This is a genomic window from Pseudomonas sp. FW305-70 (assembly GCF_058783925.1).
Window position 1 is genome coordinate 1 of sequence record NZ_JBYSYZ010000014.1, and the last position, 51173, is coordinate 51173.

Sequence of the window (51173 nt, forward strand, 5' to 3'; positions counted from 1 at the left end):
GACGGAGTGTCAGTCAACGATGATTTCGACTGACACTCCGTCTTCGCGAGCAAGCCCGCTCCCACATTTGTATTGCGGTGTAACGGGGTTAGAGCAACTCAAAACTCTGCTGCGTCACATCCTCTGAATCCAGGCCGATCTGCACGTTGAACTTGCCCGGTTCCGCCGCGTACTTGAGCTGGGTGTTGTAGAACTTCAGGTCGTCCTCGGTGATGGTGAAGTGCACGACCTTCTGTTCGCCGGCCTTGATCATCACCTTCTGGAAGTTCTTCAGTTCCTTGATCGGGCGGATCATCGAGCCTGCCACGTCCTGGATGTACAACTGCACCACGGTTTCGCCGTCGCGCTTGCCGGTGTTTTTCACCGTGACACTGGCGTCGAGCTTGCCGGTCTTGTTCAACGTGGTCGACGACAGCGCCATGTCGCTCAGGCTGAACTCGGTGTAGCTCAGGCCGTAACCGAACGGGTACAGGGGGCCTGTGGTGTCATCGAAGTACTGCGAGGTGTAGTTGCCCGGCTTGCCCGGGGTGAACGGCCGGCCAATGGTCAGGTGGTTGTAGTAGGTCGGAATCTGGCCGACCGAACGCGGGATGCTGATCGGCAGTTTGCCCGACGGGTTGTAGTCGCCGAACAGCACGTCGGCGATGGCGTTGCCGCCTTCGGTGCCGGTGAACCAGGTTTCGAGGATCGCGTCGGCCTGTTCTTTCTCCTCGAGGATCGTCAGCGGGCGGCCGTTCATCAACACCAGCACCAGCGGTTTGCCGGTGGCTTTCAGGGCACGGATCAGCTCGCGCTGGTTTTCCGGGATGTTCAGGTCGGTGCGGCTCGACGATTCGTGGGACATGCCACGGGACTCGCCAACGGCGGCAACGACGACATCCGCATCCTTGGCCGCTTTCACCGCTTCGTCGATCAGCACGTTCGCCGGACGCGGGTCATCCACCACTTCCGGGGCGTCGAAGTTGAGGAAGTTCAGGTAACCGAGAATTTTCGGGTCGCTGGTGATGTTGGCGCCACGGGCGTAGATCAGCGTCGATTTATCGCCCAGGGCGTTGGTCATGCCGTCGAACAGGGTGACGGACTGGGCAGGCCTGCCCGCGGCGGCCCAGCTGCCCATCATGTCGATGGGCGCCTTGGCCAGCGGACCGACCAGCGCGATTGTCGCGGTCTTCTTCAGCGGCAGGGTCTCGTTCCGGTTCTTCAGCAACACCTGGCTGCGGCGTGCCACATCACGGGCCTCGGCGCGGTGCAGGCGGCTGTCGGCGTAGGTGTCGACCGGATCGTCCTCGGCTTTGCCGATGCGCAGGTACGGGTCCTTGAACAGGCCCATGTCGTATTTGGCTTCGAGCACCGCACGCACGGCGTTGTCGATGTCGCTCTGCTGGATCTCGCCGGACTTCAGCAGCCCTGGCAGCTCTTTGCCGTACAGGGTGTCGTTCATGCTCATGTGGATGCCGGCCTTGATCGCCAGCTTCGCCGCTTCGCGACCGTCGGCGGCAACGCCGTGCTTGATCAGCTCGAAAATCGCCCCGTGGTCGCTGACGGCCAGGCCCTTGAAGCCCCACTCCTTGCGCAGCAGGTCGTTCATCAGCCAGGTGTTGGCGGTGGCCGGCACGCCGTTGACCGAGTTCAGCGCGACCATGACCCCGCCAGCGCCGGCATCGATGGCGGCGCGGTACGGTGGCAGGTAGTCCTGGTACATCTTGACCGGGCTCATGTCGACTATGTTGTAGTCGCGGCCACCCTCGACCGCACCGTACAGGGCGAAGTGCTTGACGCTGGCCATGATGCTGTCGGCCGCGTTCGCGCCAGTACCCTGGAACGCCTTGACCATCACGCCGGCAATGCGCGACACCAGGTAGGTGTCTTCGCCGAAGCCTTCGGAGGTGCGGCCCCAGCGGGGGTCGCGGGAGATGTCGACCATCGGCGCGAAGGTGATGTCGAGGCTGTCAGCCGCGGCTTCCTTGGCGGCGATGCGCCCGGACAGGCCGATGGCATCCATGTCCCAACTCGAGGCCAGGGCCAGCGGGATCGGGAAAATGGTGCGGTGGCCGTGGATCACGTCGTAGGCGAAGAACATCGGGATTTTCAGGCGGCTGCGCATGGCGGCGTCCTGCATCGGCCGGTTTTCCGGACGGGTGATCGAGTTGAACGTACCGCCGATGTTGCCCGCCGCGATTTCCTTGCGGATCATTTCGCGAGGCATTTCCGGGCCGATGCTGATCAGGCGCAACTGGCCGATTTTTTCATCGAGGGTCATTTGCTTCATCAGGTTGCTGACGAAGGCTTCCTTGTTCTCCAGGGGTGCGGGCGTCGTGGCGGCCAATACGTTATGACTGGCCAGGCTGACGAACAGGCCCAGCAAACACAGCTTCTTCATGAATAGTTTTCTCAAGGGCCCAAACGGCGATATGCACGCCGGCCAGCCAAAATTTAGGGAGCGTCTATTGTTGTTCGGGTGCAGGCTCAAAAAAACCAGAGCCAAAAAACGACAGCCAGGTGGCGGATGCGTTTTCACGCAGGGCCTCTTTTTAGCCCATCGGCCCGTTGCAATCCAGAGGCGCGGGCGATTATGCCCCAAGAGCCGGCCCAGAAGGTTTTACGGTCGGTTTTTTCATGAATGTACAAGGGAGCGACATCCTGATGAATGCAAGTCCAACCTATCGCTCGCGTTTGCAGGTCGTCACGCTGCTGATGCTGGCCACGTTGCTGACCGCCTGCGGCATCAACAATATCCCGACCCTCGATGAACAGGCCAAGGCCGCCTGGGGCCAGGTGCAGAACCAGTATCAGCGGCGCACCGACCTGATTCCCAACCTGGTGGAAACGGTCAAGGGCTACGCAAAACATGAAGAAGAGACACTGACCGCGGTGATTGAGGCGCGGGCCAAGGCCACGTCGATCCAGGTGGATGCCTCGACCCTGGACAACCCGGAAAAACTCAAGCAGTACCAACAGGCCCAGGATCAGCTCAGTGGCGCCTTGAGTCGTTTGATGGTGGTCTCCGAGCGTTATCCGGACCTCAAGGCCAACCAGAACTTCCTCGCCCTGCAGTCGCAGCTCGAAGGCACCGAGAACCGCATCAGCGTGGCCCGGCGCGATTTCATCCTCGCGGTGCAGAAATACAACACCGAGATCCGCACCTTCCCTGGTCGCCTGTGGCACACGGTGATGTACAGCGACCTGCCGGTGCGTGAGACCTTCGAAGCCACGCCGGGTTCGGAAAAGGCCCCTGAGGTCAAGTTCTGAGTACAGCTTGTGCGTCACTACGGAAGAGGTAGCCAATGCGCGTGTTGAAAACGGGCCTGATGCTGTTGTTGTGGGTGGTGGCGATCACGGCCCGGGCCGAACTGGGTTTTCCGGCGCTGACCGGGCGGGTGGTCGACAACGCGCAGATGATCGAGCCTGTGGTGCGCGAGCAGCTCAACCAACAACTTCAGGCCCATGAACAGGCCACCGGCGAGCAGCTTGTGGTCGTGACGTTGCCGGACTTGCAGGGCACCGACATCGCCGATTTCGGTTACCAGCTCGGCCGCCACTGGGGTATCGGGCAGAAGGACAAGAACAACGGCGCGCTGCTGATCATCGCCCGAAACGAGCGCCGGTTGCGTATTGAAGTCGGCTATGGCCTGGAGGATCGCCTGACCGACGCCCAGAGTTCAGTGATCATCAACCAGGTCATCACCCCGGCATTCAAGACCGGTAACTTCAGTAAAGGCATCAGCGACGGCGTGGCGGCGATGCTGGTGGTGCTGGGCGGCAACCCCTTGGACGAACCCTCCACGGCGTATGAGTCCAGAGGCGATCCAGGGGACGATTTCGTCTCGCGGCATCCCGGCTTGTTGGTGTTTTTGGTGATGCTGTTCATCCTGACTGTTTTTGTGTGTCAGATGCTCGGTATCCTTCCCGCCGGCCGGGGCGGCTCCGGAGGATCCGGGGGCGGTTTTGGCGGTGGTGGATTTGGCGGCGGCGGTGGAGGCGGAGGCTTCAGCGGCGGTGGAGGCAGTTTCGGCGGCGGCGGTTCGTCCGGCGGCTGGTGATCATAAAAATGAGCAGGCAATTCACGACATGGCATTACTGACCGAACACGAACAACGCAAAGTCGCCGAGGCAATCGCCCGGGTCGAGCGCGACACCGACGCAGAACTGGTGACCGTGCTCGCGGCCCGCGCCGACGACTATGCGTACATCCCGTTGTTGTGGGCCAGCCTGCTGGCGCTGCTGGTGCCGGGCATCGTGCATTACCTCACCGGTTGGCTGACCCTGCACAGCCTGCTGCTGGTGCAATGGGCCATCTTCATCGTCCTGTGCCTGGTGTTCCGTCTGCCGAAAGTCACTACCCATCTGGTCCCGCGCTCGGTGCGCCACTGGCGCGCCTCGAACCTGGCGCGCCGGCAGTTCCTGGAGCAGAACCTGCACCACACCGAAGGCAGCACCGGTGTTCTGATTTTCGTCTCCGAAGCCGAGCGTTATGTGGAGATTCTGGTGGATGAAGGCATTTCCAGTCGCCTGGACAACAAGAACTGGGATGCCATCGTCGCCACCTTCACCCAGCAGGTGAAGCAGGGGCAGACGTTGCAAGGTTTTGTCAGCTGCGTCGAAGCCTGCGGCGAGCTGCTCAAGGTGCACGTGCCCGTAACCCATGTGCGCAATGAACTGCCGAACCGCTTGGTGGTACTCGGCTAAGTCCTCCCTGGCGTTGTGTAGCGCTCGCCGCTACAACGCCCGTCAATTGTCCGGGTTCAGCCTTGTCGTCAGTATTTCTCTCCAACAGTGGACGCCCAGCGACGGGCGTTCCCGCGAAGAGGGATTCTTATGGCAACCCGACAATCGATTGACTCTTTGGTACGTGCAGCCAATGGCGCTGAGGGAAGCAAGCCCAAGGCGAAACTGACGGCCAAAGAAACGCAAGTCCTGATGTGGTGTTTCAAGGGCAAAACTTCCTGGGAAATCGCCAGGATCGAGAATTGCACGGAATCTACCGTCAATTTTCACTTCGCCAACATTCGCCGAAAGTTCGACGTCAGCTCCCGCACCTGCGCATTGCTCAGGGCGATCGAGTCGGGAGCGATCCAGGTGGATTCGGTCGTTGCGCGAGGTGCGCATGAGCCTGACTGATTCGGCATACAACGGCATCAATGGGCTCATGTTGGGAATGGGGATTGCGACGCTGCCAGTGGTCAATGGCGAGGTACTGTTCGGTGCGATGCTCGGCGCGTGGCTGGTCACTACCACTCGCACCAGCTTCAAGGCCTGGCAGCGCATCGGTTCATGGTTGCTGTCTGCGGGTGTCGGTTACCTCTTTACGCCTGTCGCACATCCGCTGGCGCCATTTCTGACGGAAGGTGTAACGGCCTTTCTTTGCGCGCTGATCGTTATTCCCATCAGCATCAAGCTCATGCAATGGGTCGATGGTGCCGGTATCGGCGAAATCATTCGACACCTGAGAGGACGAAGATGATGGTCCGTGAATGGGGTTGTCTTGATATCCGGAACGGGAAGTCATGCAACTTCGGATGACACAGTTCATCAGGTTTCATTCGAAAGTTTGAGTGTTGCCAGGATGGTGGCCATTTCGGAAAGCCTGAGTTCCATATCACGTAGTCGTTGCTTTTCCTCGAGTGCGTTTTGTATGGCGCAGCGATCGTTTTCGTCGAGCAAACGCCAGAGCGCGAGAATGGTGTTTTCCCGTGTGGTGTTTTCCTGACCAGTCTGCGAAGAATCAGTAATTGTTTGTCTCAAAACCGGCCCTTCGCCCAGCAACAGCCAGTCAAGGGATATTCCCCGGGCTTGCGCGATTTCTACGCATAATGAGTAAGGTGTGCTGTCGCGGCCTCGCCAGCTACTAAGGGTTTGCGGGCTGATCTGTAGCGCGGAAGATAAAGAAGCATCGGTTTTTGTGCCGGTAACTTGCTTTAGACGAGCCAGAACAGCTTGTGATTTTTTGCTACGCAATTTGAGCCGCTTCCTTTTGACATATGCTTTTTGAGTGCCTAATTTATGCGTAATGAGTACTTTTTTTCTTGTAAGTAATCAATCATCAAAGATGAGTCAGAAGAATACGATGTCGAAACTTCCTAATGGTATCAGGGGGATTTCCTACGAGCATGGCTCGACCCCATTACGCGTCTGCCCGATGCAGTTCCTTATGCCTGGCAGACACTGTTCGCAAGCCCGGAGCGCCGCGATGAACGCCTCAAGCAGTATTGCGTTTGATCAGGTTGATTGCCACCCAATGACCCTCGGGATTCAAGCATGAGTACTTATAAAATGGTGTGCCCGCACTGCTTGAGCCGGATGCGCATCCGCACCAGCGAAGGCCGTCATATTTTCCTGCGGGTGGCGTATCTGCAATGCACGTCGGAAGCTTGCGGTTGGTCCGTGCGTGCCGAATTTGAAATGACCCATGAGCTTTCGCCCAGTGGCATGCCTAATCCGGCTGTACGCCTGCCTTGCGCCGGACCCGATTTGCGCCGTGCTTCCCGGCCTGTTGCCGTCGGTCCTGACACGTCAGAAGTGCCACAGGAGACTTGAGCATGAAGGTTACCGATGAAAATGCAGGTCTGAATGAGGAGTTATTGGCTATTGCCCAGGCGTTTCTGGGGCGTCATGAAAGTGAGGGGATCGATGATCAAGTCCTGTTCTGTCGCGCGGTGAAGCATCTGCAGAGTATGGATGTACCGATGTTCCTGGCCGAAAGGCTGGTTAGCCGTGCCTATGGCTTACTCAAGTCGTGCAATGATCGTCGGCGCCTGGACATCGATGCAAGTTCCGAAACGGTCGCCGTGGTGACCGACCCTGCCAATGGCCTGACCTGGGCAGTGCCAGTGGGACTGATCGTCAAACACATCATTAATTCACCGAGCAATCGCAAGCTTCGCCTGGTGGAACCCTGAGGCTTCAACGCTTGTATCGAGGTCCTGGGCGGCGTGACTGGGACCTGCCACAAAATAACCCCGTGCCCAAAGTCCTCGTCCCCCTTAAAATACCGGCATTCTCCGATTTGCATCGCCTGAGGCCGTTTTTCCATGTCCGTCACCGCCACTCCCGCCAGCCTCGCGCCGGATCATCACGCCCAGTTCATCGAGCTGCTGCAAGCCAGCCTCGAGCACAATGCGTTCATCAAACTGGTGCTGGCCAAGTACGCGGGCGCTGAAGCGGACCTGCAGCGGATCATCATCAAGCCGGTGACGGTCAAGGCGCAGCCTTGCCTGTCTTTCGTCTATCGCTACAAGACCCGCGATATCACCAAGAACCTGCCGCTGGCCGAAGGCGTGGCGAGCATTGCCGGGTTGCTGCCGGCGTCGTTCAAAAATGCGCATTTGTTGTCGTTGACCGACGAAGCCCAGCTCGAATACAGCAAAAAGGGCAAGTCATCGCTGTTCAAGAGCAAACCTCAACAATTGCGCGAAGTGCCATCGGCCGAGCACAACCGTGAAAAAAACCGTTTTCTTGACCTGAGCCGGCCGTTTCTCGCCGACCTGGGGGTGACCAACAAGCAGCATGAACTGATCCCGGCGATGTCGCGCAAGTGGAAGCAGATCAACAAGTTCATCGAAGTGTTCAGCCATGCACTGACCTCGTCACCCCTGGCGCTGGACAAACCGGTGCGTGTGGCGGACTTCGGTTCGGGCAAGGGGTACCTGACCTTCGCCATCCACGATTACCTGCGAAACACCTTGAAAGCTGAAGGCGAAGTGACCGGTGTCGAGCTGCGTGAAGACATGGTCACCCTGTGCAACACCGCGGCCGCCAGGCTTGAGCACCCTGGCCTGGTGTTCAAATGCGGTGACGTACGCAGCGTGGCACCGAGCGAGCTGGACGTGATGATCGCCCTGCATGCCTGCGATATCGCCACCGACTATGCGATCCACACCGGTATCCGTTCCGGCGCGTCGATCATCATGTGCTCGCCTTGCTGCCACAAACAGATCCGCCTGCAAATCCAGAGCCCGGCGCTGCTCAAGCCGATGCTGCAATACGGCTTGCACCTGGGCCAGCAGGCGGAGATGGTCACCGACAGTTTGCGTGCGTTGTTCCTTGAGGCCTGCGGCTACGAGACCAAGGTGTTCGAGTTCATCTCGCTGGACCACACCAACAAGAACAAGATGATACTGGCGGTCAAGCGCGCCGAACCGGTGGAGCCGGCCCAGTTATTGGCGAAGATTCAGGAGCTGAAGGATTTCTACCACATCAGCGAGCATTGCCTGGAAACGTTGCTGCGCGCTGACGGCTACCTCTGATTCTGTGGGAGCGGGCTTGCTCGCGAAGGCGTTGGGTCAGTCGATATTGGTGTTGAATGGGGAGCCGCATTCGCGAGCAAGCCCGCTCCCACACTGGGTTTGATTGCGGTCTTGCGGCCCAGCATCACCGTCACGATGACCCCACCGGCAAACAGCCAGGTGACCGGCTCCACATGCTCACCGAAGAACAACGCCGAAAAGGCGATGGTGAAGAAGATCTGCAACAACTGAATCTGGCTGACCCGGGCAATGCCGCCCATGGCCAGCCCGGCGTACCAGGCGAAGAAGCCGATGAACTGCGAAAACAGCGAGACATAACCGAAGGCCCACCAGGTCTTGGCGGATATCCCGCCCTGGTGTTGCAGCGCCAGATACACCACCGGGCCGATCAACAGCGGCGTCGACAGTACCAGCGCCCAGCAGATCACCTGCCAGCCGCCCATCTCCCTGGCCAGTCGGCCTCCCTCGGCGTAGCCCAGTCCGCCCACGGCAATGGCGCCAAGCATCAGCAGGTCACCGGCCTGAATGCTGCCGGCACCGCTGATCAGCGCATAACCGAGTACCAGCGCACTGCCCAATGCGGCGCAGGCCCAGAATGCTTTCGAAGGCCGTTCGTGGGAAAGCCACGCGGCGTACAGCGCCACGCACAGCGGCTGCAAACCATTGACCAGCGCGCCGTGGGACGCTGGCAAGGTTTGCATGGCCCAGGCCGACAACACCGGGAAACCGAGAATCACCCCGGCCATCACCAGCGTCAGGCCTTTTACCTGTTTCCAGGTCGGCCATTTTTCCCGGCGCCAGAGCAACAGCACCGCCGCCGGAACCGCCGCAAACAATGCCCGGCCCAGGCCGTTGAGCAGCGGGTGGAGTTCCTGTACGACGATCCGCGTGAAGGGCAGGGTGAGGCTGAAGATCACAACGCCGAGCAGGCCCAGGGCCATGCCGGTGTTTTCGCGCGAGGACATGATGGCAACCAGAATATGGGGTGATGGGGTAAGGCTCCATATAGCCATAAACCATGGGTTGTCCGCTGTTACAGCTAGGCACAGACTTATCCGTACAGTTTGCGGGCCTCTTCGCGAGCAAGTCGGATCGCCGCACCGCCGCTCCCACATTGGAATGCGTTCCCCCTGTGGGAGCGGGCTTGCTCGCGAAGAACGATAACGCGGTCCATCAGGTAGTAGCCGGTTGTTACCCGCGCCACCGGATAAGGACTACCTTGAATACTCCTGCACGCCCACTTCCAGAGGAGTCCTCCCCATGGCTGCGAAAAAAATTCTGATGCTGGTTGGTGATTACGTCGAAGACTATGAGGTGATGGTGCCGTTCCAGGCGCTGCTGATGGTCGGCCACACGGTGCACGCCGTTTGCCCGGACAAAACCGCCGGCCAGACCGTGCGCACGGCGATCCATGACTTTGAAGGCGACCAGACCTACAGCGAAAAACCCGGCCACCTGTTTGCCTTGAACTTCGATTTTGCCAAGGTCAACGCCGCCGATTATGACGCCGTGCTGATTCCTGGCGGCCGTGCGCCGGAGTACCTGCGCCTGAACGAAAAGGTCCTGGAGCTGGTGCGCGCATTCGACAAGGCCGGCAAGCCGATCGCCGCCGTGTGCCATGGCGCGCAGTTGCTGGCGGCAGCGGGTATTCTCGAAGGTCGTGAATGCAGCGCTTATCCGGCCTGCGCTCCGGAGGTGCGCCTGGCGGGCGGTACCTATATCGACATCCCGGTGACGGACGGCCATGTTCAGGGCAATCTGGCCACGGCGCCGGCCTGGCCTGCGCACCCGAACTGGTTGGCCGGTTTCCTGGGGTTGCTGGGTACCAAAATCACGCTGTAACGAGGGACATGTCCATGTGCGAGCTGTACGTCAAAGCCGACCCGATTCTTTACGAATCGCGCTCCCGCTCGCTGCGCATCTGTGGGGTGGTCACCACCCTGCGGCTGGAGAATCAGTTTTGGGACATCCTCAGCGAAATCGCCGAGGTCGACGGCATGACCACCAACCAGTTGATCGCCAAGCTGTATGAAGAGGTGATGGACTATCGCGGCGAGGTGGTCAATTTCGCTTCGTTCCTGCGGGTGAGTTGTACGCGGTATCTGAGCCAGCGGCGGACGCAGTCTCCGGAGTTGTCGGTGGTGCGGGCAGTGGTGAAGTAGTCAAAACTGCGTCGACTCCTTCGCGAGCAAGCCCGCTCCCACAGGGATTACGCTGAACCTGTGGGAGCGGGCTTGCTCGCGAAGGGGCCGGTACAGGCGACAGAAATCCCGGCTTGGTCTTTACTGTGAAGCGCACAACCTCTCAATCGGCAAGGAGAAACAGCATGTCCGGATGGTATGAAGTGAGCAAAAGCAGCAATGGCCAGTTCAGGTTCGTCCTCAAGGCGGCCAACGCCGAGACCATTCTGACCAGCGAGCTGTACACCACCCACGCCGCCGCCGACAAAGGCATCGCCTCGGTCCAGGCCAACAGTCCGCTGGATGAGCGCTACGAGAAGAAAACCACCAAGGACGGCCATCCGTATTTCAACCTCAAGGCGGGTAACCACGAGATCATCGGCAGCAGCGAAACCTATTCCTCCGATGCCGCCATGGAGAAAGGCATCGCCAGTGTGAAAGCCAATGGCCCGAGCAAGGTGGTCAAGGACAAAACCTTACCGGTGCTTTGAGATCAACACATATCCCCTGTGGGAGCGGGCTTGCTCGCGAAGGCGATGGAACATTCAACACATATGCTGAATGTGACGACCTCTTCGCGAGCAAGCCCGCTCCCACATTTTTTGGTTTTGTGTGTGGCTGGAGATCAGCGCAGGGTTTTCAACAGCCCTTGCAACTGAGCGCAACCCGCCTCACCCAACGGGAACACCGGCAACCGCGGATCCCCTACCTCCAGACCTGTCGCCCGCAAACCCGCCTTGATCGTCGCCGGCAAGCCACCCTTGAGGATGAAATCCAGCAGCGGCAACTGGCGGTAGAACAGCTCGCGGGCCTTGACCAAATCGTTGGCCAGCACTGCATCATACAAATCCAGGTTGAGCTGCGGGATCAGGTTCGGCGCAGCGGTACACCAGCCTTTCGCGCCAGCGGCAAAGGCCTCCAGGGCCAGCGGATTGCAGCCGTTGTAGAACGGCACCTGGCCGTCGCCGAGACGTTGCAGTTGATGCATGCGCTGGATGTCGCCAGTGCTCTCCTTGACCATGGTCACGTTTTCCACGGCCTTGACGATGCGCAGGATCAGGTCCACCGACATGTCGGTGCCGCTGGTGGCCGGGTTGTTGTAGAGCATGATCGGCACGCCGATGCTGTCGCCGATGGCGCGGTAATGAGCGAGGATTTCCGCTTCACTGAGTTTCCAGTAGGACGCGGGCAGCACCATCACCACATCGGCGCCATGGGCTTCGGCGAAGCGCGCGCGACGCACCGCTTTGGCGGTGGTCAGGTCGGACACGCTGATGACGGTCGGCACGCGTTTGGCCACGTGCTTGATACTGAATTCGCTGACCTGATCCCACTCCGCGTCGCTCAGGTAGGCACCTTCACCGGTGCTGCCCAGCGGGGCGATAGCGTGCACGCCGCCCTCGATCAGGCGGTCGATGGAGCGCCCGAGGGCGTCCAGGTCAACGCCTTCGCCATGGGCGGTGAAAGGGGTGATGGTGTAGCCGATGATGCCGTGAATGTTGGCGGTGGACATGGTGTCTCTCCGTTCTAAAAGGTCTGGGGTCAGTTCAGGCAATCGGCGTGTTGGCGCAGGCTCTGCCGGGCGTAGTAGTTGAAAGCGGCGGCGTGACGTTTCGGCCGGGCAATCCAGTCATGGGCTTCACGGCCCAGCGCGGGGATGATCGGCTTGATGGTCCCGGCGCTCATCGCCAACAGTTGCAGCTTCGCGGCACGTTCGATCAGCTGCGCGATGACACAGGCTTCCTCGATGGTGTTGCCGGTGGACAATTGGCCATGGTGCGAAAGCAGGATCGCCCGCTTGTCGCCCAACGCCCCGGCAATCAACTCGCCTTCCTCGTTGCCCACCGGCACACCCGGCCAGCCTTCGAGAAATGCACAGTCGTCATAGAGCGGGCAGAGGTCCATGTGGGAAATCTGCAACGGTACTTCCAGCATCGACAAGGCTGCAACGTGGGTCGGATGGGTGTGGATGATGCAGTTCACATCCGGGCGGGCGCGGTATACCCAACTGTGAAAACGATTGGCCGGGTTGGGCATGCCGTGGCCTTCGAGCACTTCCAGGTCTTCGTTGACCAGCAGCAGGTTGCCTGCGGTGATTTCGTCGAAACCCAGGCCCAGTTGTTGAGTGTAGTAAGTGCCGGGCTGTGGGCCACGGGCGGTGATTTGCCCGGCAAGGCCGGAATCGTGACCGTGCTCGAACAGGATGCGGCAGGTCAGGGCCAGCTTTTGCCGGGCGGTCCACGTATTATCCGCCAGGGTATTTTGCATTTGGCTCAGCGCGTGCTTGACCAGTTGCTCTTTGGGCAGTGCTAATGTCTTGGCCATATCGGTGTCCTTTGGGTGATTCAATGGACGTCGGGTTTGTCGCTCACCGGTTCCTCGCAAAGTCGTCGGTGAGCGCAAATGACACTAAAGAGCCTAAATGACACTTTGTGTCATTGGCAAGGGCAAATCGTTGCCTCCTTGATGGATTAATCGCTCCACATGTCTATCCGTTTGAAATTACTAAGAAAAAAACTTGGCGTGACATTGGAAGCGCTGGCCGAACAATCCGGCATGACCAAGAGTTACCTGTCGAAAGTCGAGCGCGGCTTGAACACGCCGTCGATTGCGGCAGCGTTGAAACTGGCCAAGGCGCTGAACGTGAAGGTCGAGGAGTTGTTCTCTGAAGACAACACCGGCCTCGACAGCTACAGCCTGGTACGCAGCCACGAGCGGCAACCTTTGGGGGCCAGCGGCAACAATCCGGGTTACGCGGTGCTGGCCCATCAGGTCAGTGAACGCAGCCTGCTGCCGTTCATCATTTACCCGCCGGCGGAGTTCACCGACAAAACCTTCAAGGAGCATCTGGGCGAGGAGTTTCTGTTCGTCCACGAGGGGCGGGTGGAAGTGGACTTCATGAGCGAGCGCGTGCTGCTCGATCGTGGGGATGCGCTGCACTTCAATGCGCAAAAACCGCACCGGATTCGTTCGGTGGGTGAGGTACAGGCGCAGTTGCTGGTGGTGGTGCACAGCACCGAGGAATGAGTTGACTGCAAAAGCTTCGCGAGCAAGCCCGCTCCCACATTGGAATGCGTTCCCTCTGTGGGAGCGGGCTTGCTCGCGAAAGCGTCAGATCGGCCAGTACTAAACTTCGACTGGAACCGATAACTTGGGGCCACCCAACGCATGGCTCTTGGAATCAAAAAACCGCAACTCAACCCCCGTCCCCTCAAACACCTTCGCGTAATGCCGCTTCTGGTGCTGGATGAAGGCCTTGCTGCGCGGGTAAATCGAGATCGCCAGCACCTGCGGCTTTGCCAGGCGCAAGGCATGGATGATGTGGCTGTCCTGCTCCCCCAGCGCATGGCCGAAGAGACACAGCGCCTGGCCGTGACCGAGCAATTGCTCGTAGCAGAACGACAGATAGTCCGAACTGCGAATGGTCTTGAGCTTGTCCGCACTCGGCCCTTCGTTGACGAACAGCGGCACGTCGTCGAGGGTCTTGATCGTGTTATTGATCGCGAAGTTGCCCAGCAACGTGCCCTCGGTCGACATCAGCTTGCGCGCCGTGCCGTCCTGGTTGCGCACCAGGTGCAGACCGCCGTGCAGGTACAGCAAACGGGTTTTGTCGGTGGCCGTGTCGCTCAGGTCGAAAGCGGGTTCGGCCCCCTGGAACAGATCGGTGATCGCCTCGGGCTGGTGTTGCACCGCCCAATAGTTGATCAGGTCGTAATTGGTGGTGAACACCGTGCGGTAGCGGGCCAGTTCCTGATTGATCGTCGCCAGCGTCGAAGGCACCACCAGCCGCCACGGGATATGCACCGCATGCACGGTGTTGATCAGCGCTTCCTTGATCGCGTAATAGCGATTGCGCGGGGCGGCGGAGCTGACGGCCAGGGCCTTGTTGACCCGGCTGGTGGTTTTCAACGCGCTCAGTACCTGCTCGAAACTGCGGGTCTGCATCGCGTCGAACACGCTCAGCTCGGATGGGCTCAAGGGTTTTTCTTCAACGGTGCGGGCATTTTCGAACAGCGACGCGTAGCCGAAATCGTCCCATACCGCGCGACTGGCACCGTTGCCCACCAGCAAACCACTGAACGAAGCGCTGCTGCGCAAGACGTTCCAGTCTTCAAGTTGGGCATCGACATCCTGGAAATCGGTCATTGCGGTCTTCGTCTCACGGCAAAAGGTCTTTGGGCGGCGACTTTATCACGACCGGCTGCCGGACCACGGCACGACGCGGGCGAAGAACGTTATGCTGCGACTTCGCCCGAGCCGACTTCGCCGAGTACCCGATGCTGCAAAAAAGCCTGATCCGCCGTCTCGACCTGATCACTCTGCAACTGTTCGTCGCCGTCCATGAGGAGGGCACGCTGACCCGTGCCGCGTCGCGCGAGGCGATTGCCGTCTCGGCGGCGAGCAAGCGCTTGATGGAGCTGGAGGAGGCGCTGGGTATCAGCCTGTTCGTGCGCCAGGCCAAGGGCATGTCCCTGACACCGGCGGGTGAAACCCTGCTGCACCATGCCCGGCAGATGCTGTTCAACGTCGAGAAAATGGGCCTCGAGCTGGGCGAGCACAGCCATGGCGTGCGCGGCTATGTGCGGATGCTCGCCAACCTGTCGGCGATCATTCAGTTTTTGCCAGAGGACTTGCGGGACTTTTCCGAGCGTCACCCACAGGTCAAGACCGACCTCGAAGAACGCCCCAGCGCCGGGGTGATTCAGGGCGTGCTCGACGGGGTGGCCGACCTCGGCATCTGTTCCATCGACAGTGACATCAAAGGCCTGCACAGCGTGCTGTATCGCCAGGACAAACTGGTGGTGTTGATGCCGCCGCACCATCCCTTGACGAGCCGGTCGTGCGTGGCGTTCGCCGATACCCTGGGCAGCGATTACGTTGGGCTGCATGCCGCCAGTTCGATCAACATGCGTACTCATGCAGCGGCCCGCGAAGCCGGCAAGGTGTTGCGGGTGCGCATTCATGTGCCGGGGTTCGATGCCATGTGCCGCATGGTCCAGGCCAACATGGGGATCGGCATCCTTCCGCAGCGGGCCTATGAATTGTTTGGCCGGGCGCTGGGGTTGCACGCGGTGCCATTGACGGACGAATGGTCCGATCGGGCGCTGATTCTGGTGGTGCGCGATGAGGCGCTGCTGTCGCCGGTGAGCCGGATGTTGTTTGAGCATTTGCGGGGCTCAGTCTGAAAGTTCTTGGCTGACTGGGCCGGCCTCTTCGCGAGCAAGCCCGCTCCCACACTGGATCTGTGTAGCGCTGAAAATCCCTGTGGGAGCGGGCTTGCTCGCGAAGGCGGCCGTGAGGCCGCGATAACTTTCCAGGGCGTTCGCATTTCGCGAACGCCCGTTGCCAACTGAAGGTTGGATTCATCAGGCATCAGTCCTCTAGCCTTGGCTCATATTCCAAGAACAAGAGGTACCCCGCGATGACTGCCCCCCTGAGTGCAATCAAAGTGATCGAGATCGGCACGCTGATCGCCGCGCCGTTCGCCGCGCGCATGCTGGCCGAGTTCGGCGCCGAGGTGATCAAGATCGAAGCCATGGGCCAGGGCGATCCCCTGCGAAAATGGCGCAAGCTGCACGAAGGCACCTCGCTGTGGTGGTACCTGCAGTCGCGCAACAAGAAGTCCCTGGCGCTGAACCTCAAATCCCCCGAAGGCATCGAACTGGTCAAGCAATTGGCAACCAGCGCCGATGTGCTGATCGAAAACCTGCGCCCCGGCGCCCTGGAGAAACTCGGCCTTGGCTGGGACGTGTTGCACGCCCTCAACCCCAACCTGACCCTGGTGCGGATTTCCGGTTACGGCCAGACCGGCCCGTACCGCGATCGTCCGGGTTTCGGTGCCATAGGCGAGGCCATGGGCGGCATCCGCTACACCACCGGCACCCCCGGTTCGCCGCCCGCGCGGGTCGGCGTGAGCCTCGGCGATTCCCTGGCTTCGCTGCATGCGGTGATCGGTGCGCTGATGTCATTGCTGCGGGTCAAGACCGGGCAGGGCGGCGGGCAGATCGTCGATGTGTCCCTGGCCGAAAGCGTGTTCAACGTCATGGAAAGTCTGGTGCCGGAATACGACATGCTCGGTCATGTGCGTGAACGCAGCGGCGGTGCCTTACCGGGGATCGCGCCGTCCAACACCTATTTGACCGCCGATGGCGCCTATGTGGTGATTGCCGGCAACAGCGATCCGATCTACAAGCGCCTGATGCACACCATCGGCCGCGCCGATCTGGCCGAGGCGCCTGAATTCGCCCACAACGACGGGCGTGCCGCCAAAAGCAACCAGCTCGACGCCGCCATCACCCACTGGACCAGCAGCCTGCCCATCGACGAGGTGCTGGCCGCGCTGGAAGCCGCCGAAGTCCCGGCCGGACGCATCTACTCAGTGGCCGACATCGTCGCCGATCCGCACTATCAGGCACGGGACATGCTGCTCAATGCCGAGCTGCCCGGTGGCGCCACGGTGAAAATGCCGGGCATCGTGCCGAAACTCTCCGAGACACCCGGCGGCGTGAACTGGTCCGGCCCCGGGCTGGGCCAGCACACCGACGGCATCCTCGCGCAGTTGGGCCTTACCGCGATGGACATCGAACGCCTGAAAGTCGAAGGAGTGGTGCAATGATCACCGATTATTCCGACAGCCTGATCGTGCAGGAAGTGTCCCCGCGCGACGGTTTGCAAATCGAGCCGACCTGGGTTGAAACCCACGACAAGATTGCCCTGATCGATCAATTGTCGCTGGCCGGATTCAGCCGCATCGAAGCCGGTTCGTTCGTGTCGCCCAAGGCCATTCCTGCGCTGCGCGATGGCGAGCTGGTGTTCAAGGGCATTACCCGGCAGCCGGGGGTGATCTACGTCGCCTTGATCCCCAACCTCAAGGGGGCGCAACGGGCGCTGGTGTGCAGTGCCGATGAGCTGAACCTGGTGATGTCCGCCAGCCAGACCCACAACCTGGCGAACATGCGCATGCGTTGTGAAGATTCATTGGCAGCGTTCGGCGAGATCGTGCGGTTCGTTGGCGAAAGCCCGGTGCGTCTCAATGGCAGCATCGCCACCACCTTCGGCTGCCCGTTCGAGGGCACGATCGATGAGGACCGCGTCCTGCAAATCGTCGAGGCCTATCAGGAACTCGGCATCCAGGGCATCACCCTCGCCGACACCACGGGCATGGCCAATCCGCGCCAGGTCGACCGACTGGTGCGTCGGGTGCTGCAGCGGGTGTCCCCGGCGGATTTGACCCTGCATTTCCACAACACCCGTGGCCTTGGTCTGTGCAATGTGCTGGCCGCCTACGAGGCCGGTGCCCGACGTTTCGACGCCGCATTGGGTGGCCTCGGCGGCTGCCCGTTTGCACCGGGAGCATCGGGCAACATCTGTACGGAAGATTTGGTGAACCTGTGCGATGAAGTCGGCATTCACACCGGTATCGATCTGCCGCTGCTGCTGAAACTGTCCCGAGGACTGCCGGCACTGCTCGGCCACGAAGTACCGGGGCAACTGGCCAAGGCCGGGCGCAATTGTGACCTGCACCCGGTGCCTTCCTGACCCCACCCCTAACCCTGTGGGAGCGGGCTTGCTCGCGAAAGCGGTCTGACATTCAACATAGATGGTGACTGACACGCCGTCTTCGCGAGCAAGCCCGCTCCCACAATAAAAAGCACCTCAACCAGACAACAAAAACAATCGGACACCCACGGGAAGTCCGCCTGGAGAACCGCAATGAGCCTGAATGCACTGGAGGCGGGCGCGAGCCCGTCCGTTAGCCACGACACCGAAAAAGCCCTGGTCAGCAAAGTCGCCTGGCGCCTGATGCCGCTGATCATGGTCTGCTACCTGTTCGCCTTTTTCGACCGTATCAACATCAGCTTCGCCAAGTTTCAACTGCAGGCCGACCTGAGCCTGAGCGATACCGCTTACGGCCTGGGTGCCGGGTTATTCGTGGTCGGTTACGTGATTTTCGAAGTGCCGAGCAACATGATGCTGTACAAGGTCGGCGCCCGGCGCTGGATCGCCCGGATCATGATGTCCTGGGGCCTGGCCACGGCGGCCATGGTGTTCGTCAACAGCGAATGGCAGTTCTACGTGCTGCGCTTCGTGATCGGCGCGATGGAGGCGGGATTCGCCCCGGGCGTGCTGTATTACCTGACCCTGTGGTTCCCGCAGCACTATCGCGGGCGCATCACCTCGATGCTGTTCCTGTCGTCGGCGTTCGCAGGCCTGGTGGGCGCGCCGTTCTCGGGCCTGGTGCTGCAACACCTCGACGGTGTGCTGCAAATGCGCGGCTGGCACTGGCTGTTCCTGCTCGGCGGCGTGCCGTGCATCGGCCTCGGTTTGCTGGTGCTGACCCTGCTCAAGGACCGCATCGAAGACGCCCATTGGCTGACGCCTTCGGAGAAGACCTTGCTGGCCAGCCGCATCGCCCAGCATGAGCCGCACAAGAGCGGTGGCTCGTTGCTCGCCGCACTGCGGATTCCGGGTTTCCTGACACTGGGGCTGATCTACTTCCTGATCCAGGTGGCGTCCTACGGCCTGAATTTCTGGGCGCCGCAACTGATCCGCAGTGCCGGCACCGAAAGTCCGGTGATGATCGGCCTGCTGACCGCCATCCCGTACATCTGCGGCGCCATCAGCATGGTGGTGATCGGACGCCTGTCCGATGCTTGCGGTGAGCGACGCAAGTTTGTCGCCGGTCTGGTGGCCGTCGGTGCAGTCGGGTTCTTCTGTGCGGGGATCTTCGCCAGCCACACGACCTTCCTGATCGTCGCGCTGGGCCTGCTCGGTGCCGGGATCATCGCCTCCATCCCGAGCTTCTGGACCCTGCCGCCGAAACTGCTGGCCGGTGCCGGCGCGGGTGCGGCGGGCGGGATTGCGGTGATCAACACCCTGGGCCAGTTCGGTGGCATCGTCAGCCCGGTGATGGTCGGCCGGATCAAGGACCTGACCGGCAGCACCACGCCAGCGCTGTATGTCATTGGTGTCTGTGCACTGATCGCGGTGGCGCTGTTGCTGTGGGGGTTGCCGCAGAAGTTGCGGACCCTCGACAAGGCCTGAAATCTACGTTGCCAGATAAACCGCTTTCGCGAGCAAGCCCGCTCCCACAGTGACCGCATATCCCCTGTGGGAGCGGGCTTGCTCGCGAAGACTGACTGACAGCCGACATTTGACTGTCGGTTGCCCCCTCAACCCACTGTCGCCAAGCCCTTGGCCGGCGCATCAAAAAACTGAATCAACACCACCCCGCCCATCAACAGCACCACCCCAAGCACCTTGGGCAAGGTGACCTGCCGCTCCACCAGGCCAAACCAGCCGAAGTGATCCAGCAACAAAGACGCCACCACTTGCCCCGCCAGCGCCAATGCCATGAACCCCGCGGCACCGAGCCTGGGCAGCAGCACCAATGCCAGGGAAATGAAGCACACCCCAAAAGCGCCACCCGCCCACATCCACAGCGGCGCCTTGCTGATAAATGCCAGTGATGGCAACGGCAAGCGCATCACAACGATGATCGGCAACAGCACGATAACGCTCACCAGCAACGAGGCGAGCGTCGCCCACAACGGATGGCCCAACCCGCGCCCGAGGTTGACGTTGATCGCGCTCTGAAACGGCACCACCGCCCCGGCAATCATTGCCAGCACCACCAGGCCGGCCCAATGCAACGTACTCATGATCGTTCTCCAACAGGTTTTGCTGGACTCTAGGGTATTCGTCACGCAGATTTAAATTCCGTTTTGTTATTCAGAACATGCAGCAGATGAATGATCTTCGACGCATCGACCTCAACCTGCTGGTGGTCCTCGACGCTTTGCTCACCGAGCAACACGTGACCCGGGCGGCCGAGCGTTTGCATTTGAGCCAGCCTGCGGTCAGTCATGCGCTGGCGCGATTGCGCGACCTGCTCGGCGATCCGCTATTGGTGCGCGCCGGCTCCGGCCTTGTACCGACGCCGCGGGCGCTGGAACTGGTGGCACCGCTGGCCGAAATCCTGGCCCAGGTGCAAGCGCTGCTGGCGCCGAACGCGTTTGATCCGGCTACCGCCAGGCGCACCTTCCGCCTGGCGATGTCCGACTATGGCGCCGCCATTGTCCTGCCGGGCCTGATCCGGACGTTGCGCCGCGATGCGCCGGGCATCGACCTGCAAATCAGCCATGGCAGCCGGGAAAGCATGCTCGACGGCGTGCTCAACGGTGATATTGACGTCGCCATCGGTGTGTTCCCGGAAATGCCCAACGAATTGCGCAGCACGCCGCTGTTCGAAGAGCACTACGCCTGCCTGGTGGACCGCAGAAGCCTGCCCGCCGACGGTGTGCTCGACCTGCCCACCTACCTGGCTCGACCCCATGTGCTGCTGGAAATGCGCGGCAGCGGCACCCCGGAAATCGAGCGGGCGCTGACGGCATTGCGTGAACGTCGTCGTGTGGCAGTCAGCCTGCCGCACTGGAGCGTGGCCCCGGAATGCATCAGCGGTACTGATCTTATTCTGACGGTGGCCTCGCGTGGTCTGCGCGATATTGATGAACAGTCGTTGATCGTCGTGCCGCCACCCTTTGATATTCCGTCGTTCACCTTTGTGTTGGCGTGGCATAAACGGCGGGGCGCAGACCAAGCGTTGAACTGGCTGAATGAGCGGATTGGTGCAGGTGCAGACGGGGTTTGTTTTCGGGGGGGATGATTCGCTGTAATCACCAATGGATGGGGGGAAGGCGTCGAGTGTGGAAGATCCTGAGCACTTGCAGACGACCTTGGCGAACTCGATACGGAATCAGATAGGGGAGGTCGGGCAAAATCCATTCACGAGTACCGGGCAATCGACCTTCCCGGCCTGTCGCCGGAAAGCGCGCAAGGTGATCGACACTGGCGAGAATGGCTTGTACGAAATCTGCTGCTGCCTTTGGATTCTCTATCGCAATGTAAGCGGCTTCTTCATCAAGGTTCTTGAGTGCAGTACGCAGCCACTCAACGCGCATTGCTTACCCACTTATCAGCAATCGCACTGACCTCGTCTGACGAGGCGAAGTCGCCGGCATCGGCTTCTTTCAGCGCTTTCTGAATTTCTTCGATTTGCCATGCTTCCCTCGCGAGATACTCGCGCAAGGCATCGACTGCGAGGAACGACTTGCTGCGGCCAGTGGCCTTGGAAAGACTGGCGAGGGTATCGGCAATTTCGTCTGGCAGGCGCAAGGACATGGTGGACATGGCGGTCTCGATGTAGTGGTTTGTAATACAACATACTACAGTGTCATGCAGGGTGGAGGCCGCCCCGTTCGTCTGTCGTAACAAATGGTCTTGCGGTGGTGTTGAATCTTTCCATCTGTCGCGTGCAGATTCAGGCGTTTTCGCTGCCAACCTCATAGCTGAAACCTGCGTCGCACCTGAAAACCTCAAAGGTCTTTAACCCCATGCTCACAGGCCTCAACCACCTGACCTTCTCCGTCACCGACCTGAACCGCAGCGTGGCGTTCTACCAGAACCTCCTGCAACTGCACCTCGAAGCCACCTGGGATACCGGCGCCTACCTGTCGCTGCCAAGGTTGTGGTTGTGTCTCTCCCTCGACCCGCTACGCCATTGCGAGCCCGCCGCCGACTACACCCATTACGCTTTCAGCCTCGATGCAGCGGATTTTCCGCGTTTCGTCGAGCGCCTGCGATCCGCCCGGGTGCAGGAGTGGCGCGACAACCGCAGCGAGGGCGCATCGTTCTACTTCCTCGACCCGGATGGCCACAAGCTGGAAGCCCATGTGGGTGATCTGGCGTCGCGCCTGACGGCCTGCCGGCAGCGGCCGTATGCGGGGATGAAGTTCTTCGACGATCTGTAAGTCGATGTTGCGGGACCTGATATAGACTGGCCACCATTCACCCAGCAGTACAAAAGGACGCCCCATGACCCCATCGCTACTAATGGCCGTGCTTGCCTCGGGATTTATCTACGGCATCACCCCGGGACCGGGCGTGCTGGCGGTGTTCGGCATTGGCGCAGCCCATGGGCGACGGGCCGGGGCGGGGTTTCTGTGCGGGCATTTACTCGGCGATGTGGTGTGGTGCAGCACGGCGTTGATCGCGATTGTCGGTGCGCGGGAGATCGGCAGTACCGCGTTCGACGTGCTGGGTGTGCTCAGCGGCCTGTACCTGTTCTGGCTCGGCTGGCGTGCGGTGCGCGCCCGGCGCAGCAATGGCGATGCGCCACAGGGTCCGGCGCGGCAGCCGTTCTGGCATGGCATTCTGTTCGGCCTGACCAATCCCAAGGCTTATCCGGTGGCTGTGGCGACATTCACGGCGCTGTTGTCGAGTCGCGCGGAACTGCTCCACTGGTCAATGCTGCCAGCACTGATCGGCCTGAGCTTTGTCGGTGGATTGCTCGCCTACGCTATTCTCATTGGCATCGTGGGGGCACGGCGGGTGCGCACCTTGTATCAACGCCATGAACTGGCGATCACCCGGTTGTGCGGGGTAATGTTCATCGGCTTTGCCATCAACGCGCTGGTCCATGCGTTGCCGGGGCTGATGCCGAACAAGGCTTGAATGTGATCACAAGGAAGCAAGGCCGACCGGGCAGGGATGATTGATGAGCGCTGCATTATCGGGACACCCACGCTGAACCATGGAAAACCGGAACTCCGCGCCACTGGCGAGCTATATCGATCTGTTGCTGGACGCCGTTTGTGCGGTGGACAAGCAAGGCCGCTTCGTCTTTGTCAGTGCGGCGTGCGAGCGCATTTTCGGCTACAGCGCCGATGAAATGATCGGTCAATTGATGATCGACATGGTGCACCCCGCAGATCGCTTGCGTACCCTTGATGCCGCCCGGGAAATCATGGGCGGCGAGCCCAAGCTCAACTTCGAAAACCGCTACCTGCGCAAGGATGGCCGGGTGGTGCACATCCTCTGGTCGGCACGTTGGTCCGAGGTCGACCAGTTGCGCATTGCCGTGGCGCGCGACATCACCGAACGCAAGCAGGCCGAATCCCGGCAGGCCGCGTTGTATGCGATATCCGAAGCGGCCCACGCGGCGGAGGATCTGCTGGCGTTGTTCAGGCGCATCCACATGATCATCGGCGAGTGGCTGCCGGCGCTGAATTTTTCCGTGGCGCTGTACGACGAGCACTGTGCGCAGCTGAATTTCCCTTATCACGTCGATGACCAGGAGTCACAGCCCGAACTGCCCGGGACCATGACCGGGCGGGTGTGCACCGAAGTGATCCGCACGGGGCAGCCGATCCTTTTGACCCCGAACCCGTGCACGCCGCCTGCCGGCTTCGAAGCGCTGATGACCGGGCAGAACGCACCCTGCTGGCTGGGTGTGCCGCTGAACTCGCAGAACGGCACCATCGGCGCGTTGATCGTCAAAAGCGTTCCGGGCGGCGAGCGCTACACCGAGCAGGACAAGGAGTTGCTGCAGTACGTCTGTGCCCAGGTCGCGACGGCCATCGAGCGCAAGCAGTTGCACGCCCGCCTGCAACATTTGGCCCAGTACGACCAACTGACTCAGCTACCCAACCGTGAACTGTTGCGCGACCGCCTCAAGGCGTCACTGCAATTGGCCCGCATGGACGGCGGGCGCATGGCCCTGTTGTACGTCGACCTCGACCGCTTCAAGCAAGTCAATGACACCCATGGCCATGCGGTCGGCGACATGCTGCTGCAAGCGGTGGCCAACCGGCTCAAGGGCTGTGTGCGGGAAACCGACACCGTGGCCCGCATTGGCGGTGATGAATTCGTGGTGTTGCTGCACAGTATTCATGCCGCAGACGATACCGACATCGTGGTCGGAAAAATCCGTCAGGTCCTGGCCCGGCCCCTGCGTCTGGACGGGCACAACCTGAGCATCCATCCAAGCATCGGCGTCGCCCGATATCCCGAACACGGCACTGAAGAGAAGCAATTATTCCGGCATGCCGACGAGGCGATGTACTGCACCAAACGTGAGCATCACCTGCGAATGGTCTGATAGTCCGTACACCGTTCGTCGTGCTGTCCACGCATTTTTCTAAACCTTTTGCGACGCGCAAATTCAGATTCTATGCGGGCGCCAGCTCGCCGCGACTATCACCAAGAGGAAGAGAATCATGCCTAATTCAAGAAACTCGAACTCGGGAAACTTCGCCAACGATCGAACGAAGGCGTCTGAAGCCGGTCGCAAGGGTGGGAAAACCACCACGACGACTGTCGATAAAGAACCTGCGAAACCCGACATGGGCCGCAAACCCGGACAGAAATCCAAGTAATGGATGCAGGTGGTTTTGATTGAGAAGCGGGGGCGCAAGCTCCCGTTTGAATTTGAAAAAGGAGGGCGCGACCATGAAACGGATGGCCACCCGATTATGTAATGCCAGTATTGCCACATTACTGGGCCTGTTTGCCAGCAACGCCTTCGCCCAGTCTCCTGCTGAATTCATCGACGATGCGTCGGCCCAGGGCATGGCCGACATCGAGGCCAGTCGCCTGGCACACCAGAAGTCCGAGTCCAAAGAGGTCAAGGACTACACCATCGTTGTCATCAACGACCGCACCACGGCGAACCAGCACCTGGCGAAAATCGCCAGACAACTGGATTTACCGGTAGCGCCGCGCGAAGAAATTGTCGAAAAGGCCAAAGCCCTGATGCCACAAGTCATGGACGGGGCAACCTTCGATGAGGCCTATACGGCCAGCCAGGTGAAGACCACGCAGCAAGCCATCGAACGGTTGCAGCAGGAAGCGCAGACCACCGACGTGCCGCAAATCAAGGCGTTCGCCGAAGAAACCCTGCCCAAATTGCAAAATCATCTGCAAATGGCCAAGGCCCTGCAAGCCAGAAGCTGATCATCAGCAATTATTCAGATTTTGCTGACCTTTTTCCTGGACGACGGTGCCGTCCAGGTCAATGGTCAGGCCTTCGCCGAGGCTGCGGTAGTGCTTTCTCAGTTTCTCCAGCTCCTTGAGGTCCAGCGCTTCAAGCCCGAGCATCGCGTTCTGCGCCTCTTTCGTCACCCTAAGCAACTCATCGACCTTCAAATGCAAAATGTCCGTGTCACGGTTTTGTGTGTTCTGGATCAGGAACACCATCAGGAACGTGATGATGGTGGTCGAGGTATTGATGATCAGCTGCCACGTATCGTTGACATCAAAAATCGGCCCGCTCAGCCCCCACAGAAAGATCAGAGTGATCGCTCCCAGGAACGTCTTGGGGCTACCGGCCCAGAGGGCGAGTTTCTGCGCGATTTTTGCGAACTTCATGACCGTGTTCCTTATTGGGAGGACGCCTGAATTAGTGACAGCGATGGTGGGATGAAAATTCGGCTGGAGTTGCAACCCATTGACGCAGGGGAGTGGGCAAGATCTGATTTCTCGGTGGGAATCTTCCTTTGTGTAGGTTTGTGTCTAGTATCAATGGCAGTCAATTTGCCAGCATGTGTTCATACGGATCGAAACCGAAAAAGAGGGTACTCATGGAATTCTTCGAAAAGTTAGCAAGTCTCGCTGCCAAAGTTCGTTTGCAGAGCTCTGCCATTCAAACGGAGGAAGCGACCAAGAATGCTTTTGTCATGCCCTTTATCAGCACGGTACTGGGCTACGACGTTTTCGATCCGACGGAAGTGACACCTGAATTCGTTTGCGATATTGGAACGAAAAAAGGCGAGAAAATTGACTACGCAATCATGAAGGCTGGTGAGGTTCAGATCCTCATTGAGTGCAAAAAAATTGGTGAGCCGCTGCACATCAATCACGCCTCCCAGCTGTTCCGCTACTTCCATGTCACCAGCGCTCGAATCTCCATTCTCACCAATGGTCAGGTCTATAAATTTTTCACTGACCTGGACGCACCCAACAAAATGGACGAGAAGCCATTTCTCGAACTCGACCTGCTGGATATCGACGAGTATTCCGTCCCAGAACTGGTGAAACTCACCAAATCTGCATTCGATGTGGAGTCAATCATCAGCGCAGCAGGTGAGTTGAAGTACGTCAGCCAAATCAAAAAGGTGATTGCATCCCAGGTCAGCAAGCCTGACGACGATTTTGTGAAAGTGTTTGCTTCACGGGTTTACGACGGAGTGATTACTCAAAAGGTCCGCGAGCAGTTCCATGAGCTGACGAGAAAGGCTGTGGTGCAGTTTCTCAATGACCAAATCAATGACAGGCTAAAGTCGGCTATGAGTGGCGCCATCCAGCCTGCGCTGGCCTCTTTACCAGTCGCTACTGGTGACACTGAACAGGCAGATGTTCGAGATGAGTCAGAGGACAAGGTTCTGACGACATTGGAAGAACTGGAGGGCTATCACATCGTCCGGGCCGTGGTTCGGTCGGTTGTTGATGCCAAGCGGATTGTTCAGCGCGACACACAGAGTTACTTTGGCATCCTGCTCGACGACAACAACCGTAAACCGATCTGCCGACTGCACTTCAACCGATCGCAGAAATACATCGGCATATTTGACGAAGAGAAGAATGAAACCCGGCATGCAATCAATTCCGTCGATGACATTTACGAGTACTCGGATCATTTGAAGACAACTGTCGGGTATTACGATTAAGGTCCGTATCAAGTAAAAAAACCGGCTAATCACGCTGGTTTTTTTTTGAAACGCTTAGCGAAGATTCCCACCAAAAGTGGAATGGAGCAGAGTTTGTCAGTCGAGGTATTGTAGCGATCCGGTTGCTGGCCTCGGTCAAGACAACGCACCAACAGGAGAACGCAATGAGTTGGTCCGCCAAACAGTACGTCGCTTTTGAAGATGAACGCACCCGTCCCGCCCGTGACCTGCTGGCGGCCATCCCCGCCGGGGATGTGCGTTCGGCCATCGATATCGGTTGTGGCCCCGGTAACTCCACCGAGTTGCTGGTCGAGCGTTTTGCCAACGCTACGGTCCGAGGCCTGGACAGTTCGACCGACATGATCGAGGCCGCACGCAAGCGCTTGCCGCAGGTGCAGTTCGACATCGCCGACATCGACACCTGGAACGACGCAGGCCCCTTCGATGTGATTTTCGCCAACGCTGTATTGCAGTGGGTTCCGGATCACGCAAGCCTGCTGCCGTCGCTGGTGGGCAAGCTTGCGCCCGGAGGCAGCCTGGCCGTCCAGATGCCTGACAACCTCAATGAGCACTCGCACCGCTTGATGCGTGAAGTCGCCGCTGATGGTCCATGGGTCGGCAAACTGGCAGGCGCAGCCGGGCAGCGGACCGAGATGGCCGATGCCAGTGGTTATTACTCGATCCTCAAGGCCTGTTGCTCACGCGTCGATGTGTGGCGCACCACTTACCATCATCCGCTCGCAGGCGGCGCGTCTGGCGTGGTGGAGTGGTTCAAGGGCAGTGGCTTGCGGCCGTTTCTCGAACCGCTGGACGAGGCGGAACGGGCGCAGTATCTGAAGCAATACCAGGCGGCTATCGAGCGGGCGTATCCGGCCTTGGCCGATGGGGCGGTGCTGTTGCCGTTCCCGCGACTGTTTATCGTCGCGACCCGCTGATGCGAAAAAGGGACAGTTGATGCGCGTCACCTGTCTCTTTTACCGCTTGGAACAATCACGGCAGTTTGTTTTTTTCGAGCGTCGGGCGCTCAAGTATTCAAAAGCAAACGAGGCAAAGCCGAACAACCCGATCAATGAAATGATCATGATTCCCAACTCTGAATTGTGCATGTCGATCTCGGGGCGATGGATGAGCCGGGAGAATAAGGGATCTATTTCCGGGCTCAACGCCGCGCTACGGTTTCTTTATTCGCGTGCCGGGATCTATACGCAAAAGATACGCGCGTGGCTCAGCGCTGAACGCCGACCAACATCATCATCGGCCGCTCGCGCTCTTCGGCCAGCGCCGGTTGCGCCGTCACCTCGGCATCGCTCGGCCCCCATTCGTTGACATGGCGGATGCTGAAACCCGCTGCAATCAGCATATTGAGTAAGGTGCCAATGGTGCGGTGCTGCTTGATCACACCGTCGGCCAGCCAGTGGGTCACGCGCTCGCCTTCACGCTGATAACCGTCCACCGGCCAACGCTTGCAGCCCTCGGCATCGATGATCCAGCCAGGATTACGCGGTGCCATGAAGATCGGGTGCTCGATGGAAAACACGAACGGCGAACCGGGCTTGAGCGCCGCGTGGACATTGGCGAACAACCCCGGTAAGTCCTTGATGTAGTGCAGTGCGAGGGAGCTGTAGGCCAGATCGAAACCGCCGGCCGGCAGATCGAGGGCTTCCAGGTCGGCGCGCTCATAACGGATGTTTGATGCGGAGGTGGTTTTGCGTGCCTGCTCCAGCATCTTTTGCGAAACATCCAGACCGAGCACGCTGTCAGCGCCTTGCTCACTGGCCCAACGACAAAACCAGCCGTAACCGCAGCCGAGATCCACCACCTTCAAGCCCTGCATGGGCGGCAGCATGGCCTTCAGCGCCGGCCATTCCGGCGCGGCATCGAGACCGCCGATGGAGCGGGCCATCTGGCTGTAGCCCTGGAAAAACTGAGGGTCGTCGTAGATGTTTTGGGTCATGTTCGGGTTGCTCTGTTGAGGTGTTCACATGATAAGTGAAGGCACCTGTGGCGGGGGAGCTTGCTCCCGTTGGGTCGCGAAGCGACCCCGAACAGGGCCTGCTGCGCAGTCCAACGGGAGCAAGCTCCCTCGCCACAACAGGATGCCGCCCGGTGCAATCTTAGGACGGCTCTGCATCCATGCGTCTTGCGATCACATCCAGCACATCGCAACCATCGCGCAACGGTACGCAGCAGAGCAATGCGAAGTCGCTCAGCACCACAGTGTCAGAGGTCAGGTCGCCGCGCATTGCAAGGTTTTCGAGGAGTTGCGTTACCGCTCGGATGCGGTAACTGGCGGTGCTAAGCAGTGAGTGCAGCGGTTGTGTGGTGTTGACGAACAGCGAGGGCAAGTCGTCGGCGTTGCTGGTTAAAGCCATGTATTCATTCATGAGTGATTACCATGTTGGAGGAGGACGCACCACTCAATCGTCGCCAAACAATAGGGTGGTAGCTGTACGCGGGTTGGCGAACCGGACCATGGTAAAACCGGCAGACCCGAAGGTCTCCCACGCACAGCTACCAAAAAACAGGTAGCCAACTGCGTTCAAAAGCGCTCCGAGAAACTCTCGGAGGCTCCTGTACCACGGCATCGAGTCGCCAAACCCGATACGCCATTTGGGCGCGGTCGGACTATAGGGCTCATGACAAAGGCACAGCAATGCGCAAGTGTACGGACAATTCCCAGTGTCGTGTAGGACATTGCTTTTTCTAGCGTTGATCTCCGTTGGGGGCCTTTAAATGTGGGTCTTAGCACTAACGTTGGAGGGCGCCATCACCAAATTCCGCGCACAAAAAAACCGGCCACATGGACCGGTTTTTTCTAACTCTGCATCTCCCGTCAGACAACCTGTGCTGAGGCTGGAATTGCGGGAGAGCTATCAGGCAACACCCGCGAGCAAGCTTTCGTAAGGAATTCGCAACCCATCGTGCAGACGCTTGATCATTGACAGGCTCAATTTGCGTTTGCGGTTCAGCACCTCGGATACGCGTCCGCTTGTGCCGATAAAGGGTTCCAGGTCACGAGGAGTCAGGCCTTGCTGATCCATGCGAAATTTGATGGCCTCAATCGGATCGGACGGAGGCATTGGGTAATGCTCGTCTTCGTACTTTTCGATGAGCAGCGCCAGAATTTCCAGCTCATCACCCTCAGGTGAACCAATGTCAGCTCCCCACAATTGTTCCACGCGTACAAATGCAGCGCTCAGGTCTTCTTGGTTGCGAATAGGTTTAATGTCCATCACAGGTCTCCGCGTTGATCTGATCGTACTGGGCGTGGGTGACAACGAATCGTATGAAACCGAGCTGGCGCTGATAATCGATTGCCATGATCACTCGGTATTTGTTGCCACCGATGTTGAATACAACCCTGCCACCCTTGAGGATGCTGGCCGTTCTCAGCTCCGCTTTGACCTCTTGCGGCGTGCCATAAACGGCTTTTTCCATGTGCCGATACCATTCAACCAGTGGTGTTTCGGAGTCAGCATAAGCCGGGCTACTTTCCCAGAACTCCCGCAATGTCCCTTTTGCAATCACACGCACTGCACGTCCTCCCGTTTTGGGAGATGTTGGTCTGAGTTCTGGAGAGTTGCAATCTCTGATGTCGTGGAGGAAATCTATTATCGGGACAAGTAAAACGTTAACAAAACCTGGATTTTGCGCGAAAACGCTAATTTTCAGGGTTTGGAGACGCTAACCCAAATCCCGCCCACAAAAAAACCGGCCACTTGGACCGGTTTTTTCTGTCTCTGCATCCCCCGTCAAAACCACTCTGACGTGAGATCAAAATTCGATTGGAGCGGGTGAAGGGAATCGAACCCTCGTTATCAGCTTGGGAAGCTGGAGTAATGCCATTATACGACACCCGCTCAGAGCGCTGACTTTGTACCAGATACAGCCGGCGATTTGAAGTTTTTCTTTATGTGGGGCGGGTTTAAGGCGATTTACCGACAAGGCGTGGGGCGCATGGCGGTCGATCGCGGGCAAGCCTCGCGCCTGCTGAATAGGTTTGATTCAGCAGGGCGGGGCTTGCTCGCGATGACTCTGTTTCAGATTGCCAATGCATGGTGGTCCTGGACGTAGTGGTAACGCGGTCGGCTATCGTGCTGGGCCGGTTTCAGGAACCCCATGAGTGCGTTGCGGCTGTCTCGGCAGGCGGCTTTGTGCTCCATGTCGAGAAAGTGGCCGGTGGCCTGAAGGGTCGTGAAGGTGGCGTGTTGCACGTGGTTGGCGAACAACCGTGCGCCATCGGCGGCGGTGTATTCGTCCCATTCGCCGTTCATGAACAGCACCGGCACGTTGATTTTTTCCGCCGCTTTGAAAAAGCATTGGCGATCGCTGTGCAGCAGGTCGCTGATGTGGAAGTGCATCTGCCCGTATTCATGATCGGCCAGGCTGCTGACGTGCCGATAGTTGAAGCGCTTGAACAGGGTCGGCAGGTGTTTGCCGATGGTGCTGTTCACCAGGTTGCCGACCCGGTCGCCATCCCGGCTGCCGAGGTAATCGACGCCGCGCTCGAGGTAGTCGAGCATGTGCGCGTTGATCTCCGGGGAGAACGAGCTGATCACGGCTTTTTCGATGCGTCGTGGCCGTTGGGCCAAGGCGACCAGGGTCGCGGCGCCCCCCCAGGAAAACGACAGCACGTGTTCGGCGGCGAAGTGGTCAATCAGCTCCAGGAGGATCTGCCCTTCGACTTCCTTGGTCAGCAATTTCTCGTGCAGGTTGTGGGCTTTTGACCGGCCCGCGTAGGGTTGGTCGTAGCAGACGACGTTGAACTGCGGATGGAGGTTCTTCACGGTTTGTGCAAACGACGCAGTCGTGGCCATCGAGCCGTTGACCAGGATAATGGTCTTCTCTGCGGCGTCTGCGCGATAGAACTCCGTGTAAACCCGATACTGACCCTGTATATCCAACACAGCGATTTCTGGCCTCATGTCATAAGACTCCTGGCAAGCGGGTATGCGCGCAATAGAGATTGCACGAGCTTTGTGACAGGTAGGCATACGCCTGGAATTTGAGAGGCCCATGTCGATCCATTGCAGTCCGGTCGACGGGTATTGTTATTGGCGGGCAGTCTGCCGGGTGAGGCCGGAACCCTTGGGTTCCTACCGGCAAAAAGTTTCTTAGAAGTATGGGGTGACTCATCGGTCACATTTCGGCCGACGTCCTGATTCAAGCAGGGGTCACGTCATCGCGCAAGTGCCTTTGGTAAATTGTTCGACAACTTCTGCTGAGCGGTCGCAGGCTTAGATCAATCCGATCTCTTCAGCGCTCAGTGGGCGGTATTCGCCCGGTTTCAACGCGTCGTCGAGCTCTAGCGGCCCCATGCGTTCGCGGTGCAGGCGCATCACCTTGTTGTTGAAGTGGCCGAACATGCGCTTGACCTGGTGATAGCGGCCTTCGACGATGCTCAGGCGCGCGCATTTCGGCCCGAGCAGCTCCAGCCCGGCGGGTTGCGTGGTGAGGTCTTCGAAGGCGAAGTACAGCCCTTCGTTGAACTTGATCGCGTATTCAGGGCCGATGTCCTGTTCGGTTTCGACGTAATAGACCTTGGGCAGTTTGGTCTGCGGTTGGGTCAGGCGCCGCGACCAGCTGCCGTCGTTGGTGATCAGCATCAGGCCGGTGGTGTTGAAGTCCAGACGCCCGGCGATGTGCAGCTCGTCCTTGTCCGGCTCATGGATCAAATCGAGCACGGTCGGGTGCTGCGGATCCCGGGTGGCGCTGACGCATCCGGCGGGTTTGTGCAGCATGAAATGGCGCAGGGGTTTGCCGACTTGCAGCACGTCGCTGTCGACTTCGACGCGGCTGAACTCGCGGACTTCGCTGTGCGGGTCGCTGACGACTTTTCCGTCGATCCTGACGCGTTTTTCCACCAGCAACAGGCGCACCTGCTTACGGTTGAAGCACGGCAGGTTGCTGAGGAATCGGTCGACACGCATGACTTAGGGATCAGTGAAGAAAGGGCCGCGCATCTTACTTGATCGATTCGGACGCTGCTTGCAACTGCGCCTCGACCTCGGCGCAGCGCGGGCACAGGCACGAGGCATTGCGCAGTTGCGCCGGCAGCGCCTGGAGCACGGCTGGGTCGATGCTGACGCCGTAGCACCAGCAGGCGCGGTCGGCGGTTCGCGGGTCGGCCAGGGTGCAGTCGTTGGGTGCGCCGCAGGCGGGGCAGAGGTCAGGCTGGTTCATGGATGGAGTGAGCCATTTCCACGCAGGTTCGGTTACGGCCACTTTGCTTGGCCCGGTACATCGCATGATCCGCCCGTGACAGCAGGGTGTGCAAGGTGTCATCGGGCTGCAGGGTGGTCAGGCCGATGCTGACGGTCACTCGCAAGATCTGGCCGTTGTAGGTGTAACTCTGTTTCTCCACGTACTGACGAATTTTCTCGGCGATTATCAGACCGGTCTGACCATCGGTGTCCTTGAGCAGCACGATGAACTCTTCACCGCCCCAGCGGCAGACGATGTCGGCGTGCCGCAGGCAGCTCTTCAGATCCTGGGCAAAGCCATTCAATACCTGATCGCCGGCCAGGTGGCCATAGGTGTCGTTCAACACCTTGAAGCGGTCGAGGTCCAGCAGCAAGGCGGACAGCGGTTTGGGCTCGCGCCGGGCTTCGTGCATGGCCTGTATGGCCAGCAGGTCGAAGCCGCGACGGTTGGGCAGTTCGGTCAGGCTGTCGAGGGTGGCCTGGGCCTGGATCTTGTCCTGAAGGCGCTTGATGACCTGGTTGAGCAGGACCAGCACGGTCAGCGTGACCAGCAGGCAGATCAGCAGGTTGAGGTACAGCGACTGGCGGATTTCACCCAGGGCGCTGTCCTCGCGTTTGTCGACGAACAGGTACCAGTTCAGTTCCGGGATGAACCGCACATTGAGGAAATGCCCCTGGCCCTGCACGGAATATTCGTAGCTGCCGCTGTGGGGTTTGGGCAGCCGGTTGACCAGGTCCTTCATGCCGTCCAGTTCACCGAGTTTCTGCCCGATGCGCGCACCCTGCGGACCGCCTTCGGCGCCTGTCAGCACGAGGCGTCCGAAGTTGTCGACGAAATATACGCTGCGCTGATAACGCTGCTGGTACTTGTCGATCAGCTTGATCACGGCGTCGACGGTCAGGCCAACGCCGGCCGCGCCGATGAACCGGTCGTTGTAGTCGTGGACCTTGTAGTTGATGAAAAAGGTCAGGTTGTCCTTGTTGGCGAGGTCCGGGTCGACGTTGATCTCGTACGGGTCCTTCATGTCCCGCACGCGGAAATACCAGGCGTCGCGGGGCTCGGTGGCCTTGACCTGCTTGAGTACACCCTTGGCGTGGTAGTAAGTCAGGCTGGTGTTGGAGACGAAGAACGCGGTGTAGGCGCCGTAGTGGGTCATGACCTCGTTGAGGTACCGGGTCATCTGGTCGGAATCCTTTTCACCATTGACCACCCAGTCGCGCATGAAGGTGTCGCGGGCCATCATCGAGGAAATCAGGATCGGCCTGACCAGGTCTTTCTGGATTTCCGAGTAGACCGTGTCCGACGTCAGCGGCAGTTCGGTGTTGACGATATTGTCGCGGATCGAGGCCCTGGAGGCGTAGTAACTGAGAAAGGAGGTGGCGAGGAAGCCTGCGCCCAGCAATGCGACCAGCGTGAGCACCAACGAGCGTTGAGAGTACAGCGGCGAGCGAAGCGGCATGGCAGTTCCATTGGCAGTCATCCGATGGCAGGCATTCTAAGGGTACTGCCGGGAAATAACTGCTCCATGTGCGCTGCGAATGGTCGTAAATCTTGCACGGACCTTGTGGGAGCGAGCTTGCTCGCGATGGCGGCGTGTCTGCCACATCAAGGCTGAATGTCACACCGCTATCGCGAGCAAGCTCGCTCCCACAGGGTTATGAGTCTGGTGTTTAGCCCAGGGTTTTCAGGTACATCCGCCAGCCACCGAAATGGCTGATGTTCACCGCGCCCTCCAGCCCATACGCCTCACAGATAAACCCGCTCTCCCAGCGGCCGTCCGCCAGTTGCACCTTGCCCAATCCCAGCGGTGCCGCAATCCCGGTCAGGAACGAACCCAGTTCTCGGCTGGGCAACTCCCAGACTTCCACGGCAATCGCCACGCCGCCATCCTTCACGCGGACCATGCCCGGACGCAACGGCGGGCCGCCGGCCAGGGCATGGAGTTGATAATCCGGCGAGCTGAAGGTCGTTTCCAGCAACCGGGCACCGCGCTGCCTGAGCTGCCAGTTCAGCGCCAGCCCGTCCAGATGCGCGCCGCAGACCACCAGCCGCGCCCGATCATGGCGGGCAACCGGTGCCGGTGCGGGAGCGGCCAGGCCTTGCTGGCGCTGCAAGGCATCGGCCACGCTCAGCAGGTACTGATCGGTGAAGGCCCGGCCAAACACTGTCACGCCCCATGGCAGGCCGTTGTCCATGAAGGCGCTGGGCACGGCGACGGCGGCGTAGTCGAGCAGGTTCATGAAGTTGGTGTAGTAGCCGAGGTCCGAATTGCGCAGTACCGGTTCGGCCTTGAGTTCCGCCAGCGACACCGGGCGGCCGATGGTGGGCGTGACGACACAATCGAGGCCTTCCAGCGCTGCGTCGCACAGGGCCTTGAGCGCTTGCAGCCGGTATTGGGCGCGGAAGGTCTGCACGCCGTCGACGGCGGGTGCCTTGGCCAAGACAGCGCGAATCACCGGCAACACGGCCTCGGGGTTTTGTGCCATCAACTCCCCGGCCACGCTGTAGCGCTCGGCCACCCACGGGCCTTCATAGAGCAAGCGTGCGGCCTCCAGAAACGGCGACAGGTCCAATTCCACCGCTTCGCCGCCCAAGGCCTTGAGACGATCGATGGCATCGCCGAACAACAACGGGCCTTCAGGGCATCCAAAGAATTGCAGGTCCTGCGCACGTGGCACGCCGAACCGGAACGGCCGTGGCGTGCCGAACGCCGAGCCGTCATTCCACAGCGGGTTGCTGCGGCTGTATTCGTCCCGCGGGTCGAGGCGTGCGGTGAGCGCCAGCAACTGACTGGCCTCCCGCGCGGTGGCAGTGAACGTAGTGACGCAATCGAGGGTACGACAGGCCGGTACCACGCCGGCCGTCGAGATCAGGCCCTTGGTGGCTTTCATGCCGACCAGGTTGTTCAACGCCGCTGGCACGCGCCCGGAGCCGGCGGTGTCGGTCCCCAGGGAAAAGCTCGCGACCCCGAGCGCCACCGCCAGCGCCGAACCGGCGCTGGAGCCGCCCGATGGATACTCCGGCAACACGCTGTTGGGGCACACGCCATAGGGTGAGCGGCTGCCGTTGAGCCCGGTGGCGAACTGGTCGAGATTGGTCTTGCCCAACGGAATCGCACCCAGGGCCAGCAGTTGTTCGACGATCGTCGCCGAACGCTCTGGCACGTAGGCAAATGCCGGGCACGCCGCCGTGGTCGGAATGCCCGCCAGGTCGATGTTGTCCTTGATCGCGAATGGCACGCCGTACAGCGGCAGGCTGTCGAGGTCGCGTCCGTCGAGGGCGGCGAGGTACGGCTCCAGTTCATCGACACTCAGCAAGTGGATGAACAGGTGATAGTCCGGATTCAGCGCCGCGGCTTTGTCCCGCAGGTTCGCCAGCAATTGCCGGGGGGTGAGGCCGCCGTCGCGGTAGGCGCTGCGCAGGGCGTCGAGTTGCAGATTGATATTCATGGCATGCGTCCTTTTCAAAATGGGTTCAGTCAAGTTCCAGCACCACGACGCGCTGTCCGGCGCGCACCGCCGAACCCGGTTGCACGCGCACCTCGCGCACCACACCGGCCATGGGGGCGAGCAGGGGGATTTCCATCTTCATCGACTCCAGGATCACCAGCACATCACCGGCCGCGACGCGCTTGCCGGCCTCGACCTGAACCTGCCAGAGGTTGCCGGCGATGTGGCTGTCGACGCTCTGTTGACCGCTGGCCAGCGGCGCCTCCTCGGTCGTCTCCGGGGCCGGCTCTTCGCTGTCGAAATGCGCCTGGCCGCTGGCGATCCAGCGCTCCCGCTCGGCATTGAAAGCGCCTTTTTGCTGCTCGCGAAACGCGCCGATGGTCTCGGCTTCCTGCGTCAGAAACGCCTGGTAATCCGCCAGGTTCAACTGACTGTGTTCGATGTTCAGGTCGAAGCGCCCGAGGGGGAAATCCTGGCGAATGCGCAGCAGTTCATCGGCGCTGACCGGGTAGAAACGGATCTGGTCGAAAAACCGCAGCAACCATGGCTTGCCATCGAACGCAGCAACTTCGCGGTAGCGGTTCCACATCTGAAGCGTGCGCCCGACAAACTGATAGCCGCCGGGACCTTCCATGCCGTAGACGCACATGTAGGCGCCACCGATGCCCACCGAGTTTTCCGCGGTCCAGGTGCGCGCCGGGTTGTACTTGGTGGTGACCAGGCGATGGCGCGGATCGAGCGGGGTGGCGACTGGCGCGCCGAGGTAAACGTCACCCAGGCCCATCACCAGGTAACTGGCGTCGAACACCGTGCGTTGCACTTCATCGAGGTTCGGCAGGTCGTTGATGCGCCGGATGAACTCCAGGTTGCTCGGGCACCAGGGCGCGTCTTTGCGCACCGTGGTCATGTATTTCTCGATGGCCAACTGGCACGCCGGGTCGTCCCAGGACAGCGGCAGATGGACGATGCGCGAGGGCACTTGCAGGTCTTTGGCGGCGCACACGGCGTCCCATTCGCCGGTGACGATGCCGAGCAGGTCGGCCAGTGGCAGTTGTTCGGGTTGATAGTGGACTTGCAGTGAGCGGATGCCTGGCGTCAGGTCGATCACGCCGTGCAGGTGTTGGCTTTCCAGGGCTTGCATGAGGGCGTGGGCGCGGAAGCGCAGGACCAGGTCCAATTCAGGGGCGCCGATTTCCAGCAGCAAATGCGTGTCGCCCGACAGTCGTGCAACCAGCCGCGTATCTCCCTGACCGATATCCAGCACCACAGGCGACACAACCCCCTGTGGGAGCGGGCTTGCTCGCGAAGGTGTGTCAGTCGACATCAGGGTGGCTGACACACCATCGCGAGCAAGCTCGCTCCTACAGGATTGATCCCATTTCAGGGCAAGGGTGCGGGCGGTCTTGAGGTCGATGGGGGAGAACTGCACCTTGTCCCCCGCCTTCAGTTGAGCAAGCTGCCAAAGATCCGCCTCGATCACCGTCACCGGGCACACGAACCCGCCAAGGCTTGGGCCATCCGGGCCGAGGATGACCGGCATGTCACCGGTGAAATCCACTGCGCCGATCGCATAGGGATTATCGTGGATATTCGACGGATGCAGCCCGGCCTCCCCACCGTCGGCACGCACCCATTCAGGCTTCGGCCCGATCAGGCGCACACCGGTGCGGCTGGAGTTGAAATGCACTTCCCACTGCGTGGCGAAGAAGGTGCCGATGTAGTTTTCGGTGAAGTATTCCGGCGCACCGTGGGGGCCGTAGATCACGCGGATTTGCCGAACCGCCGGCAACTCGGTGACCTGCTCTTCAGCCAGTTGCTGACCGGCGCTGCGGTCATTCAGCGCTGGCAGGTGCAACACGTCGCCGGCCCGCAAGGCGCGGCCACCGTGCCCGCCAAATTGCCCCAGCGTGAAGGTGCTTTTGCTGCCCAGATAATCCGGTACCTGCAGGCCGCCACGCAGGCACAGATAACTGCGGGCGCCCGCACCGGCGATGGTGCCAAGGCTCAAGCTGGCGCCTGCCGGAACCACCAGCGCAGTGTTCATCGGCACGCTTTGACCGTCGAGCAGCAATGGAATCACCGCCCCGATCACCGCCACCACCGCCTCGCAATTGAAGCGCAGCAACGGCCCGCTCATGGTGATTTCCAGCGCCGCCGCGCCTTCGTCGTTGCCCAGCAAACGGTTACCCAGGCGCAGCGCGCGACTGTCCATTGGCCCTGAAGGCGGCACGCCGACCGCCCAGTAACCGAGGCGCCCCGGATAATCCTGAACACTGGTTTGCGTACCGGCGCTGAGTACTTCGAACGTGTTGGCCTGATAGACCAGGCCTTCCAGGCAACGGGTCCACGGCTGGCCGCTGGCGAAAGGCGCATCCAGGAGGATCTGCCGCAGGTAATCGCGGTTGGTTTCCACGCCGTAGAGCAAGCTGGCACCCAGTGCCTGATGCAGGTCCGCAACGGCCTCTTCGCGCGTCGGCGCCCAACTGATGACCTTGGCGATCATTGGGTCGAAGTAGGGCGGGATCTCGCAACCCGCTTCGACCCAGGTGTCGATGCGCAGTCGTTTGCCGTCGGCGTCAGGGAAATTCACCGCCGTGAGCAAACCGGGGCTTGGCTGGAAATCACGTCCCGGATCCTCGGCATACAACCGTGCCTGAATCGCATGACCCTGCGGCTTCAAACCCTGTACCAGATCGCTCAGTGGCGGCAGCTCACCGGCCGCCAGTTGCACCATCCAGCGCACCAGGTCGACGCCCCACACCTGTTCGGTGACACCGTGTTCCACCTGCAAACGGGTGTTCACTTCCAGGAAATAGAAACGCCGGGCATCGCTGTCGAAGACGAACTCCACGGTGCCGGCGCTGCGGTAGTTCACCGCTTTGGCCAGTTTGATCGCCGCCGCGCACAGTTCATCGGCCATGCCCTCGGGCAGGTTCGGTGCCGGGGTTTCCTCGAGGACTTTCTGGTTGCGACGCTGCACCGAACAGTCGCGTACGCCAAGGGCGATCACTTCGTCGTGGCCGTCGCCGAATACCTGCACTTCCAGGTGACGGGCACGCTGGATGTACTTCTCGATGAACACCCCGGCGTCGCTGAAATTGTTCTGGCCCAGGCGCTTGACCGCTTCGAAGGATTCGCTCAACTCGGTCGCGCTGCGGCACACGCGCATGCCGATGCCGCCACCGCCGGCGGTGCTCTTGAGCATCACCGGGTAGCCGACTTGTTCACCGGCGATCAATGCTGCGTCGAGGCTCTCGAGTAACTCGGTGCCTTCAAGCATGGGCACACCCTGTTGTCGGGCCAGGGCGCGGGCGGTGTGCTTGAGGCCGAACACCCGCAGTTGTTCCGGGGTCGGGCCGATGAAGGCGATGTCGGCAGCTTCGCAGGCTTCGGCGAATGTGGCGTTTTCCGAGAGGAAGCCGTAACCGGGATGGATCGCCGTGGCGCCGCTGGCTTTGGCGATGGCGAGGATTTTATCGACCGCCAGGTACGTGCCGGCGGCGGCGCCTTCCCCGAGGCTGTGCGCCTCGTCGGCCTGCAGGATGTGCAGGCTGGCCGCGTCGGCTTCAGAGTAAACGGCGACCCCCTGCACGTGCAGTTCACGCAAGGTCCGCAGGATGCGGCAGGCAATGGCGCCACGGTTGGCAATCAGGACTTTTTCGAACATGGCATAACCCCCGGAGGCGATTGCGCATCAGCCTCGACTGGGATGCGGGCCGTCCCGCAGTTTTTCGAAAGGCATCGGGGTCGTCCCCGGTGGCAGAATCAATTCGTTCCAAAACACCATTGGCCCCATGTAGGAGCGAGCTTGCTCGCGATGGTCGTGAACGATTACGCGTAAAACCAGATACCCAGCGGCGCTCTTGGGTTTTTCGCGAGCAAGCTCGCTCCTACAGGGGGCGGTGGTGGCTTTTACTTTCTGAGGCATTGGCCGGAGCGGGCCTGGCACAGGGTGAACAGCCAGCGGTGCAAACGTGCGAGTTTCAGTTCCATACCAGTAGCTCCGCAGGTGTCGGGTTGTAGGCGTTGCACGGGTTGTTCAGTTGCGGGCAGTTGGAGATCAGCACGATCACGTCCATCTCGGCGCGCAGGTCGACGTACTTGCCCGGCGCGGAAATCCCGTCTTCGAACGTCAAGCCGCCGTCGGCGGTGACCGGCACGTTCATGAAGAAGTTGATGTTCGGCCCGATGTCGCCCTTGCCCAGGCGTCCGTCGTGGACGCAGGCGCGCAGGTAGTTGTCGCGGCAGCTGTGCATGTAGCGTTTCTCCAGGGCGTAGCGCACGGTATTGCTCTCTTGCGCACAGGCCCCGCCAAGGGTGTCGTGACGCCCGCAAGTGTCGGCGACTATGGTCAGCATCGGTTTGCCGAGGTTGGAATACAGCACGCTGCCGGTGCTCAGGTACACGCTGTTCTGCCGACGCAACGTGCGCTGCACGTCGTAGCGTTCCTTGGGATTGGCGACGCTGTAGAACAAGGTGTCGACGGCCTGATTACCTTCCAGATCAAGAATGCGCAGTGTCTGGCCGGCCTTGACCTCCATCAGCCAGGGTTCGCCGGCGGGGATGGTGGCGCGGTAGATCGCGGTTTCCGGCTGCTTTTCAGGGGTGACGATGGCGAGTGACATGGCAGCGATCCTCAGGCGAACAGACGGTCGGTGTTGATGAAGCCGCGCTCGTTTTCCGGGCGCGAGGTGCGGCAGTGTTCGGCGACGCTGGCGTCGGCGTTCATCCAGCTGAGCTTCAGCGGTTTCGGTGCATATTCCGGCGATGGATCCATCGGATGCTGCAGGGCGGTGAGCACCACCAGGGTGTCCATCGGCGCGTACAACTCGATGTAGTCGCCAGCCTTGGAATTGCCCTCGACGAAATGGAAGCGCCCGGCGTCATCGACGTTCACGCGGCTGAACAGATTGAGGGTCATCAGCAGGTCGGACAGACCCAGCCCCCACTTGCCCAGTTCCACCAGCAGGTTGTCGGTGCCGTTGCGGAAGAAGCCGTTGCGCAGTTCCTGGTAGCGGCCCGCGCCGTACTTTTCTGCCACTTCTTCAGCGCAAAGCACACCGCCCAGGCTGTCGCTCCAGCCGCAGGTGTCGGCGGTGATGGCGGCCAGCACGCGGCCCATGTCCGAATACAGGCAATGGCCGGCGGTGAGCTTGGCGGTGTGTTGGCATTTGAGGCTGTCGGGCAGGTTCAACCGTTCGGTTTTTTCATTGGCGTTGAGCAGTGTCAGGCTGACGTTGGCGCCGCCGCGCAGGTCGGTCAGGCGCAGCAATTGGCCGCGCTTGAGCACGAAGGAACGATGGCCGCCGCCAGGGAGCATGTCTTCGGCGAAGGGCGGGAACAGCTGAGTCGAATCAGTCATTGTGAAAAATCCTCTAAGCGATACGAAGCGTGCCCGCCACCGGCAGCGGCAGGGCGTCGACGGCTTTGCACTGGGCGCGGCGGTCGCTGTTCAAAGGGATGTCGTAGGTGATGCGTGCGCCATAGGCGCCGGGGGCGTGCGGGTCGAGACGGACCTTGTCGAACACCAGCAGGCGCGTGCCGAGGCTGAAGCCTTCGGACAGGTCATGGGTGACCATGAACACCGTCAGCCGGGTCTCGCGCCACAGCTCCAGGAGCAAAGCGTGCATGTCTTTGCGGATGCCCGGATCGAGGGCGCCGAAGGGTTCGTCGAGCAGCAACACCCGCGGCCTCATGATCAGCGCCTGGGCGATGGCCAGTCGTTGTTGCATGCCGCCGGAGAGCTGCGCCGGGTACTTGTCCAGCGAATGGCCGAGGCCGACTTTGTGCAGCAGCACCGAGGCCTGTTCGCGGGCCTCTTTTTTCGCGCTGCCGAACAGGCGTCCGAGCAAGGGCGAACGCGGCAGTTCGAGGCCGAGGGCAACGTTGTCCAGCACGCTCAGGTGCGGGAACACCGAGTAGCGCTGGAACACCACGCCACGGCTGGCGTCCGGTTCACCGGCCAAGGGCTGGCCGTCGAGCAGGATCTCGCCGCGACTGGCGCGTTCCTGGCCGAGCAGCAGGCGCAGGAAGGTCGATTTGCCGCAACCGGACGCACCCACCAGGGTGCAGAACTCACCCTCGTTGACGTTCAGGTTGAGGCCTTCAAGCACCACTTGATCGGCGTATTGCTGCCAGACGTTTTTAACGGTGATGAAGCTCATTTGGCGGCCCCCTCATACCAGGGGAACGCACGTCGGGTCAGGCGTTTAAGGCCCCAATCCATCAGCCAGGCGAGCAGGGTGATCCACACCACGTAGGGCAAGATCACGTCCATCGCCAGGTAGCGACGCACCAGGAAGATCCGGTAGCCGAGTCCATCAGTGGAGGCAATGGCTTCGGCGGCGATCAGGAACAGCCATGCCGAGCCGAGCATCAAGCGCAGCGAGATCAACAGCCGTGGCAGCAGTTGCGGCAACACCACCCGCAGCATCAGGGTCCAGGTGGAGGCGCCAAGGGTCTGGGCCTTGATCAGCAGTTCCACGGGAATCTCCCGGGCACGCTGTTCCAGGTCCCGGGCCAGGGCCGGGGTGATGCCGATGACGATCAGCATCACTTTCGACAATTCCCCCAGGCCGAAGACGATGAACAGGATCGGCAGGATCGCCAGCGGCGGCACCATCGACAGCACCGTCAGCAAGGGTGACAACGGCGCACCGAACAGCGGCAGGGTACCGGCGGCGATGCCCAGGCAGAGCCCGGCCAGGGCGCTGATGCCCAGGCCGATGGCCAGGCGTTGCAGGCTGGAGGCCGTGTCCTGCCAGAGCAGGTAGTCGCCGGTGCGGGTGTCGGCCACGAAGGCCAGGCGTTTCACCGCATCGGCCATCTGCACGGCGCTGGGCAGCAGCTTGTCGTTGGGGTTGTCCAGCAGTCGCTCGGCCGAGCCCATGAAATAGGCGAACAGCACCAGGGCGAACGGCAGGATCACCAACAACAGGCGACTCGGGCGGTCCGGGTGACGGTTGATCAGGCGCATGGCCGGTTCTCCTGATTACAGCTTGGCGTCGGCGGCCATTTGCACGTAGCTCGGGTCGAAGCGCAGCTTGAGGTTGCCTTTGTCGCCGCTGGTCACGCCGTTGGCGAAGGCCATGCCGACAGCGCTGGTGTCCTTGGCGCCTTCACCCAGCAAGCCGTGCTGGAAGGAGAACTCGGCGACTTTGCGCATGGTTTCCGGCAGTTGCTTGCTGGTGCTGAACGCCAGGGCTTCCTTGGGCGTGGCGAACAATCGGGTGGTGTCCAGTTGCGCCTGGAAACCCGCCAGGTCAGTGCCCGAGGCCTTGGCCATGTGTTCCAGTGCGGCTTTGCCGGCGGCGTTTTTCGCGTTCATCAACTCGACCACTTCAAACCAGGCACCGGTCAGTGCCTTGCCCAGGGCCGGGTTGTCTTTGAGGGTGGCGCTGTTGACCACCATCATGTCCATGATTTCGCCGGGGATCTGGCTCGAGTTGAACACTTCGGTCACCGCGGGCTTGGCCTTGATGTCCGAGAGCATCGGGTTCCAGGTGGTGACGGCGTTGACCTGTTCGGTGTTGAAGGCGGCGGAGATATCGGCGTCGGAGGTGTTGACCACTTTCAGGTCTTTCTCGGTGAGGTCCACCGAATCCAGCGCCCGGGCCAGCAGGTAATGGGAGACCGAGAGCTCCACCAGGTTGACGTCCATGCCCTTGAGGTCGGCGACTGTCTTGCCTTCACCCTTGAGCACGATGCCGTCGTTGCCGTTGGAGAAATCGCTGACGATCAGCGCGGTGCTGTCGACGCCGCCGGCGGCCGGAATGGTCAGCGCGTCCATGTTGGTCATGGTGCAGCCGTCGAACTGGCCGGCGGTGTACTGGTTGATCGATTCGACATAGTCATTGAGCTGCACCACGTCGATCTGGATGCCGTACTTCTTCGCCCATTTGTCGACGATGCCCTGGCTGCCGGCGTACTCCCACGGCATCCAGCCGGCGTAAATGGTCCAGCACACGCTGAAGTGGTCTTTTTGGGCAGCCTGGGACGAGAAGCTCACGAGGGCTGCGAACGCAGCGGCGAGCAGGGCGGGTAAACGAAGCTGGGACATGGTGGTTCTCCAGTTGATCAAGGACGGACAGGACGGCAGCGGCACCGCTAACGGTGGCTTGTCTCCCGGGCTTTTGTCCCGCCGTGTAACCTCAACTGGAGGTCGCCAACTCTCGGACCAGTCACTCGCGTTTGCGAGCCGGAACCCTAGTCAGCCATTTGCAAATTGTGGTGCCGCGAACCTGTAGTGACTCCTGCACCCGGTTGTTAAAGCGAGAGGCGTGCCAAGTTGGCCCGAGCGCTCTAGCTCGGGCGACGGGGAGGTCGACGGTGTTGATTGGAAAGGCGTACTGCCTTGTGATGGTGCGCGGGTGCACCGCATTGGAACCTGTCCGCCGCTGATCAGAAGGTGGGTGCGACATCGCACTTGGCAGGGGATTGCCAGTCAAAACAGGTGTCAGCCGGTGTGTGCCGACTGCTGTCACAGGTCTTTACGGAGGCCGCCATGTTACGTCGATTGTTGTTGGGAGCAGTGCTCGGTCTCGGATTGTCTGGCTGCTACTACTACGACGGTCCTGCCGATTACTACGGGGGATCTTATTACTACCCCGGCTATTACTCGCCCTATTACTACGGTTACTACGGTCCGCGCTATTACGGTGGTTATCGCGCCTATTACTACGGCGGGCATGGTTACTACCGTGGTCACGGTGGTGGACATCATGGCGGTGGACATCGTGGTGGACACCGTTGATCAGGGCGTGAATGGATGAAAAACCTTTCATCGGGCAGATGTTTCTACTTGTTTCGGGGACGCACCAGATTCCGAATTCGGTGTCTGATCTTTCGACAGTCACCGAACATTTGACTGTCGCCTGCCAGCGTCGCTGGTGTGGCTCATCCGCGGTCCAGGAGGCCGCCATGCTCTGTCAAAAAAAGCTGCGCCGAATTCTACTGCTTGCAGTGTTGGGATTGTCCCTTGGTGGGTGCGTGCCTTACTACGATGAAGGAGGCAGTTACTACAGTTCCGAGGTCTATACCTCGCCATCGCCAACCTATTACGCCGGAGGGAGTTCCTACTACTCCAATGGTGGCGGTTACTACACACCACCGCCCCGGTATTACGTGCCTCCAGCGCGGTATTACCAGCCGACACCGCGCTATTACTCACAACCGCGGGTGTATCAGCCGTCGCGCCATTACTCGCCGCCGCGGATGTATCAATCGTCTCGCCATTACCAGTCGGCCCCTCGTTATTATCAGCCGTCGCGGGGCGACTACCGCACGCATCAGAACCATGGCTGGGACGGCCGTAACCGCGGGAACTGGAACAACGACTATCGCGGTAACGGTCGCGGCTATCGTAACGGGCGGGGCGGCCACCGATAGCCAATCGCAGTTCTAATGTGGGAGCGGGCTTGCTCCGGGCGGCGTTCCGACGAAGGCGTCATCTCAGCAACATTGATGTTGACTGACACACCGCTTTCGCGAGCAAGCCCGCTCCCACATTTTTTATGTCCAGGCTCTAGTATTCGGACAAATCCGCCAGCGGATGCCGACCTTCCCAGGCCTTGTGAAAATGCGCCTCGACCACCGAGTCCGGCACGGTGTTGATGTCTGGCCAGTGCCAGTGCGGCTTCTGATCCTTGTCGATCAACCGCGCACGTACGCCTTCGCTGAATTCCGGATGACGACAGCAGTTGAGGCTCAGGGTGTATTCCATCTGGAAAACTTCGGCCAGCGACAGGTGCCGGGCCCGGATGATCTGCTCCCATACCAGATGCGCGGTCAGCGGCGCGCCTTCGCTCAGAGTCCTGGCCGCGCGGCTGAGCAACAGATCGCTGTGGTCGCGCAGGGCGCTGATGGCCTTCCAGGCGCAACGCACATCGCTGACATCCAGTAGCTCGTCGATCTGCCGACGGCGCGGCAGCCACTGGGCTTCGGGCATCTGCGCCACGGCTTCCTGCTGCAAGGCCTTGAGCAGGCTGTTGAGCTGCATGGGTGTCTGTTCCTGCCAATTCAATTGCAGCAAGCCTTCGATCAACTTCGGCTGCTGCTCATCGAGCAGAAAGCGATCCGCCAGGTCCAGATCGATGGCATCCCGCCCGTTCATATGGGCGCCGGTCAGGCCCAGGAACAACCCGAGCTTGCCGGGCAGGCGCGACAGGAACCAACTGGCGCCAACATCCGGGTACAGGCCGATGCTGATCTCCGGCATGGCCAGGCGGCTGCTCGGTGTGACGATCCGGGTGCTCGCTCCTTGCAACAGTCCCATGCCACCGCCGAGCACATAGCCGTGCCCCCAGCAGATCAACGGCTTGGGGTAGGTGTGCAGCTTGAAGTCCAGGCGATACTCCGCCGCAAAAAACTGCGCAGCCAGTGGCGGTACTTCACCCGGATGGACGCGACAGGCTTCCACCAGGCTGCGCACTTCACCGCCGGCGCAAAAGGCCTTGGCGCCATTGCCGCGCAACAGGACGCAGACGATCTGCGGCTCCTTGGCCCAGGCTTCCATGCGGTCGCGCAGGGCGTTGATCATGGGCAGGGACAGGGCGTTCAGGGAATTTTCGGCATCCAGACTGGCGATGCCGATGCGTGCGCCGTCGGTGCCGGTGAGTTCTTCGAAGTGCAGATTCATCGTGACCTCGATCGGGAATTTGAGGGTTAAGTATGATCGCTGTGTGGGAAAGTGCCGGATCTGTATCAGATCAATTGACAAGCGTGGTGAGCTTTCCTAGGGTTCGCCCCATTGTTTTTGCCGGATGTAACCATGACTGCTGACGACCGTATCAAACTCGAACCGGGCTGGAAGGAGGCACTGCGTGCCGAATTCGACCAGCCTTACATGGCAGAGTTGCGAAACTTCCTGCAACAGGAGCGGGCGGCCGGCAAGGAGATCTATCCGCCGGGGCCGATGATTTTCAACGCGCTCAATTCCACGCCGCTGGACAAGGTCAAGGTGGTGATCCTCGGTCAGGATCCCTATCACGGCCCGGGCCAGGCCCACGGTTTGTGCTTCTCGGTGCAACCCGGCGTGCCGGCGCCACCGTCGCTGGTGAACATCTATAAAGAGCTCAAGCGCGACCTGAACATCGACATCCCCAACCATGGTTACTTGCAGAGCTGGGCCGATCAGGGCGTGCTGATGCTCAACACCACCATGACCGTCGAACGCGCCAACGCCAATGCCCACAAGGACAAGGGCTGGCAGTTTTTCACCGATCGGGTCATTGAAGTGGTCAGCCAGCAGCAGCCGCACCTGGTGTTCATGCTGTGGGGCGCCCATGCCCAGAGCAAGCAGAAGCTGATCGATGCGACCAAGCACCTGGTGTTGACCTCGGTGCACCCGTCACCGCTGTCCGCCTATCGCGGCTTCCTCGGTTGCGGGCACTTCAGCCGCACCAACAAGTTTCTGGAGCAGAATGGCGAGACGCCGATCGAGTGGCGGTTGCCGCCGGTTTAAGCGTTGATTTCGAGGGCCTCTTCGCGAGCAAGCCCGCTCCCACAAGGATCACGCGAACCCTGTGGGAGCGGGCTTGCTCGCGAAGAAGGCGACTCGGTCCATCAGTCTGAATCCGGGTTGCGGTTCCAATACTTGAACAACGGCTCCGCCAGAAACAGCACAAACAGCAACCTCATCACCTGCATCGCCGTCACCAGCGGCACCGACAATTGCAGGGTCTCCGCCGTCAGGCTCATCTCGGCAATACCGCCCGGCATCATGCCCAATGTCAGTGAGCGCAGATCCAGGTGGGTCAGCGCACTCAAGCCCAGTGCTGCGGCAGTCGCAATCAGCATGGTCAGCACCGTGCCGATCAAGGTGCGGCCCATGAACGATGGCGCACGCCGGAAAAACTGCCGGTTGAAGTGACAGCCCAGACCGCTGCCGATCAACCACTGGCCGATCTGGCTGCCGCCGTTGGGCAAGCCGATGTGCAGGTCCCAGCCGATGCTGACCGCCGCACTGACCAGCAAAGGCCCGAACAGCCAAGGGTTGGGTTGATGCAGGCGTTCCCAGATCCAGGCCGCCAGTGCGCCAGCAGGAAACAGCACCGCCAGCCAGCGCCAATCGATGCTGCCCGCGTGGGAAATCGGCGCACTGTCACCCAGCAAATACTTGAAGGCTGCCGGTACGCACAGCACCACCACCAACACCCGTAAACTTTGCCCCGCCGCGACACGGCTGAGCACTGCACCATTACGTGCGCCGAGGTTGACCATCTCCCCGGAACCGCCGGGCATGCTGGAAAAGAACGCGGTGGCGCGATCTTCACCGGTACGGCGCATCAGCCACACGCCGACCACGGCGGACAGGCTGGTGACCAACGCACCGAAGAAGATCAGGCCGAAATGACTCAGCACTTGCTCCATCACCAGCGGGGTGAAGTGCAGGCCGATGCCGATGCCGACGATCCACTGGCCGCACTTGCGACCGCCAGGGATTTCGGCCAGTTGCCAGGGGGTCAGGCAGCGCACGAGGATGATCGCCAGCAACGAGCCGACCATCCACGGCAAAGGCCAGCCGACCTGGCTGGCGAGGTAACCGCCCAGCAGGCCGACCAGCGGGGTTCCCCACCAGGCTTTGAAGGGTGTTCGATCAGACATCGGGGATGATGCGTTGCGCGGCCGAACGTTTGCGCCAGATACGGATGAGTGGCATCAGCAGCATGATCGCCGTCAGGATCCAGCAACCGAAGGTGATCGGGCTCGACCAGAGGATTTCCAGCGCACCGTTGGAAATCGACAGGGCGCGGCGCAGGTTTTGTTCCATCAATCCTCCGAGGATGAAGCCCAGCAATACCGGCGACAACGGGAAGTCCAGCTTGCGCAGGATATAACCGAAGATGCCGATGCCGATCATCAGGAACAAGTCGAACGTTGTCGCGTGCACCGCGTAGACACCGATCCCGGTGATGATCGCGATCACCGGCACCAGCGCCCAGTTCGGCACGGCGAGGATGCGGGTAAAGATGCGGATCATCGGGATATTGAGGATCACCAGCATCACGTTGGCGATGAACAGCGAAGCGATCAGGCCCCATACGATGTCCGGTTGCTGCTGGAACAACAGCGGGCCGGGGGTGATGTTGTACAGCGACAATGCACCGATCATCACCGCCGTGGTGCCGGAACCTGGAACGCCGAGGGTCAGCATCGGCACCAGCGCACCGCAAGCCGCGCCACCGATGGCGGTTTCCGGCGCCGCGAGGCCGCGCATGTCACCCTGGCCGAAAGTACCCTTGGCACCCGCCATGCGTTTTTCGGTCATGTAGGCCACGGCACTGGCCAGGGTCGCACCGGCGCCCGGCAATACGCCCATGATGAAACCCAGTACACCGCAACGGATGTTCACCACGAACACCGACGCCGCTTCCTTGAAGTTGAACATCATCCGGCCGGTGGCTTTAACCGCTTCCTGGCCGTGGTGGGTTTTTTCCAGCAGCAGGAGGATTTCGCTGATGGAGAACAAGCCCAGCACCAGCACGACGAACTGGATACCGTCGGTCAGGTGAATGTTGTCCCCGGTGAAGCGATACACACCGCTGTTGGCGTCGATGCCGACGGTCGACAGGAACAGACCGATCAGCGCCGCGATGAACGTCTTCAGCGGACGGTCGCCGGCCATGCCGCCGAGGCAGACAATCGCAAATACCATCAGTACAAAATATTCCGCGGGGCCGAAGGCAATCGCCCATTTCGCCAGCAGCGGGGCGAACAGCACCATGCCGCAGGTCGCGATAAAGGCACCGATGAACGAGCTCCATGCCGACAGCGACAGTGCTACACCGGCCAGGCCTTTGCGGGCCATCGGGTAACCGTCGAGGGTGGTCATAACGGTGGACGCTTCACCCGGAATGTTCAGCAGAATCGAGCTGATCCGGCCGCCGTATTCGCAACCCAGGTACACCGCCGCCAGCAGGATCAGTGCCGACTCCGGTGGCAGGCCGAGGGCGAATGCGATCGGAATCAGCAACGCCACGCCGTTGATCGGCCCCAGGCCTGGCAACAGGCCGACCACTGTACCGATCAGGGTTCCGCAGAGTGCAGTCACCAGGTTGTACGGGCTCAGCGCGACGCCGAAACCCTGACCCAAATAGCCAAGAGTATCCATATCAGTTCTCCAGAACGTCGAGCACGCCCAAGGGCAGCGGTACGTCCATCAACTTGTCGAACAGCAGGTAGAGGCCGACGGCCATCAAGCTGATGATCACGATGCTTGGCACCCAGCGACCGCCATACAGTCGCGCCATGGGCACGCCGATCAGGATGCTGGCGACGATGAAACCCAGGGGCTCGAAGGTGCCGGCGAACACCAGCAACAGCACCACGCAGATGCCGATCTTGGTCAGGGTTTCGCGATCCAGCGGCGGCTCGTCGGCACTGTGCTTGATCGGTGCCGGACGGAACACCATGTACAACAGCGCTGAGCCCATCAGGCCGAGCATCAGCAGTGGAAAGGCCCGAGGCCCCACCGGTTCGTAGGAAAAAGCCGCTTGGTACGGCCACGCCATCAATGCCAGGCCGAGACAGGCCAGCAACAGCACCGAAGCAAAAATGCGTTGTAAGAGCATGAGGAACTCCTGTGCTGGGACT

56 protein-coding genes, 1 tRNA gene and 1 riboswitch are annotated in these 51173 nt (G+C 60.5%); of the genes, 27 read left to right on the forward strand and 30 right to left on the reverse strand.

Annotation, left to right across the window (positions count from 1 at the left end):
- Positions 1-88: 88 nt before the first annotated feature.
- Complete coding sequence (gene bglX / locus AC3WN7_RS13035; RefSeq protein WP_102675294.1) at positions 89-2380, reverse strand: beta-glucosidase BglX; 2292 nt, start codon at positions 2378-2380, stop codon at positions 89-91.
- A 263-nt stretch (positions 2381-2643) separates the two neighbouring features.
- On the opposite strand from bglX, the gene AC3WN7_RS13040 reads away from it, so the two are divergent.
- The 5 genes from AC3WN7_RS13040 (at position 2644) to AC3WN7_RS13060 (ending at position 5461) form a co-directional block, all read left to right on the forward strand.
- A complete protein-coding gene (locus AC3WN7_RS13040) occupies positions 2644-3249 on the forward strand; it encodes a LemA family protein (RefSeq protein ID WP_102675321.1) in 606 nt (201 codons plus the stop codon).
- Positions 3250-3284: 35 nt separating this feature from the next.
- Positions 3285-4040 carry a TPM domain-containing protein gene (locus AC3WN7_RS13045; protein WP_095966227.1) on the forward strand — a complete coding sequence of 252 codons (756 nt, stop codon included), beginning with the start codon at positions 3285-3287 and terminating at the stop codon, positions 4038-4040.
- A gap of 28 nt (positions 4041-4068) precedes the next feature.
- Positions 4069-4686 (forward strand): TPM domain-containing protein, encoded by a 618-nt coding sequence (locus tag AC3WN7_RS13050; protein WP_095966228.1) that lies wholly within the window; start codon positions 4069-4071, stop codon positions 4684-4686.
- Positions 4687-4815: 129 nt separating this feature from the next.
- Entirely contained in the window at positions 4816-5118 is a 303-nt protein-coding gene (locus AC3WN7_RS13055) for a helix-turn-helix domain-containing protein (RefSeq protein ID WP_095966229.1), read from the forward strand.
- Complete coding sequence (locus AC3WN7_RS13060) at positions 5105-5461, forward strand: putative holin (protein WP_015093872.1); 357 nt, start codon at positions 5105-5107, stop codon at positions 5459-5461. The genes AC3WN7_RS13055 and AC3WN7_RS13060 overlap by 14 nt, the downstream gene beginning before the upstream one ends.
- Positions 5462-5529: 68 nt before the next feature.
- Here AC3WN7_RS13060 and AC3WN7_RS13065 read toward each other — a convergent pair whose 3' ends face one another.
- Positions 5530-5955: a helix-turn-helix domain-containing protein gene (locus AC3WN7_RS13065; protein WP_102675295.1), complete on the reverse strand. Its 426-nt coding sequence runs from the start codon at positions 5953-5955 to the stop codon at positions 5530-5532.
- 300 nt (positions 5956-6255) lie between these two features.
- On the opposite strand from AC3WN7_RS13065, the gene AC3WN7_RS13070 reads away from it, so the two are divergent.
- The 3 genes from AC3WN7_RS13070 to AC3WN7_RS13080 all read left to right on the forward strand — a co-directional run bounded on the left by AC3WN7_RS13070 (position 6256) and on the right by AC3WN7_RS13080 (position 8243).
- Entirely contained in the window at positions 6256-6534 is a 279-nt protein-coding gene (locus AC3WN7_RS13070) for an Ogr/Delta-like zinc finger protein (protein WP_095966231.1), read from the forward strand.
- Between the two features lie 2 nt (positions 6535-6536).
- On the forward strand, positions 6537-6896 hold the full coding sequence (locus AC3WN7_RS13075; RefSeq protein ID WP_095966232.1) for a hypothetical protein: 360 nt from the start codon (positions 6537-6539) through the stop codon (positions 6894-6896).
- Positions 6897-7028: 132 nt separating this feature from the next.
- Positions 7029-8243, forward strand: a complete 1215-nt coding sequence (locus AC3WN7_RS13080) for a class I SAM-dependent methyltransferase (RefSeq protein ID WP_102675296.1) — start codon at positions 7029-7031, stop codon at positions 8241-8243.
- Here AC3WN7_RS13080 and AC3WN7_RS13085 read toward each other — a convergent pair.
- Positions 8234-9208: a DMT family transporter gene (locus AC3WN7_RS13085; RefSeq protein WP_102675297.1), complete on the reverse strand. Its 975-nt coding sequence runs from the start codon at positions 9206-9208 to the stop codon at positions 8234-8236. The two genes, AC3WN7_RS13080 and AC3WN7_RS13085, sit on opposite strands and share 10 nt — an antisense overlap.
- Positions 9209-9503: 295 nt before the next feature.
- Here AC3WN7_RS13085 and AC3WN7_RS13090 point away from each other — a divergent pair, with 295 nt between their 5' ends.
- The 3 genes from AC3WN7_RS13090 (at position 9504) to AC3WN7_RS13100 (ending at position 10914) form a co-directional block, all read left to right on the forward strand.
- The gene (locus tag AC3WN7_RS13090) at positions 9504-10085 is read left to right on the forward strand and encodes a DJ-1/PfpI family protein (RefSeq protein ID WP_095966235.1); all 582 of its coding nucleotides are present in this window, start codon (positions 9504-9506) and stop codon (positions 10083-10085) included.
- A gap of 14 nt (positions 10086-10099) precedes the next feature.
- On the forward strand, positions 10100-10405 hold the full coding sequence (locus tag AC3WN7_RS13095; protein ID WP_095966236.1) for a ribbon-helix-helix domain-containing protein: 306 nt from the start codon (positions 10100-10102) through the stop codon (positions 10403-10405).
- Positions 10406-10569: 164 nt separating this feature from the next.
- Positions 10570-10914 carry a YegP family protein gene (locus tag AC3WN7_RS13100; RefSeq protein ID WP_095966237.1) on the forward strand — a complete coding sequence of 115 codons (345 nt, stop codon included), beginning with the start codon at positions 10570-10572 and terminating at the stop codon, positions 10912-10914.
- A gap of 134 nt (positions 10915-11048) precedes the next feature.
- Here the strand turns inward: AC3WN7_RS13100 and AC3WN7_RS13105 are convergent, their stop codons facing one another.
- A complete protein-coding gene (locus AC3WN7_RS13105; protein WP_102675299.1) occupies positions 11049-11936 on the reverse strand; it encodes a dihydrodipicolinate synthase family protein in 888 nt (295 codons plus the stop codon).
- 29 nt (positions 11937-11965) lie between these two features.
- Complete coding sequence (locus AC3WN7_RS13110; RefSeq protein ID WP_007976758.1) at positions 11966-12748, reverse strand: aldolase; 783 nt, start codon at positions 12746-12748, stop codon at positions 11966-11968.
- Between the two features lie 159 nt (positions 12749-12907).
- Here AC3WN7_RS13110 and AC3WN7_RS13115 point away from each other — a divergent pair, with 159 nt between their 5' ends.
- Positions 12908-13450, forward strand: a complete 543-nt coding sequence (locus tag AC3WN7_RS13115; protein ID WP_102675300.1) for a helix-turn-helix domain-containing protein — start codon at positions 12908-12910, stop codon at positions 13448-13450.
- A gap of 99 nt (positions 13451-13549) precedes the next feature.
- Here the strand turns inward: AC3WN7_RS13115 and AC3WN7_RS13120 are convergent, their stop codons facing one another.
- A complete protein-coding gene (locus tag AC3WN7_RS13120) occupies positions 13550-14569 on the reverse strand; it encodes a DUF4917 family protein (protein ID WP_102675301.1) in 1020 nt (339 codons plus the stop codon).
- A 131-nt stretch (positions 14570-14700) separates the two neighbouring features.
- Here AC3WN7_RS13120 and AC3WN7_RS13125 point away from each other — a divergent pair, with 131 nt between their 5' ends.
- The 4 genes from AC3WN7_RS13125 (at position 14701) to AC3WN7_RS13140 (ending at position 19468) form a co-directional block, all read left to right on the forward strand.
- Entirely contained in the window at positions 14701-15609 is a 909-nt protein-coding gene (locus AC3WN7_RS13125) for a LysR family transcriptional regulator (RefSeq protein ID WP_102675302.1), read from the forward strand.
- Positions 15610-15845: 236 nt separating this feature from the next.
- The gene (locus tag AC3WN7_RS13130; protein WP_095966243.1) at positions 15846-17039 is read left to right on the forward strand and encodes a CaiB/BaiF CoA transferase family protein; all 1194 of its coding nucleotides are present in this window, start codon (positions 15846-15848) and stop codon (positions 17037-17039) included.
- Positions 17036-17962 (forward strand): hydroxymethylglutaryl-CoA lyase, encoded by a 927-nt coding sequence (locus tag AC3WN7_RS13135; protein ID WP_102675303.1) that lies wholly within the window; start codon positions 17036-17038, stop codon positions 17960-17962. Before AC3WN7_RS13130 ends, AC3WN7_RS13135 begins: the two co-directional genes overlap by 4 nt.
- A gap of 174 nt (positions 17963-18136) precedes the next feature.
- Positions 18137-19468: an MFS transporter gene (locus AC3WN7_RS13140; RefSeq protein ID WP_095966245.1), complete on the forward strand. Its 1332-nt coding sequence runs from the start codon at positions 18137-18139 to the stop codon at positions 19466-19468.
- Positions 19469-19596: 128 nt separating this feature from the next.
- Here AC3WN7_RS13140 and AC3WN7_RS13145 read toward each other — a convergent pair whose 3' ends face one another.
- Positions 19597-20085: a DMT family transporter gene (locus AC3WN7_RS13145; RefSeq protein ID WP_102675304.1), complete on the reverse strand. Its 489-nt coding sequence runs from the start codon at positions 20083-20085 to the stop codon at positions 19597-19599.
- 77 nt (positions 20086-20162) lie between these two features.
- Here AC3WN7_RS13145 and AC3WN7_RS13150 point away from each other — a divergent pair, with 77 nt between their 5' ends.
- Positions 20163-21089 (forward strand): LysR family transcriptional regulator, encoded by a 927-nt coding sequence (locus AC3WN7_RS13150; protein WP_095966247.1) that lies wholly within the window; start codon positions 20163-20165, stop codon positions 21087-21089.
- A 10-nt stretch (positions 21090-21099) separates the two neighbouring features.
- On the opposite strand, the gene AC3WN7_RS13155 is transcribed toward AC3WN7_RS13150, so the two are convergent.
- Positions 21100-21384, reverse strand: a complete 285-nt coding sequence (locus tag AC3WN7_RS13155; protein ID WP_102675305.1) for a type II toxin-antitoxin system RelE/ParE family toxin — start codon at positions 21382-21384, stop codon at positions 21100-21102.
- Positions 21374-21613, reverse strand: a complete 240-nt coding sequence (locus tag AC3WN7_RS13160) for a CopG family ribbon-helix-helix protein (protein WP_095966249.1) — start codon at positions 21611-21613, stop codon at positions 21374-21376. Before AC3WN7_RS13160 ends, AC3WN7_RS13155 begins: the two co-directional genes overlap by 11 nt.
- Before the next feature lie 203 nt (positions 21614-21816).
- Here AC3WN7_RS13160 and fos point away from each other — a divergent pair, with 203 nt between their 5' ends.
- The 5 genes from fos to AC3WN7_RS13185 all read left to right on the forward strand — a co-directional run bounded on the left by fos (position 21817) and on the right by AC3WN7_RS13185 (position 25216).
- Entirely contained in the window at positions 21817-22233 is a 417-nt protein-coding gene (fos, locus tag AC3WN7_RS13165; RefSeq protein ID WP_102675306.1) for a fosfomycin resistance glutathione transferase, read from the forward strand.
- Between the two features lie 64 nt (positions 22234-22297).
- Positions 22298-22936: a LysE family translocator gene (locus tag AC3WN7_RS13170; protein WP_095966251.1), complete on the forward strand. Its 639-nt coding sequence runs from the start codon at positions 22298-22300 to the stop codon at positions 22934-22936.
- Between the two features lie 79 nt (positions 22937-23015).
- Entirely contained in the window at positions 23016-24362 is a 1347-nt protein-coding gene (locus AC3WN7_RS13175; protein WP_102675307.1) for a sensor domain-containing protein, read from the forward strand.
- Between the two features lie 118 nt (positions 24363-24480).
- Positions 24481-24639, forward strand: a complete 159-nt coding sequence (locus AC3WN7_RS13180) for a KGG domain-containing protein (RefSeq protein ID WP_007976786.1) — start codon at positions 24481-24483, stop codon at positions 24637-24639.
- Between the two features lie 73 nt (positions 24640-24712).
- Complete coding sequence (locus tag AC3WN7_RS13185; protein WP_095966253.1) at positions 24713-25216, forward strand: DUF4142 domain-containing protein; 504 nt, start codon at positions 24713-24715, stop codon at positions 25214-25216.
- Between the two features lie 3 nt (positions 25217-25219).
- Here the strand turns inward: AC3WN7_RS13185 and AC3WN7_RS13190 are convergent, their stop codons facing one another.
- On the reverse strand, positions 25220-25630 hold the full coding sequence (locus AC3WN7_RS13190) for a low affinity iron permease family protein (RefSeq protein WP_102675308.1): 411 nt from the start codon (positions 25628-25630) through the stop codon (positions 25220-25222).
- A 212-nt stretch (positions 25631-25842) separates the two neighbouring features.
- Between AC3WN7_RS13190 and AC3WN7_RS13195 the strand changes: the two genes are divergently transcribed.
- Both AC3WN7_RS13195 and tam read left to right on the forward strand, forming a co-directional pair.
- The gene (locus AC3WN7_RS13195; RefSeq protein WP_102675309.1) at positions 25843-26928 is read left to right on the forward strand and encodes a type I restriction endonuclease; all 1086 of its coding nucleotides are present in this window, start codon (positions 25843-25845) and stop codon (positions 26926-26928) included.
- 164 nt (positions 26929-27092) lie between these two features.
- Positions 27093-27863 (forward strand): trans-aconitate 2-methyltransferase, encoded by a 771-nt coding sequence (tam, locus tag AC3WN7_RS13200; protein ID WP_095966255.1) that lies wholly within the window; start codon positions 27093-27095, stop codon positions 27861-27863.
- Positions 27864-28153: 290 nt separating this feature from the next.
- Here tam and AC3WN7_RS13205 read toward each other — a convergent pair whose 3' ends face one another.
- From AC3WN7_RS13205 to AC3WN7_RS13280, 16 genes are all read right to left on the reverse strand, one after another.
- Positions 28154-28882, reverse strand: a complete 729-nt coding sequence (locus tag AC3WN7_RS13205; RefSeq protein WP_102675310.1) for a class I SAM-dependent methyltransferase — start codon at positions 28880-28882, stop codon at positions 28154-28156.
- 160 nt (positions 28883-29042) lie between these two features.
- A complete protein-coding gene (locus tag AC3WN7_RS13210) occupies positions 29043-29312 on the reverse strand; it encodes a short-chain dehydrogenase (protein ID WP_095966257.1) in 270 nt (89 codons plus the stop codon).
- 489 nt (positions 29313-29801) lie between these two features.
- The gene (locus AC3WN7_RS13215; protein WP_102675311.1) at positions 29802-30161 is read right to left on the reverse strand and encodes a helix-turn-helix domain-containing protein; all 360 of its coding nucleotides are present in this window, start codon (positions 30159-30161) and stop codon (positions 29802-29804) included.
- Positions 30151-30462 (reverse strand): type II toxin-antitoxin system HigB family toxin, encoded by a 312-nt coding sequence (locus tag AC3WN7_RS13220; protein ID WP_102675312.1) that lies wholly within the window; start codon positions 30460-30462, stop codon positions 30151-30153. The genes AC3WN7_RS13215 and AC3WN7_RS13220 overlap by 11 nt, the downstream gene beginning before the upstream one ends.
- Before the next feature lie 252 nt (positions 30463-30714).
- Positions 30715-30788 (reverse strand) — tRNA-Gly (locus AC3WN7_RS13225).
- A 180-nt stretch (positions 30789-30968) separates the two neighbouring features.
- Complete coding sequence (locus AC3WN7_RS13230) at positions 30969-31853, reverse strand: alpha/beta fold hydrolase (RefSeq protein WP_095966260.1); 885 nt, start codon at positions 31851-31853, stop codon at positions 30969-30971.
- A gap of 312 nt (positions 31854-32165) precedes the next feature.
- Positions 32166-32858, reverse strand: a complete 693-nt coding sequence (locus tag AC3WN7_RS13235; RefSeq protein WP_102675313.1) for a pseudouridine synthase — start codon at positions 32856-32858, stop codon at positions 32166-32168.
- A 34-nt stretch (positions 32859-32892) separates the two neighbouring features.
- Complete coding sequence (locus AC3WN7_RS13240) at positions 32893-33111, reverse strand: cysteine-rich CWC family protein (protein WP_007979840.1); 219 nt, start codon at positions 33109-33111, stop codon at positions 32893-32895.
- Entirely contained in the window at positions 33098-34591 is a 1494-nt protein-coding gene (locus AC3WN7_RS13245; RefSeq protein ID WP_102675314.1) for a sensor domain-containing diguanylate cyclase, read from the reverse strand. Before AC3WN7_RS13245 ends, AC3WN7_RS13240 begins: the two co-directional genes overlap by 14 nt.
- 211 nt (positions 34592-34802) lie before the next feature.
- Positions 34803-36581, reverse strand: coding sequence for an allophanate hydrolase (atzF, locus tag AC3WN7_RS13250; RefSeq protein WP_102675315.1), 1779 nt, complete (start codon positions 36579-36581; stop codon positions 34803-34805).
- Between the two features lie 25 nt (positions 36582-36606).
- A complete protein-coding gene (gene uca, locus AC3WN7_RS13255) occupies positions 36607-40248 on the reverse strand; it encodes an urea carboxylase (protein ID WP_102675316.1) in 3642 nt (1213 codons plus the stop codon).
- A gap of 316 nt (positions 40249-40564) precedes the next feature.
- On the reverse strand, positions 40565-41206 hold the full coding sequence (locus tag AC3WN7_RS13260; RefSeq protein ID WP_102675317.1) for an urea amidolyase associated protein UAAP2: 642 nt from the start codon (positions 41204-41206) through the stop codon (positions 40565-40567).
- A gap of 11 nt (positions 41207-41217) precedes the next feature.
- A complete protein-coding gene (locus AC3WN7_RS13265) occupies positions 41218-41943 on the reverse strand; it encodes an urea amidolyase associated protein UAAP1 (RefSeq protein WP_095966266.1) in 726 nt (241 codons plus the stop codon).
- A gap of 13 nt (positions 41944-41956) precedes the next feature.
- Complete coding sequence (locus AC3WN7_RS13270) at positions 41957-42745, reverse strand: ABC transporter ATP-binding protein (RefSeq protein WP_095966267.1); 789 nt, start codon at positions 42743-42745, stop codon at positions 41957-41959.
- Complete coding sequence (locus tag AC3WN7_RS13275; RefSeq protein WP_102675318.1) at positions 42742-43557, reverse strand: ABC transporter permease; 816 nt, start codon at positions 43555-43557, stop codon at positions 42742-42744. The genes AC3WN7_RS13270 and AC3WN7_RS13275 overlap by 4 nt, the downstream gene beginning before the upstream one ends.
- Positions 43558-43572: 15 nt before the next feature.
- Entirely contained in the window at positions 43573-44640 is a 1068-nt protein-coding gene (locus AC3WN7_RS13280) for a putative urea ABC transporter substrate-binding protein (RefSeq protein WP_015093900.1), read from the reverse strand.
- Between the two features lie 60 nt (positions 44641-44700).
- A riboswitch (guanidine-I (ykkC/yxkD leader) is annotated at positions 44701-44801 on the reverse strand.
- Between the two features lie 283 nt (positions 44802-45084).
- On the opposite strand from AC3WN7_RS13280, the gene AC3WN7_RS13285 reads away from it, so the two are divergent.
- Both AC3WN7_RS13285 and AC3WN7_RS13290 read left to right on the forward strand, forming a co-directional pair.
- Positions 45085-45333, forward strand: a complete 249-nt coding sequence (locus AC3WN7_RS13285) for a hypothetical protein (RefSeq protein WP_095966270.1) — start codon at positions 45085-45087, stop codon at positions 45331-45333.
- A 167-nt stretch (positions 45334-45500) separates the two neighbouring features.
- Positions 45501-45968, forward strand: coding sequence for a hypothetical protein (locus tag AC3WN7_RS13290; RefSeq protein WP_095966271.1), 468 nt, complete (start codon positions 45501-45503; stop codon positions 45966-45968).
- Positions 45969-46104: 136 nt separating this feature from the next.
- Here the strand turns inward: AC3WN7_RS13290 and dspII are convergent, their stop codons facing one another.
- Positions 46105-47217 carry an enoyl-CoA hydratase/isomerase DspII gene (dspII, locus tag AC3WN7_RS13295; RefSeq protein ID WP_095966272.1) on the reverse strand — a complete coding sequence of 371 codons (1113 nt, stop codon included), beginning with the start codon at positions 47215-47217 and terminating at the stop codon, positions 46105-46107.
- Positions 47218-47349: 132 nt separating this feature from the next.
- Between dspII and ung the strand changes: the two genes are divergently transcribed.
- Positions 47350-48042: a uracil-DNA glycosylase gene (gene ung, locus AC3WN7_RS13300; RefSeq protein ID WP_008050720.1), complete on the forward strand. Its 693-nt coding sequence runs from the start codon at positions 47350-47352 to the stop codon at positions 48040-48042.
- Positions 48043-48143: 101 nt separating this feature from the next.
- On the opposite strand, the gene AC3WN7_RS13305 is transcribed toward ung, so the two are convergent.
- From AC3WN7_RS13305 to AC3WN7_RS13315, 3 genes are read right to left on the reverse strand one after another with little or no spacing between them, the layout of a single operon-like run.
- Positions 48144-49184 (reverse strand): AbrB family transcriptional regulator, encoded by a 1041-nt coding sequence (locus AC3WN7_RS13305; protein WP_102675320.1) that lies wholly within the window; start codon positions 49182-49184, stop codon positions 48144-48146.
- Positions 49177-50691 carry a tripartite tricarboxylate transporter permease gene (locus tag AC3WN7_RS13310; protein WP_007979812.1) on the reverse strand — a complete coding sequence of 505 codons (1515 nt, stop codon included), beginning with the start codon at positions 50689-50691 and terminating at the stop codon, positions 49177-49179. Before AC3WN7_RS13310 ends, AC3WN7_RS13305 begins: the two co-directional genes overlap by 8 nt.
- A gap of 1 nt (position 50692) precedes the next feature.
- The gene (locus AC3WN7_RS13315; protein ID WP_007979809.1) at positions 50693-51151 is read right to left on the reverse strand and encodes a tripartite tricarboxylate transporter TctB family protein; all 459 of its coding nucleotides are present in this window, start codon (positions 51149-51151) and stop codon (positions 50693-50695) included.
- Positions 51152-51173: the final 22 nt, after the last annotated feature.

Coding starts and splice junctions, on each gene's coding strand:
- bglX (WP_102675294.1), bottom strand. CDS start 2,380: ATGAAGAAGCTGTGTTTGCTGGGCCTGTTCGTCAGCCTGGCCAGTCAT.
- AC3WN7_RS13040 (WP_102675321.1), top strand. CDS start 2,644: ATGAATGCAAGTCCAACCTATCGCTCGCGTTTGCAGGTCGTCACGCTG.
- AC3WN7_RS13045 (WP_095966227.1), top strand. CDS start 3,285: ATGCGCGTGTTGAAAACGGGCCTGATGCTGTTGTTGTGGGTGGTGGCG.
- AC3WN7_RS13050 (WP_095966228.1), top strand. CDS start 4,069: ATGGCATTACTGACCGAACACGAACAACGCAAAGTCGCCGAGGCAATC.
- AC3WN7_RS13055 (WP_095966229.1), top strand. CDS start 4,816: ATGGCAACCCGACAATCGATTGACTCTTTGGTACGTGCAGCCAATGGC.
- AC3WN7_RS13060 (WP_015093872.1), top strand. CDS start 5,105: ATGAGCCTGACTGATTCGGCATACAACGGCATCAATGGGCTCATGTTG.
- AC3WN7_RS13070 (WP_095966231.1), top strand. CDS start 6,256: ATGAGTACTTATAAAATGGTGTGCCCGCACTGCTTGAGCCGGATGCGC.
- AC3WN7_RS13075 (WP_095966232.1), top strand. CDS start 6,537: ATGAAGGTTACCGATGAAAATGCAGGTCTGAATGAGGAGTTATTGGCT.
- AC3WN7_RS13080 (WP_102675296.1), top strand. CDS start 7,029: ATGTCCGTCACCGCCACTCCCGCCAGCCTCGCGCCGGATCATCACGCC.
- AC3WN7_RS13085 (WP_102675297.1), bottom strand. CDS start 9,208: ATGTCCTCGCGCGAAAACACCGGCATGGCCCTGGGCCTGCTCGGCGTT.
- AC3WN7_RS13090 (WP_095966235.1), top strand. CDS start 9,504: ATGGCTGCGAAAAAAATTCTGATGCTGGTTGGTGATTACGTCGAAGAC.
- AC3WN7_RS13095 (WP_095966236.1), top strand. CDS start 10,100: ATGTGCGAGCTGTACGTCAAAGCCGACCCGATTCTTTACGAATCGCGC.
- AC3WN7_RS13100 (WP_095966237.1), top strand. CDS start 10,570: ATGTCCGGATGGTATGAAGTGAGCAAAAGCAGCAATGGCCAGTTCAGG.
- AC3WN7_RS13105 (WP_102675299.1), bottom strand. CDS start 11,936: ATGTCCACCGCCAACATTCACGGCATCATCGGCTACACCATCACCCCT.
- AC3WN7_RS13110 (WP_007976758.1), bottom strand. CDS start 12,748: ATGGCCAAGACATTAGCACTGCCCAAAGAGCAACTGGTCAAGCACGCG.
- AC3WN7_RS13115 (WP_102675300.1), top strand. CDS start 12,908: ATGTCTATCCGTTTGAAATTACTAAGAAAAAAACTTGGCGTGACATTG.
- AC3WN7_RS13120 (WP_102675301.1), bottom strand. CDS start 14,569: ATGACCGATTTCCAGGATGTCGATGCCCAACTTGAAGACTGGAACGTC.
- AC3WN7_RS13125 (WP_102675302.1), top strand. CDS start 14,701: ATGCTGCAAAAAAGCCTGATCCGCCGTCTCGACCTGATCACTCTGCAA.
- AC3WN7_RS13130 (WP_095966243.1), top strand. CDS start 15,846: ATGACTGCCCCCCTGAGTGCAATCAAAGTGATCGAGATCGGCACGCTG.
- AC3WN7_RS13135 (WP_102675303.1), top strand. CDS start 17,036: ATGATCACCGATTATTCCGACAGCCTGATCGTGCAGGAAGTGTCCCCG.
- AC3WN7_RS13140 (WP_095966245.1), top strand. CDS start 18,137: ATGAGCCTGAATGCACTGGAGGCGGGCGCGAGCCCGTCCGTTAGCCAC.
- AC3WN7_RS13145 (WP_102675304.1), bottom strand. CDS start 20,085: ATGAGTACGTTGCATTGGGCCGGCCTGGTGGTGCTGGCAATGATTGCC.
- AC3WN7_RS13150 (WP_095966247.1), top strand. CDS start 20,163: ATGCAGCAGATGAATGATCTTCGACGCATCGACCTCAACCTGCTGGTG.
- AC3WN7_RS13155 (WP_102675305.1), bottom strand. CDS start 21,384: ATGCGCGTTGAGTGGCTGCGTACTGCACTCAAGAACCTTGATGAAGAA.
- AC3WN7_RS13160 (WP_095966249.1), bottom strand. CDS start 21,613: ATGTCCACCATGTCCTTGCGCCTGCCAGACGAAATTGCCGATACCCTC.
- fos (WP_102675306.1), top strand. CDS start 21,817: ATGCTCACAGGCCTCAACCACCTGACCTTCTCCGTCACCGACCTGAAC.
- AC3WN7_RS13170 (WP_095966251.1), top strand. CDS start 22,298: ATGACCCCATCGCTACTAATGGCCGTGCTTGCCTCGGGATTTATCTAC.
- AC3WN7_RS13175 (WP_102675307.1), top strand. CDS start 23,016: ATGGAAAACCGGAACTCCGCGCCACTGGCGAGCTATATCGATCTGTTG.
- AC3WN7_RS13180 (WP_007976786.1), top strand. CDS start 24,481: ATGCCTAATTCAAGAAACTCGAACTCGGGAAACTTCGCCAACGATCGA.
- AC3WN7_RS13185 (WP_095966253.1), top strand. CDS start 24,713: ATGAAACGGATGGCCACCCGATTATGTAATGCCAGTATTGCCACATTA.
- AC3WN7_RS13190 (WP_102675308.1), bottom strand. CDS start 25,630: ATGAAGTTCGCAAAAATCGCGCAGAAACTCGCCCTCTGGGCCGGTAGC.
- AC3WN7_RS13195 (WP_102675309.1), top strand. CDS start 25,843: ATGGAATTCTTCGAAAAGTTAGCAAGTCTCGCTGCCAAAGTTCGTTTG.
- tam (WP_095966255.1), top strand. CDS start 27,093: ATGAGTTGGTCCGCCAAACAGTACGTCGCTTTTGAAGATGAACGCACC.
- AC3WN7_RS13205 (WP_102675310.1), bottom strand. CDS start 28,882: ATGACCCAAAACATCTACGACGACCCTCAGTTTTTCCAGGGCTACAGC.
- AC3WN7_RS13210 (WP_095966257.1), bottom strand. CDS start 29,312: ATGAATGAATACATGGCTTTAACCAGCAACGCCGACGACTTGCCCTCG.
- AC3WN7_RS13215 (WP_102675311.1), bottom strand. CDS start 30,161: ATGGACATTAAACCTATTCGCAACCAAGAAGACCTGAGCGCTGCATTT.
- AC3WN7_RS13230 (WP_095966260.1), bottom strand. CDS start 31,853: ATGAGGCCAGAAATCGCTGTGTTGGATATACAGGGTCAGTATCGGGTT.
- AC3WN7_RS13235 (WP_102675313.1), bottom strand. CDS start 32,858: ATGCGTGTCGACCGATTCCTCAGCAACCTGCCGTGCTTCAACCGTAAG.
- AC3WN7_RS13240 (WP_007979840.1), bottom strand. CDS start 33,111: ATGAACCAGCCTGACCTCTGCCCCGCCTGCGGCGCACCCAACGACTGC.
- AC3WN7_RS13245 (WP_102675314.1), bottom strand. CDS start 34,591: ATGCCGCTTCGCTCGCCGCTGTACTCTCAACGCTCGTTGGTGCTCACG.
- atzF (WP_102675315.1), bottom strand. CDS start 36,581: ATGAATATCAATCTGCAACTCGACGCCCTGCGCAGCGCCTACCGCGAC.
- uca (WP_102675316.1), bottom strand. CDS start 40,248: ATGTTCGAAAAAGTCCTGATTGCCAACCGTGGCGCCATTGCCTGCCGC.
- AC3WN7_RS13260 (WP_102675317.1), bottom strand. CDS start 41,206: ATGTCACTCGCCATCGTCACCCCTGAAAAGCAGCCGGAAACCGCGATC.
- AC3WN7_RS13265 (WP_095966266.1), bottom strand. CDS start 41,943: ATGACTGATTCGACTCAGCTGTTCCCGCCCTTCGCCGAAGACATGCTC.
- AC3WN7_RS13270 (WP_095966267.1), bottom strand. CDS start 42,745: ATGAGCTTCATCACCGTTAAAAACGTCTGGCAGCAATACGCCGATCAA.
- AC3WN7_RS13275 (WP_102675318.1), bottom strand. CDS start 43,557: ATGCGCCTGATCAACCGTCACCCGGACCGCCCGAGTCGCCTGTTGTTG.
- AC3WN7_RS13280 (WP_015093900.1), bottom strand. CDS start 44,640: ATGTCCCAGCTTCGTTTACCCGCCCTGCTCGCCGCTGCGTTCGCAGCC.
- AC3WN7_RS13285 (WP_095966270.1), top strand. CDS start 45,085: ATGTTACGTCGATTGTTGTTGGGAGCAGTGCTCGGTCTCGGATTGTCT.
- AC3WN7_RS13290 (WP_095966271.1), top strand. CDS start 45,501: ATGCTCTGTCAAAAAAAGCTGCGCCGAATTCTACTGCTTGCAGTGTTG.
- dspII (WP_095966272.1), bottom strand. CDS start 47,217: ATGAATCTGCACTTCGAAGAACTCACCGGCACCGACGGCGCACGCATC.
- ung (WP_008050720.1), top strand. CDS start 47,350: ATGACTGCTGACGACCGTATCAAACTCGAACCGGGCTGGAAGGAGGCA.
- AC3WN7_RS13305 (WP_102675320.1), bottom strand. CDS start 49,184: ATGTCTGATCGAACACCCTTCAAAGCCTGGTGGGGAACCCCGCTGGTC.
- AC3WN7_RS13310 (WP_007979812.1), bottom strand. CDS start 50,691: ATGGATACTCTTGGCTATTTGGGTCAGGGTTTCGGCGTCGCGCTGAGC.
- AC3WN7_RS13315 (WP_007979809.1), bottom strand. CDS start 51,151: ATGCTCTTACAACGCATTTTTGCTTCGGTGCTGTTGCTGGCCTGTCTC.